The sequence below is a fragment of the Brachybacterium sp. Marseille-Q7125 genome (genome assembly GCF_023062615.1).
In the GTDB taxonomy this organism is placed as follows: Bacteria; Actinomycetota; Actinomycetes; order Actinomycetales; family Dermabacteraceae; genus Brachybacterium.
This window is the reverse complement of record NZ_JALLAL010000001.1, coordinates 114,191-154,948: the sequence shown is the minus strand read 5'-3', so window position 1 is coordinate 154,948 and position 40,758 is coordinate 114,191. Positions and strand designations below refer to the sequence as shown.

Genomic DNA, 40,758 nt, shown 5'->3' with positions numbered 1-40,758 from the left:
GGCCGACGGGGGTGTGCCGGGCTCGGGGGCATCGCGGCGTCCCTCGGCGAGGTTCAGCAGACGCTCGGCCAGACGGTCGCCGCCGGCAGGGTCGCGGGCCACCAGCAGCACCGTGTCGTCGCCCGCGATGGTACCCAGCACATCGGGCATCACGGAGCGGTCCATCGCCGAGGCGAGGTACTGCGCAGCGCCCGGTGGGGTGCGCACCACCACGAGGTTGCCGCTCGCCTCGGCGGAGACCAGCAGGCCTTCGGCGAGGCGGGGCAGACGCGCCTCGAGCAGCTCGCTGCCCTCTCCCGCGGGGCGGCCGGTGCCGTTCTCGGGCGGCAGGCGGTACACGAGCGCCCCGGTGGAGCCGCGGACCTTCTCCGCCTGCAGCTCCACGAGATCCCGGGAGAGCGTGGCCTGGGTGACCTCGAATCCGGCGGCGGTCAGCAGCTCGGCCAGCTGCGCCTGGGAGGAGACCTCCTGCAGGGTCAGCAGCTGGACGATGTGCCGCTGCCGGGAGGTCTTGGTCTGGGCCATGACGCGACGGGGCTCGCTCATCGGGTCACCTCCACGGGTCGGGCATGGGCGGCGGTCTTCTCATCGGGGTGTTCGAGCAGCCAGGTCAGCAGCGCCTTCTGGGCGTGCAGGCGATTCTCCGCCTCATCCCACACCACCGAGCGGGGCCCGTCGATCACCTCGGCGGTGACCTCTTTGCCGCGGTAGGCGGGCAGGCAGTGCAGGAACAGGGACGTCGGGCCGGCGAGGTCCATGATCTCCTCTGTCACCTGGTAGGGAGCGAAGGTGTCCTCCCCGCGGCCGTCCTCGCCCTCCTGTCCCATCGACACCCAGGTGTCGGTGAGCACGGCGGTGGCGCCTCGAGCGGCCTCGTGCGGGTCCGTGGTGACGGTGACGCTGCCGCCGGTGCGCTCAGCGATCACGTGCGCGTCGGCGAGGACCGCGGGATCGGGCTGATGGGCGCTCGGGGCGGCGATCCGTACATCCATGCCGGCATTCGCTCCGCCCAGCAGATAGGAGTGGGCCATGTTGTTCGCGCCATCGCCGAGGTAGGCGAGGGAGCGTCCGGCGAGCGCGGCATCGCCGTCGGCCAGTCCCCCGGTGTGCTGGGCGATGGTCATGAGGTCGGCGAGGATCTGGCAGGGGTGGAACTCATCGGTCAGGGCGTTGATCACCGGCACCGTGGCGACCTGCGCCATCTGGTCGATGCGGTCCTGCCCGAAGGTGCGCCACACGATCGCGGAGGCCATGCGGGTGAGCACGTGGGTGGTGTCGGCGATGGATTCGCCGCGGCCCAGCTGGCTGGAGTCGGCCTCGATCACCAGGGGGCTGCCGCCCAGCTCGGCGATGCCGGTGGCGAAGGAGACGCGGGTGCGGGTGGAGGATTTGTCGAACAGCACCGCGACGGTGCGCGGTCCCTCGAGGGGCCGACGGGCGAAGCGGTCGCCCGCGAGGTCGAGGGCGAGGGCCAGCACCTCTTTCTGCTCAGTCGGCGCGAGGTCATCGTCGCGCAGGAAGTGGCGGGGCATGTCAGTGACCTCCTTCGGTGGCGGCATCGAGCAGGGCCGGCAGCGCAGCGGTGAAGGTGGCGAGCTGCTCGGCGGTGATGATGAGCGGCGGCGCGAGGCGCAGCGTGGTGGGGCCGGTGGCGTTGATGATGAATCCCTGCTCCAGGGCGGCGGTCACCACGCGTGGGCCGATGGGCGCGGCCAGCTCGATGCCGCGCAGCAGCCCGGCACCGCGGACCCCGGTGATCAGCGGATGCCCCAGGGCCATGACCTCGCGCGCAATCTGCTCGCCGAGCGACGCAGCGTGCTCCAGGAGGTGCTCCTCGTGCAAGGTGCGCAGCACGGCGAGGGCGGCGGCGGCCGCGGGCGGGTTGCCGCCGAAGGTGGTGCCATGCTGGCCCGGCTGCAGGAGGTCATGGACGGCGGGCCCGTAGGCGATGACGGCGCCGATGGGATACCCGCCGCCGAGACCCTTGGCGAGGGTCATGACATCGGGCTGCAGGCCCTCCACCGCCTGGTGGGCGAACCAGTGCCCGGTGCGGCCCACGCCGGTCTGCACCTCGTCGAGGATCAGCAGGGCGCCGTGCTCGCGCGTGAGGCGGCGGGCGGCCCGCAGGTATTCGCCATCCAGGGGCCTCACCCCGGCTTCGCCCTGGATGGGCTCAGCGATGAGGGCGGCGACCTCACCGTCGGTGAGGGCCTGCTCGAGCGCCGCCACATCGCCAGCGGGCAGGAACTCGACGCCTCCAGGCAGCGGTTCGAAGGGGGTGCGGTAGGCCTCCTTCCAGGTCAGGGCCAGAGAGCCGAGGGTGCGGCCATGGAAGGAGTTCTCGAGCGCAAGAATCCGGCCGCGTCCCGTGCGGCGGGCGATCTTGACAGCCGCCTCGTTGGCCTCGGAGCCGGAGTTCGCGAAGAACACGCCGGAGCCGGCAGGGGCGCCTGCGAGATGCAGCAGCTGCTCGGCGAGCTCGATCTGCGCCGGGGAGGTGAAGAAGTTCGAGATGTGGCCGAGCGTGGCGAGCTGCTCGCTGACGGCTCCGGTCACGGCGGGGTGCGCGTGGCCCAGGGCGTTCACCGCGATGCCGGCCAGCAAGTCCAGGTACTGCGTCCCGTCGGCGTCCCAGACGTGCGCGCCCTGTCCGCGCACAAGGACGCGCTGCGGGGTGCCGAAGACGGGCAGCAGGGCGTCGCGATAGCGGGCGGTGAGGCTCTCCTGGGTGGGGGTGGTGCTCATCGGGCTTTCCTGCTCAGACATAGTCGTCCCTTCTGACCATCGTGCCCACGCCCTTGGTGGTGAACACTTCCAGCAGCACGGCATGTTCGATGCGGCCGTCGATCATCGCGGCGGTGCGCACGCCCGCATCGACCGCTTCGAGCAGCGCTTCGGCTTTCGGGACCATGCCTTCGGTGAGGGTGGGGAGCATGGTCCGCAGTTCGCTTGCGGAGATCTCGGGGATCAGCGAGTCGCGGTCGGGGAAGTCGCGGTACAGACCCTCGATGTCGGTGAGCATCACGAGCTTCTCCGCGTCCAGTCCCTCGGCGATTGCGGCGGCGGCGAGGTCGGCGTTGATGTTCAGCACCGCGCCCGTGGGCGTGCCAGCGGCATCCACTTCGGGTGCGATCGAGGAGATGACGGGGATCCGCCCGGCCTCGAGCAGGTCCTGGATGCCGGCGGGGCGCACCTGGGTGACAGCTCCGACCAGGCCGATGTCCACCGCCTCGCCGTCCACCTCGGCGGTGCGGCGCTCGGCGGCCAGCAGCCGTCCGTCCTCGCCGCTCATGCCGATCGCGTAGGGGCCGTGCTGGTTGATCAGTCCGACGAGCTCCCGGCCCACCTGGCCGACCAGCACCATGCGCACGATCCGCATGGTCTCCTCATCGGTGACGCGGAAGCCGCCGCGGAACTGCGAGTCGATGCCGACACGGTCGAGCATCCGGGTGATCTGCGGTCCGCCGCCATGGACGACGACCACGTGGATGCCGGCCTGACGCATGAAGACGATGTCGGCCGCGAAGGCGCGGCGCAGCTCCTCGTCGATCATGGCGTTGCCGCCGTATTTGACCACGACGATTGTTCCCGCGAAGCGCTGCATCCAGGGCAGGGCCTCGATGAGCACGGCGGACTTCTCGCGGGCCTCGACCTGGTGGGGTTCGAGCTCAGCGAGGGGGTTCTTGCCGGTCATGGGCATTCCTCCGATCGGAGCAAGGGGCTGTCAGCAGCGGGTGGCGGGGACGGTGGGAGGGTGCGAACGGGTGCTCTCAGGTGGAGTAGGCGCTGTTCTCCTCGACGTACTCGTGGGTGAGGTCGTTGGTCCAGATGTCGGCGCTGGCCTCCCCGGCACCGAGGAAGACTTCGATGAGGCATTCGCGCGGGCTCATGTCCACCAGCTCGCGGTCCTCCCCCACACCGCCGCCGCGGCAGACCATGACGCCGTTGACGCGGACGTCCAGGTCCGCGGGATCAAAGGGGGCGACCTCCGCGGGGACGCAGCCGGCGGCGGCGATGATCCGCCCCCAGTTGGGGTCGTTGCCGTAGATCGCGGCCTTGACGAGGTTGGAGCGGGAGATCTCGCGGGCGACGGCGAGCGCCGCGGCGTCGGTGGTGGCGCCGGAGACAATGATGTGCACGTCGTGGCTGGCGCCTTCGGCATCGGCCACGAGCTGGCGGGCGAGGTCTGCACTCACCGCGCGCACGGCCTCGGCGATCTCGGCAGGGTCCGCCGTGCTGCCGGAGGCGCCGGAGGCCAGCAGAAGCACGGTGTCGTTGGTGGACATGCAGGCATCGGAGTCCACGCGGTCGAAGGTGACGGCGGTGGCCGCGCTCAGGGCCTGCTGGGCCTGCTCGGCGGTGAGGACCGCATCGGTGGTGATGACCACGAGCATGGTCGCCAGTTGCGGGGCGAGCATGCCGGCTCCCTTGGCCATGCCGCCCACGCTCACGCCGCTGGGCAGGGTGGTGCTGGCGGTCTTGGGGCGGGTGTCGGTGGTCATGATCGCCGCAGAGGCCGCTGCATCCGCCTCCGGCCCGGTGGCGAGGGCGGCGGTGGCCGCATCGGCCCCGGCCAGGAGCTTGTCCATCGGGAGACGTTCGCCGATCAGCCCGGTGGAGCACACGAGGACGTCCTGGGCGGAGACGTCCAGCAGCTGCGCGACGTGCTTGGCAGTGCGGTGCGTATCGGCGAAGCCGTCGGGGCCGGTGCAGGCGTTGGCGCCGCCGGAGTTGAGGATCACGGCGCGGGCGCGTCCGTCGGTGAGGGCCTGGCGGGACCAGGTGACGGGGGCGGCTTCGATGCGGTTGGTGGTGAACACGCCCGCGGCCACGTCGAGGGGGCCGTCGTTGATGACGAGGGCGACGTCGGGGTTGCCGCTGGGCTTGAGTCCGGCGGTGACGCCGCTGGCGCGGAATCCGCGCGGCTGGGTGATGCTCATGGGTGCCTCCGGGCTGGGGTGGGGCGGGCTGGTGCGTGGGCGGCGGCGCGGGTCAAGGGGCGAGCCCGGTGCGGGTCAAGCCGGTGTTCTCCGGCAGGCCGAGCGCGAGGTTGATGGACTGCACCGCAGCACCGGCGGTGCCCTTCATGAGGTTGTCGATGGCGCACAGGACGGTGGCGTGCCCGCTGCGACGGTCCACGACGGCGCCGATGCGGGCGGTGTTCGCGCCGGTCACCTGGGAGGTGGCGGGCATTGTGCCCTCGGGCAGCACGTGGATGAAGTGCTCGCCCGCGTAGGTTTCGGCCAGCGCGGCCAGGAGGTCCGCGGTGGTGACCTGGGGGCCGACGGGTGCGCTGCATACCGCGAGGATGCCGCGGCTCATGGGTACGAGCACCGGGGTGAAGGTGAGGCGGGCGTCTTCGATGCCGGTGGCGCGGCGGATGTTCTGCAGGATCTCGGGGATGTGCCGATGGGTGCCGCCCACGGCGTAGGGGCTTGCGCCGCCGGCTGCCTCCGCATACAGCAGATGCTGCTTGGGGGTGCGCCCGGCACCGGTGTAGCCGACGGGCAGCACGGCCTGCAGCTGCGCGGGGTCCACGAGCCCGGCGGCGAGCAGCGGGGTGAGGGCGAGGGTCACGGCGGTGGCGTTGCAGCCGGGCACGGCGATGCGCCGTGCAGTGCGCAGGTGATCGCGCTGGCGGGTGCCGTCTGCGAGTGGCAGCTCGGGCATGCCGTAGGTCCAGGTGCCGGCGTGTGCGCTGCCGTAGTACTCCTCCCAGTCGGCGGCGCGCTCGAGGCGATGATCAGCGCCGAGGTCCACCACAAGGGTGTCGGGGCTCGCGGTCTCGAGCTGGGCGGCGATCTGTCCGGACTGCCCGTGGGGCAGGGCGAGGATCACGACGTCATGGCCGAGGAGGTTCTCGAGGGTGGTCTCCTGCAGGGGCCTGTCCTCCCCGAGGTCCAGGTGCGGGAGGATCTCGCGAAGCGGCGATCCGGCGGTGGAGTGCGCGGTGAGGGCGCCGATCTCAAGGCCCGGGTGGCCGGCGAGCAGGCGCAGGCTCTCCCCACCGGCGTATCCGGAGGCGCCGACGAGCGCGACGCGAGGGCGCGCGGCGGTCGGTTTGAGGGAGGCCGATGCGGTGGCGGCCGGAGTGCTCTGCGACATGCGCGCAACTCTATGCAGAATCATGCATAGTCTCAATGTGGGTCCGCAGAGCGTGCGCACCGTCACGTCAGGCCCGGATTCCCCTTCCTTGATCACGAGGATTCTGCAAAGGAGCAGTTCCCATGTCCCACACCCCTCGTCAGTTCTCACGCCGATAAGCGCTCGCCGTCGGCGGATTCGGACTGCCTCTGACCGCCCGGCTCGCCGCGTGCGGCGGCAACGACAAGGCCGATGGAGGATCGGACCTCTCGGACATCGGCGGCGGTGACTCCGCGCCGTGCAACGGCCTGTTCTGGGAGACGCTGTTCCGCATCACCTCGCAGGATGGCTCCGCGCTGGTGCCGAACCTGGGCGAGAGCGTGGAGTACTCCGAGGACGGCAAGGTCGCCACCTACACCCTGCGCACCGACGTCACCTGGAACGACGGCACGCCGTTCACGTCCAAGGACGTCGCGTACACCAACGGATTCGTGTACGGCGACCCCGGTACGGAAGAGGACGAGGACGGCAACATGCCGTGGCTCGCCAAGGAGATCGAGACGCCGGACGATCACACCGTCGTGGTGACCTACAACCAGCCGCAGTTCACCCAGGATCTGCCGCTGTCGCTCTACTATCCGATCTACCCCGAGCACATCTACAAGGACAAGGACCGCACGAACTACCAGGACAAGGAGCCGGTGGACACCGGCCCCGGCATCGTCAAGAGCTTCGCCGGCCAGCTGATCGTCGTCGAACTGCGTGATGACTACTGGGGCGAGCTGCCCGAGGGCATCACTGAGGTTCACTTCGTGCCCTCCGGCACCGCCGGGAACATCGAGTCCCAGATCACCCAGGGCAAGGTTGATTGGGCCGAGGGCGGTGCGCAAGGCGCTCCGTTCCGCCGTCTACATGGAGATCGTGGCGCAGGCCGGCGGCATCGGGTACACCGTCCCTTCGGTGACCGGACTGGACACTGTGATCTACGAGACGATGCTGAAGGATGAGTTCTCCCGCTACCACCGGAGGTCTACGGTCCCGCGCAGGCCAAGGGCGACACCAAGACCCCGGCGGATGACGTTGAGAAGATCACCGAGCACTGCCAAACGCTGCAGCAGGCGGTGTTCGACGATGCTCCATACATCCCGGTGCAGTCCAACGGCGCCGGCGGCATGTACACCACGAAGAAGTATTCGGGCCTGGAGAAGGCGGAGGACATCGACCACTTCCCCCGCGTGGGCGGTTACACCAACCTGATCCATACGGTGAGCGACTTCACGCCGTCGAAGTGAGCTGAGCGCCCCTAAGGGGCTGACATGCACGGGGCCGGGTCCGCGAGCGCGGGCCCGACCCCGTCGGGTTTCTGCCGGGGCCATGCCGCAGGCGCTGATCCCGAGGTAACGATTCGAGAAAGACAGACCTCGGAGGATAGGTCGGACCTCTAGCGCGTACTACTCTGTGCTTCAACGGTTAAGTGGTCCGAGGCGACGACGCCCGCGGAGCGCCGCGCCGACCCCACCCCGAAGTACCGACGATGGTGCGAGCGCAGGAGAACCCGTGACGACGAGCACAGGACAGGTCACCGCCGCCGAGACCGGCGATGCGGTCCCACAACAGCCCGCGAGGCCTCGCGCCCGCCGAGTCCCTCCCAACCTGATCTTCCTGGCCAAGCGCCTGGGCACCTACATCGTGGTGTTCCTCATCTCCGTGGTGCTGAATTTCGTGCTGCCGCGCCTAATGCCCAATGACCCTGCGCAGTCGATGATCCGCGACATCTACGAGAAGACGGGCCAGCGCCCTTCTGAGTACCAGATGCGCATCATCCACAACATGTACGGCGACCCTGATCGGCCGATCTGGGAGCAGTTCTGGAACTACCTCCAGCAGCTCTCGCGCCTCGACCTGGGCCGCTCGATCATGTACTACCCGATGGAGGTCACCGACCTCATCAGCCAGGCACTGCCCTGGACGGTGTACCTGGGGCTCATCTCCACCTTGCTGGGCTGGATCATCGGCACATACCTCGGCGCGCGTCTGGGGTGGAAGCCCGGTCGCCTGATGGATTCGATCATCACGCCGTTCGCGATGTTCTTTTCCTCCATCCCGCCGTTCTGGCTGGGCCTGCTGCTGGTGTGGTACCTGTCCTACAGCAAGGGCCTGTTTCCCGCCCAGGGCGCGGTCAACCAGCGCATTCGCCCCGCGGAGCTCGGCAACATCGACTTCCTGCTGTCGATCGCCTACCACTCCATCCTGCCGCTGTTCGCCCTGATCGTCGTGGGCTTCACCGGCTGGCTGTTCAGCATGCGCAACATGATGATCACGACGGTCAACGAGGATTACGTGCACCTGGCCTACGCCAAGGGGCTGTCCGATGAACGGGTCCGCAATGGCTACGCCGCACGCAATGCACTGCTACCGAACATCACCGGCCTGGCAATGTCCATGGGCGGGGTGCTCATGGCAGTCGTGCTCGCCGAGGCGGTGTTCATTTACCCCGGCCTGGGCGGCCTGATCGGTGCGGCGACCGCCGTGCGCGACTACCCCCTCATGCAGGCTCTGCTCCTGATCGTCATCGTCATGAGCCTGGTCTTCAACTTCATCGCCGACAGCGTGTACGTGCTGCTGGACCCGCGTACCCGAGAGGGGAACTGACCGATGACCCGTCGCTTCCTCGAGAACCCCAAGGTCATCATCGGCCTGGCCATCATCGGCTTCTTCGCTCTGGTGGCTGTGGCCGGAAAGCCCTTTGCCACGCATGTGCTGGACCGCAACCCCACCACCATCTTCCCCGACGCCATGGGCGCGTCGCCCTCCTGGTCGCACCCCTTGGGCACCACCGTCTCCGGCCAGGACGTGCTCACCTGGATGCTGCACGGCACCTACAACTCGATGTTCGTCGGCTTCGCCTCCGCGATCATCGCTTCCCTCATCGCGATCGCGATGGGCACTGCGGCGGGCTTCCTCGGTGGCATCGTGGACCGCCTGCTCAACGGCGTGATCCTGGTCTTCCAGAACATTCCCTCCTTCCCGGTTCTGATCATCGCCGCGACCTTCTGGCGCGAGATGCCGCTGATCGTGGTCTCGGTGCTGATCGGCCTGTTCGAATGGACCGGCGGGGCGCGCCGTATCCGCGCCCAGGCGCTGAGCCTGCGCGGCCGCGACTTCACCGCTGCGCTGCGCACTATCGGCGAATCGAAATTCCGCGTGGTGTTCGTGGAGGTCATGCCGCACCTGTTCGGCATCCTCTCCCCCATCTTCCTGACCCTTATCGCCGCCGGCGTGGGCATGCAGGCGTCCATGGCGATGCTCGGCATCGGAAGCGCCGCCGAACCCAGCTGGGGACTGATCATCAACTACGCCTTCGGCATGAACGCCCTGTTCCGCGGTATGTGGTGGTGGTTCGTCCCGCCTGGCCTGTGCCTCGCGCTGCTGGGCTTCGCCACCACGATGGTCAACTTCGGGATCGACGAGATCACCAACCCCACGCTGAGTTCAAAGCGCATGGCCCTCATGCGGAAGTTCCTCAAGGAGAACCCGCGTCAGGTGTCCGAGTCCGCCACCGCATCCACCCCGACGGCCCGAACCGGAGCGACCTCGTGAACTCCCCCACCACCACTGACCCGGCGCACGTCACGGCCGAGCAGGTCGTCGACGCCAACCAGATCGTCGTCGAGACCACCGCGCAGATCACCGAGCGCCTAGAACGCTCGCCACTGCTGCTCGAGGCCCGCGAGCTGGACGTCACCTACGTCACCGAAGCCGGTGAGGTACCGGCCTGCCGCGATGTGAACCTCCAGCTACGGCGAGGCGAGATCCTCGGCATCGCCGGGGAATCCGCCTCCGGCAAATCCACTCTGCTCAACGCCCTCTCGCGCCTGCAGCGGCCCCCAGCGGTCACGTCTGCCGGACAGGTGATCTTCCATCCCACCGACGGGGAGCCGGTGGACCTCACCGCCCTGGACCGCGACGGCCTGCGCCGCTACCGGTGGAACTCGCTGTCCATCGTCATGCAGTCCGCGATGGCATCGCTGAACCCGGTGATGCGCCTGGACAGCCAGTTCATCGACGTGATCATGGAGCATGACAAGTCCATGACCAAGAAGCTCGCACGCGAGCGGGCCGGTGAGCTGCTGGAGATGGTGGGCATCCCCTCCTCGCGGCTGCGGTCCTACTCGTACCAGCTCTCCGGGGGTATGCAGCAGCGGGCTCTGATCGCCCTGTCGCTGGCCTCCAATCCGGAAGTCGTGTTCATGGACGAGCCCACCACCGCGGTGGACGTCGTCATGCAGCGCCAGATCCTCACCCAAATCCTGCAGCTGCAGGCCACCTTGGGCTTTGCGATCGTGTTCGTCACCCACGATTTGTCGCTGCTGCTGGAGATCTCTGACCGCATCGCGATCATGTACGCCGGACGAATCGTCGAGATCGGCATGCCGGAGCACCTGTTCGCCAATCCTGAACACCCCTACACGCGCGGCCTGCGCGCATCCTTCCCCCCGCTGTCCGAGCCGGTCACCCGCCTCGAAGGCATCCCCGGCACCCCGCCGGACCTGCTGGATCTGCCCAGTGGCTGCGCCTTCCACCCGCGCTGCCCGCTCGCAATCGATCGCTGCCGTGAGGAGCGCCCGCCGCTGGTTCCGAACGACCACGGCTTCGTGGCCTGTCACCGCGCTGGGGAGATCCCCGCCCCGGGCAGCCCTGTCACCGAGACCACCGCGGAGGAGAACCGATGAGCGTCAGCCACACCGCTGCGGGTGCCGCCGAGGTGGCCGCCGAGCGCAACAGCGTGTTCACCACTCGTCGGCTCTCCGTCCATTTCCGCGTGGACACCCCGAACGGCAAGCGGACCGTGCGCGCCCTGGACGAAGTGGACTTCACCCTCCATGAAGGCGAGATCGCCGCACTCGTGGGCGAGTCTGGCTCCGGCAAGACCACTTTGGCGCGCGTGTTCTCTCTGCTGTACAGCCCCACCTCCGGTGAGGTGGAGGTCTCCGGGGTGCCGCTCGAGAAAGCCGCGAAGGATGAGCGACGCTACTTCCGGGACGTGCAGCTGATCTTCCAGGATCCCTTCGCCTCGCTGAACAGCCTGAAGAAGATCCGGCACATCGTGGAACGCCCGGTGCGGATCCACAAGATCGCCTCCGGCCGCAAGAAGGTGGCGCAGAAGGTCGCTGAGCTGCTGGAGAAGGTGAACCTCACGCCGGCTTCGCGGTACATCGACCGTTACCCGACGGATCTTTCTGGCGGTCAGCGCCAGCGCGTGGCGATCGCGAAGTCCCTCGCGGTGGACCCCAAGGTTCTGCTGGCCGATGAGCCCACCTCGATGCTGGATGCCTCGATCCGCCTGGAGGTGTTGAACCTGCTGGCGGACCTGCGCGATGAACGGGGTCTGGCGGTCCTGTACATCACCCATGACATCGCTTCTGCCCGGTACCTCTCAGATCGCATCAACGTCATGTACGGCGGGAAGATCATCGAGGCTGGCCCCACCGAAGCGATCGTCTCTGATCCCGTGCATCCCTACACCCAGCTGCTGCTGGATGCCGCTCCGGACCCCGCCCATTACAAGGGGTCAGGGCATTCGGCGGCACTGGCCACATCCTCTGCGGCACCAGTGGACAACTCCGTGGAGGTGATCGGCTGCCGTTTCGCCAACCGCTGTCCCCTGGCCCGTCCGGAATGCACCGGCGCCCCCATCCCCCGTTACACCGGCCCGGACGGGCGCGAAGTGCTGTGCGTCCTGGCCGGCGACCGACCCGATTTCACCCCACCCACCCCTGCCGCTCCCGCGGCTCACCCCACAAAGGAATGATCGAGGATGATCTCTAGCAACATCTCCCGCCGCGGCGTGCTCGGAGCCCTGGGCATCGGCGCGGTCAGCACGGCTGCAGTCGCCTGCTCCGGCGGCAAGGGCGGCTCCGGAGGCAGCGACAACGGCGGCGGCGAGGGCGGCGGCCTGTTCGTCATCGGCACCGGCGTGACCGCCACCAACCAGTTCGCCAAGAACTTCAATCGCTACGGCGGCGGCGACACCGCGCCGGGCCTGGACCTCGTGTACGAGCCGCTGTTTCGTCTGTCCTCCAAGGACGGTGGCCAGCTGCTGCCCATGCTCGCCGAGTCCGCCGAACACTCCGAGGACGGCAAGGAGGTCACCTACCACCTGCGCAAGGGCGTGACCTGGTCCGACGGCGAGCCGTTCACCTCGAAGGATGTCCTGTTCACGCTGGGCTCCATCTACGGCAAGCCCAACCCGAAGCCTGCCGAGGACGAGTTCGTGTGGCTCTCGGACCCGATCGAGACGCCGGACGAGCACACCGTGATCGTCAAGTACAACAGCGATCAGCGTCAGCAGGAGGTGAACCTCGCGCTGTACTACCCGATCGTGCCCGCGCACGTGTACCAGGACGGCGACAAGCTCGAATTCCCGCAGGACATCATGGACAACCCCGTCGGCACCGGACCGGCGACCCTGGCATCCTTTGACACCCAGCTGGTCACCTACACCATGCGCGATGACTACTGGGGCGGCACCTCCCAGGTGGGCGAGGTGCAGTTCGTTCCCTCCGGCCAGGCCGGCAACATCGAGACCGAGATCACCAAGGGCAACGTCGACTTCGCTGAGGGCGGCGCCCCCGGCGTGGTCAATGGGTTCGCCGACCAGGCGGAGACCAACCACTACTCCTTCATCGCAGACGGTGCCTCCCAGGGCATCATCTTCATGACCGCGCGTCCGGAGTCCCCCATGGCCGATGTGAACGTCCGCAAGGCGTTCCGTGCGGCGATTGACTACACCAAGGTGATGGAGGCCTCCGGTATCGGCTACACCCTGCCCAACGCCGCAGGTGTGGACCCCATCCTCAACGAGTCCCTGCAGCAGCCTGAGTTCAACTCCCCCATGGAGCTGGACGCCGAGGGCGCGAAGGCGGCGCTGGAGGAGTCCGGCTGGACCGTCAACGATCAGGGCAACCTGGAGAAGGACGGCAAGGAGCACAAGCTGCTGCTGAACATCCAGAACGACAACGCGACCTTCATGGTGACCATGCCGATCGTGGTCTCCAACTGGGAGGAGCACCTTGGCGTCAAGGTCACCTTCGACCCCAAGCCCAAGGACGTCATGGACACGATCCTGGCCACCGGCGAGTTTGACATCGTCGCCTCGGGCCTCGGCTACCCCGGCTCCCCCTGGTCGAACTACACGATGTACGACCAGCCGGTCAAGCCGATCGAGGAAGAGACCAACAACGGCAACTGGGGCCGCTGGGAATGGGGCGAGGAGGCGGAGACGAAGATGCAGATCCTCGTCTCGACGCTGAACACCCCGGAGACGCAGGATCAGATCGCCGAAGGCGTCCAGGGTGTGCAGCAGGCCTTCCTGGAGCAGGCGCCGCACGCGCCGGTCCAGGGCGGCGGCACCGGCGTCATGTACTCCACCATCAACTGGACCGGCTTCCCGGATCCGGCGGATGTGGACTACTTCCCGCGTGTGGGCGGCATGGGTAATCTCACCAACCTGCTCATGGCGATCAAGCCCGCCTGATCCTTGAGCACACGCCAACGGGCCGTTCCCTCCTCGCGGAGGGAACGGCCCGTCCGCTATTCCGGCACCGGTCCTGCGAGTCAGGCCGCTGCACGGGGCGGAACTCTCCGGATGTCGGCACCGGCTGCGGCGCGCAGCTCCGCTCAGCGTGGTTCAGCGCGCATCGGCCGCCCGCAGCCGCTCGCCGATCCGACGGGTCCACGTGTAGTCGGTGCGGGTGATCTCGTCATCGAGGAAGGCGACGCCGTCACGGTCTATCGCGTAGGAGAACACTCCACCCTTCGTGGCGCCGTCCATCTGCCAGTCAGTGAAGGCCGCCGCGCGGGAGCTCTCGAACGGCTCAGAGGTGTCGTCCCAGCGGTTGAGGTCGAACTCCTCGTAGAAGGAGAAACCGATCAGGTACTGAGCCGGGTCGATCTGTCCGGCGAAACTCTCCCAGGTGCCCTGGAGCGTGTCCACGCCCCGGCCGTAGGACTGGACGAGCACATAGTCGAACGCACTGGCGGTCTCGCGGAACACCTGCTCATCACCGCCGAGGTTCGTGTCGTAGATCAGCAGCTGCTCGGTGCCGGAACGAGGACCCAGCTGCTCGGAAAGAGCGTGGAACACGCCCGCGGCCCGTGCGGCCTGCACCGGCTCGAGCCGCCGCTCCATGTCCACGTCCAGGCCATCCAGGCCGTGCTCGAGGACAAGCTCCTCGATGAGCTTCTGCGCGAGCGCACGGTGCCCGGCGTCGGTGTCCGGGAAATCCTCGTCCAGCAGGAGGCCGATGTCACAGGTGCGCACCACGGCGGTGCCGCGCTCATGCAGCTCGGGGACGTACTCCTCGCGCAGCACCGACCAGAAGCGGTTCTGGGGCGGGGTGAAGTCCGGGAAGACGAATGCGACATCGACGTCGGCCGGGATATCACCGAAGCGGTTGGGCTTCGCCGGATCGCAGGCCTCGTCGTGCCAGGTGCGGAAGTAGGCCATCTGCAGGCCGGTGCGGTGTCGCGGGCTCGTGACCACGGGTCCTCCTCGAGGCGGGCTGAGAGGTCGGACCTCCATCCTGTCACGTTCCAGAGGCCTGTCCGCGGGCCGGCCGCACGCGGTGCATGATCCGCGCGAACGGCACCAGCCACGTGTCCAGCAGCGCAAAGGTCTCCCGCTCGCCGAGCACCTCCGGTGCATCGCACCACACGGACAGCGAGGCTCCGAGCACCGGGTCCGCCTCCCCCACCGGCACCGGCGGGATCTCCACGTGAACATCCTGGGCGGCGAGGCCCATGAAGCGGCGGGGGTGGAAGGTGTCCGCGAGCAGACCGAAGCGGCGTCGGCCGTGCGGCTCGGGGACCCCATCGGCGGAGAGCACGAAGTACAGCTGGTCCCCGTGGGAGTTGATGACCCGGTGCCCGGAGTCCAGGTAATCGGTGACCGACGGGGTCCACTCCCGCCAGCGGATCCACACATCCACCACCGCCTCGCGGGTGATCGGCACCTGGGGGTGTTCCCGCGCGGGGACGATGTGGTCGTTCCACAGCAGCGGGATCTGTCCACGCTCCAGCGCCCGCTCGGCGAGCGCGTTCATGAACAGGGCGTAGGAGTCCAGCGCCGTGGACTCCGGGCCGGCGACGGCGCGAGCGTGCTCGACGAGAGAAGGGAAGCGGTCGGCGCGCTGGGCCTCTTCGTCCTCCCACGGGGCCGCGAAGAACTCATCCCCGCCCAGGTGGATCGCCTCGCCGGGAAACATCCGGGCTGCGGATTCCGTGAGGGCAAGGGCGAGCTCGAGTGCTTCGGGGTGGGAGATGTCCAGCCGGTCCGGGTGCACAGCGCCGGTGCGGTCCCTGAGGTGCAGGTGCTCACGTCCGGCCAGCAGCGCTCCCGCATGGGAGGGCAGGTCGATCTCGGGAATGAGGGCGATTCCGGCCGCATCGGCCGCGCGCACGATCTGTGCCGCATCCTCCGCATCCCAGGCGTCCGGGGCGGCGAGGTGCTCGAAGCCCGGCAGCTGCACCCCCACCCGGTGGGTCTCGGTGAGATGCAGATGCAGCGCCGTGAAGCCCAGCTCCGCCATGCGCCGGATCAGACCGATGACGGCGCCGGGATGGAAGGCTTTGCGGCCCACGTCGAGGCTGAGGCCCACATAGCGGGCGTCGTGAAGGCCGGTGGGCGTGCTTCCGCAGGGCATCGACTCAGCCGTGGCCGGGTCGGTGGCTCACCAGCGCCGACCGCGGCTGAGCAGAGATGCTGGTCATGCGCGCAGCACCCCGCCGACGGCGTCCGCCACCGCGGTGATGCAGCGCTCCCGCGCAGCCCCGATCTTCTTCGCATCCAGCGTGCCCTCGGTGGAGCGCAGCCGCACCGAGAATGCGAGCGACTTCTTGCCCTCGCCGATCTGCTCGCCGGTGAAGACGTCGAACAGGTGCACCTTCTCGGCCAGGTCTCCGATACCCACCACGATCGCGGCCTCCACGGCGCTTGCGGGCACGGACTCATCGACCACGAAGGCGAAGTCCTCCTTGGCCGCGGGGTAGGTGGGGACCGGCTCGGCGCGCACCACCGCGGGGGCGGCAGCGATCACGGCCTCGAGGTCCAGCTCGAGGGCGGCGCTGCGAGCGGGCAGGCCATAGTGCTGGATCACGGCAGGATGCAGCTCCCCGGCATGACCCACGACGCGGGACTCCCCCTCGGCGCCGGTCACACGCAGCTGCCCGACGCGACCGGGGTGGAAGGGAGCGTGCTGGCTCTGGCGAACCTCGAGATCGGCGCCGACGGCGGCCGCAATGCGTCGGGCGAGGTCCAGCGCATCGGCCCAGCCCCACGCCTCCGGGGCGCCCTGCCAGGAGTCCGGTCCCGAGGCTCCGCCGATGAGGGCGGCGATCGCCCCGGTCTGCTGCGGCAGGGCCGCAAAGATCGCCTCAAGCTCCGCGTCGCTGGGCCGGGCCGCAGGGGCCGGCACCGGGGCATTCTGCTCGCTCGCGCGCGAGGTGCTGCCGCGCTGGAAGATCGCCACGGACTCCTCGCCGCGGCCCAGGTTGCGGCGAGCCACCGGCAGCAGGGTCTGCAGCAGCTCGGTGCGCAGCAGCGGCTCATCATCGGCCAGCGGGTTCAGCAGGCGCACGGCGTGGCGGCGCTCGTCATCGGCCTCGTAACCCAGCACATCGAAGACCGACTCTGGGATGAACGGGTACGACGCCACTTCCGTCAGTCCAGCCTCGGCGAGGGCGCGGGCGGCATGGCGGCGGCCCTGCTGGGCACGAGTGAGTCCGCGGCCCCCGGGGGCGGTGGGCAGCTGCGAGGGGATCTGCTCGTAGCCCACCAGGCGCGCCACTTCCTCCACGAGGTCCTCGGGGATCGTGAGGTCCGGCCGCCAGCTCGGCGGAGTGACGGTGAGCGTCCCGTCCGCGCCGGGCTCGACTATGCAGCCGATCTGCTCAAGACTGCCGGTGACCTGCTCGGGGGTGTAGTCGATGCCGACGATGCGCTGGGCATCATCGATCCGCGCGGTGATCGCAGCGGGCTCGGTGACTGTGCCCTCGTCGGTGTGGCGCAGGTCCAGGGTGCCGCCGCCGTACTCGGCCAGCAGCTCGGCGGCACGCAGCGCGGCGATCAGCGGGATCTGCGGGTCCACGCCGCGTTCGAAGCGCTTGGACGCCTCGGAGGGCAGGCGGTGGCGCCGCGCGGTGCGGGCGATGCTCACCGGGTCGAAGGTCGCGGCCTCGAGGATGACGTTCTTCGTGGTCTCGGTGACTTCGGTGTCCGCGCCGCCCATGACGCCCGCGAGCCCCAGCACGCGGTCCCCGTCGGGCCCGGCGCAATCGGTGATCAGCAGGTCCTCGGGATCGAGGGTGCGGGTCACGTCATCGAGGGTGGTGAGCTTCTCCCCCGCTCGGGCGCGGCGCACCACGATCGGGCCGACGAGCTTCTCGCCGTCGTAGGCGTGCAGCGGCTGCCCAAGGTCGAGCATCACATAGTTGGTGACGTCCACGATCAGGGAGATGGGGCGCATCCCGGCCTGGGTGAGGCGGCGAGCCATCCAGCGGGGCGTGCGGGCGGTGGGATCCACCCCGCGCACCTCGAGCGCAACGAACCGCGTGCAGCCATCCGTGCCGTGCAGCGGGGACTCATCGCGCAGCTGCACGGGGATCCCGGCGCCGGTCAGCTCGGGGATCTTGACGGTGGTGGCGGGGTCGGTGAAGTCCGCGCCGGTGGCGTGTGCGTACTCGCGGGCCACGCCGCGCATCGCGAAGCAGTAGCCGCGATCGGGCGTCACGTTGATCTCGACGACCTCATCGCCGAGTCCCAGCAGGGAGACCGCGTCGTCGCCGGGCTCACCGGTCAGCCCCGCGCCGTGGCCGCGGCCCAGCACGATGATGCCGTCCACACCGTCGGGGTCCGGGCCCAGGCCCAGTTCCTCCCCGGAGCAGATCATGCCGTCGGACAAATGTCCATAGGTCTTGCGGGCGGCGATGGGGAACGGGCCGGGCAGCACGGTTCCGGGCAGCGAGACGATCACGAGGTCCCCGGGCTCGAAGTTGTGGGCACCGCAGATGATGCCGCGGGAGGGGCGTTCCTCGCCGGGCTGGGGGTCCTTGGGGTTGTCGAGGTCCTCGTTGTGCTCGGGGCCGACGTCCACGCGGCACCAGTTGATGGTCTTGCCGTTCTTCTGCGGTTCCTTGACGAGGTCGAGGACACGGCCGACGACGAGCGGCCCGGTCACCTGGGCGCCGAAGATCGCTTCTTCCTCGAGGCCCACGCGGGACAGGTCGGTGGCGACCTGCTCGGCGCTCGCGCCGACAGGCAGGGTGGTGTGCTCAGAAAGCCAGGTCAGGGGAATGCGCGGCATCTCAGATCTCCGTCCCGTAGTGCTGGGAGAAGCGGACGTCCCCCTCGATCATGTCCCTCATATCGGCCACTCCGTTGCGGAGCATGAGCAGCCGCTCGATCCCGAGGCCGAAGGCGAATCCCTGGTAGCGCTCGGGGTCCACGCCGGCGGCGCGCAGCACGTCGGGGTGGACCATGCCGCAGCCGCCCATCTCGATCCAGCCGGTGCCGCCGCAGACGCGGCAGTCCGGGGCGGGGTCGTGGTCGGTGCCCAGGCGTGCCTCGCAGCTGAAGCAGCGGAAGTCCATTTCGGCGCTGGGTTCGGTGAAGGGGAAGTGGTTGGGGCGCAGGCGCGTGACGGGGCTGCCGCCGAACAGGTGCGCGGCGAAGGCGTCGAGGGTGCCGACGAGGTTCGCCATCGTGAGGTTCTCGTCGATCGCGAGGCCCTCCACCTGGTGGAACATCGGCGAGTGGGTCGCGTCGATCTCATCGGCCCGGTAGACGGTGCCGGGGCAGGCGACGTACAGCGGAGCGCCGCGCTCGAGCATGGCGCGGATCTGCACCGGGGAGGTCTGGGTGCGCAGCAGCATCCCGGAGTCCTCCGGCGCGAGGTACAGGGTGTCCTGCAAGGAGCGCGAGGGATGCTCGGGGTCCGCGTTCAGAGCATCGAAGTTCATCCAAGAGGACTCGATCTCCGGGCCCTCGGCGATCTCCCAGCCGATCCCGATGAAGAAGTCCTCGATCCGGTCGGTGAGGGTGGTCAGCGGGTGCAGGGCGCCGCGCGGACGACGATCCGTGGGCAGCGTGACATCCACCGTCTCGGTGGCGAGCGCCTGCTCCTGCTCGGCGGCGGTGAGCTCCTCCTGTCGGGCGGCAAGCGCCTTGGAGATCCGCCCCTTGGACTCGCCGACGAGCTTGCCGGTGGCGGCCTTGTGCTCCTTGGGGACCTCGCGCATGGAGCGGCCAGCCACGGTGATCGGCGCGTCATCGCCCAGGTGGGAGATGCGCACCTGCTTCAGCTCCGCGGTGGAGGACGCGGCGGCGATCGCCTCGAGGGCAGCGGTCACGGCGGCGGTGACGACGGGCTCGGTGACGGCCGTGGGCAGTCCGGCGTCAGGGGCAGGAGGTGTCTGGGACACGGAGTCTCTTTCGTCCGGCGACAGGAGCGGCCCGCGCCAGAGGCAGGGCGGACCGCACAGGACCTGACCATTCTAGGGGGCCGGGCCCCGGTGCGCCGAGGTGTCCCCGCTGTGGTCGACCCGGAACCGATCACGAGCGGTATCGGCCCGATAGGCTGACGGGAAACCCCTGCTCTCGACGAGAGGACCCCCGATGTCTCAGACCGTCAAGGGCGTCATCGCCCGCGCCGCGAACCAGCCCGCCGAGCTCGTGGATGTGGTCATCCCCGATCCGGGCCCGAACGACGTCGTGGTGGACATCGCCGCCACCGGCGTGTGCCACACCGACCTCGCCTACCGCGACGGCGGCATCACCGACGACTTCCCCTTCCTGCTAGGCCACGAATCTGCCGGCTACGTCTCCCAGGTCGGCGAGGACGTCACCCACGTGACAGTGGGCGACTACGTGATCCTGAACTGGCGAGCCGTATGCGGGCAGTGCCGCGCCTGCCGCAAGGGCGTCGCGCAGTACTGCTTCGACACCCACAACGCGTCGAAGCCCATGACCCTCACCGACGGCACCGAGCTCACGGCGGCGCTGGGCATCGGCTCCTTCGCCGAGAAGACCCTGGTCCACGAGGGCCAGTGCACGAAGGTCTCGAAGAACGCCCCGGCGGAGGTCGCCGGGCTGCTGGGCTGCGGGGTGATGGCCGGGATCGGCGCCGCCGTGAACACCGGGCAGATCCAGCGCGGCGAATCGATCGCCGTGATCGGCCTGGGCGGTGTGGGCTGCGCCGCGATCGCCGGCGCCCGCATGGCCGGGGCCACGACGATCATCGGCCTGGATCTGGACGAGAAGAAGCTCGCTGCCGCAAAGGAGCTCGGCGCCACCCACACCCTGTCCACCAAGGACCTCTCCCCCGAGCAGATCGCGGAGAAGGTCCGCGAGCTCACGGGCGGTTTCGGGGCCGATGTGGTGGTCGACGCCGTCGGCATCCCGCAGACCTACGAGACTGCGTTCTACGCCCGTGACCTCGCCGGCCGCGTTGTGCTCGTGGGCGTTCCGCGCCCCGGCGTGGAGGTGACCCTGCCGCTGTTGGACGTCTTCGGCCGAGGCGGGGCGCTGAAGTCCTCCTGGTACGGCGACTGCCTGCCGGAACGGGATTTCCCGTACCTGATCGACCTGTTCGAGCAGGGGCGCCTGCCGCTGGACCGCTTCGTCACCGGCCGCACCGACCTCGAGGGCGTGGATGCGGCCCTGAATGGTCTGCATGACGGCATGAACCTGCGCACCGTCGCGATGATCGGCGCCTGAGCGCACTGGCCCACCCCACGCCAGCACCACACCAGCACCATGACTTCTGAGGAGAGCTCCATGACCGCACGACTGGACCACACCACCACCTCCGGCACCTTCACCCTGGACGGCGAGACCTTCGAGGTCGACAACAACGTGTGGGTGCTCGGCGACGATGAGCAGTGCATCGTGTTCGACGCCCCGCACAGCGTCGAGGCCGTCGAAGAGCTCGTCGGCGACCGCGAATGCGTGGGCATCCTGCTCACCCACGCCCACGATGACCATGTGCGCTTCGCCCCTGAGCTGTCCGAGGCGCTCGAGGCCCCGATCCTGCTGAACCCCGCGGACCGTGAGGTCTGGCAGCTCACCCACGGGGATCTGCCCTGGGATGACGATGTGGCCGATGGCGACATGTTCACCATCGCCGGGGTGAACCTCGAGGCCATGCACACCCCCGGCCACTCCCCCGGCTCCACCTGCTACTACAGCGAGGAGCTCGGTGCGGTGTTCACCGGCGACACCCTGTTCCAGGGCGGGCCCGGTGCGACCGGCCGTTCCTTCTCCTCCCGCGAGACGATCGAGGAGTCGATCCGCGAGCGGCTGTTCCAGCTGCCCGCGGACACGGTGGTGCACACCGGGCACGGCCCGGACACCACCATCGGCGCCGAGCAGGAGTCCGCGCGCGGCGACTGGCTCTGAGAGGCGCGGGGCCGGGCTGGTTCGGGGCCCGGCCGCGCGACCGCCGCGGTCTCGCGAGCGCGGCCTTCTCGTGACCGCCGCCTACTCGTGACCGCATCCTCGCGGCCGCGGCGTTCTCGAAGCCGCTGCTTTTCCTGGCCCCGGGGGCTCAGCGTGAGGCTCAGGCCCCGTGGCCTCCGTCGTCCTCGTCGTCGTCATCGGGCTCCGGCAGCGGCCAGGCGTGACGGATCGTGTTCGCCCGCACGGCGAAGACGAAACGTGCCACGGCGATCACCGCTGCGCCTGCCAGCATGATGACGATGCCCACCAGCAGGGTGTTCAACCACCACAGCGGGGGCTCTTCCACCAGCGCCATCTCCACCGTGTCAAAACGCACCGCGAACCCCAGGGTGCTGATGAGCACGCCGAGGCCCAGCACCACCTGACCGGTCTGCAGCAGCATCGGCCGGTCCCCCGCATGCACCTCCAGCTCCTGGGCGGACGGGCGCACCTGGCCCTCGCGGCCTTGCGCGATGATCCGCCGCAGGGTGCGCTCCTCCTGCCAGGTGGCCATCGCGATGCCGACCCCGCCCACCAGCGTGAGGACCGCGCCGAGAACCGCCGCGATACCGAGCAGTGTGAGGATGAGGCCCAGCATCATGCCCAGATTCTCGAGGTCCCCGCTGAAGTCCAGCGGATCGCAGTCCTGACAGGGCTGAACGATCGGCGCGATGATGGTCGCACCAATTCCCCACGCCCCGAGCAGGAAGCTCCCGGCGGCCATCCCCACCGAGCCCACGGCCCGCCAGACCCGTCGGCCGCGCGGATACTCATCATCGACGGAAGGAAGCTCGAGCTCCTGCTCCTCGGCGAGCCGGCGCAGGTTCTCTACCGCCTGCTTTCCCCATGCTCGGTCCAGGTCATGCTGCATCTGGTGGGAGAGTGGCGCGGCGTTCAACTGGCTGCGCAGGAAGAGCACGCCCACCACAGTCATCAGCACGCCGATCGGCAGCGGATACCAGAAGTCCCTCACGCTGCCGGCGAACACGCTGATCGCGACGATCGGGCCCACCACCACACCGAAGAAGCCGAGCACCGCCAGCCCGGTGGAGGATTCCCGGCTGAGACTGGCCCGCTGGCGCCGGATCGGGACCAGCAGCTCGGGCTGCGCGGCCTCGGCGAAGATCCGCAGGAGGTGCTTCCGTTCGAACCTGCCGTGCAAGGCGCGCACCACGAACATCACCGACAGGCCGCCGAAACCCACGACGAGCGGGCTGACCATCGCGGCGCGCGACCGCCGATCCACAGCGTCGATGTCGAGCCACTCCGCGCCGTCGAAGACACCGGTCTCCACCGGCAGCATGATGGCAAGTACCAGGAATAAGACGATGAACGCGGCGAGGCTGCTCCCCATGAGCACATCGCGCAGGGCCAGCAGCGCGGTGATGCCCGGGGGCATCGGGTATTCGTGCTGGCGCGGGGCGGTCGGAACGGCCGTCATGAGGGCATTGTGCCCGACCGCTCGGTCTCTACTCCCCCGTCTGCCCATCGATCGCCTCGCGCAGAAGGTCCCCGTGGCCGTGATGGCGGGCGTACTCCCCGATCATGTGCGTGAGAATCCAGCGCAGCGAGACCGGGGCCTGGCCGCCCCAGGCCGGATGCTCGGCGGCGAACGCGGCGGCGCGGTCGCCGTCATGCTCGGCGATGAGCGAGGTGACGATGCCGCGCGAGCGGTCGGCGCTGACGACACGCCACCACCACGCCGCCGAGAACACCGATACGTCTCCATATCGCCACAGATCAGTGCACTCGGCAGGCGGGGACGGCATGTCGAGCACGGGCCCGCCCCCGCTCAGTTCTCCGGCTTGTCGAGCCCGGCGAGGTAGCGGTTATAGGCCTCGAGCTCCGCGCCCCCGTCGCGGTCGGCCTTGCGGTCCCACTGCCGCGCCCGACGGTCCTCGCTGCGCATCCACCACACGGCGACGATGAGCGCGTAGCCGACGGTGGGCACTTCGGAGATCGCCCACATGATCGAGCCGCCGCGCACCTGGATCAGCTCCAGCCGCTCCAGGGAGTACATGCCCAGGTCCTGATACCAGTCCTGCGCGATGATCCACGTCGCACTGGTCAGTGCCACCCCGAAGAAGGCGTGGAACGCGAGGGTGACCAGCAGGGTGATGAGCTTCAGCACCGGGTTGATGGGCTTCGTGGAGGGGTCGATGCCGATCAGCACCCACGCGAACAGGTACCCCGAGGCCAGGAAGTGGAAGCTCATGAGGATGTGCCCGAGGTGGTGGTACATCGCCGCCTCGAACAACGGAGTGAAGTAAAAGATGACCAGGGAGCCGACGAACAGCAGCCCGGCAATCGGCGGGGAGGACACAAACCGCGCATACCCCGAATGCAGGGCGGCGAGCACCCACTCGCGGATGCCGCGGGACCCGTCGGTGCGGGGCGCGACCGCGCGTGTGAGCAGGGTGACGGGGGCGCCCAGCACCCACAGCGGCGGGACGATCATCATCATCGCCATGTGCTGGACCATGTGCGCGTCGAAGCGGAACTTCCCCCACGCGGCGGCCCCGCCGCTCAGGACCCAGATGAAAGCGAAGCAACCAGCCAGAAAGCAGATGGTGCGCACCCACGGCCAGTCGTCCCCACGCCGACGCAGCCGCGCCACACCCGCGAGGTAGAACCCGGCCATCGCCACACCGATCGCGATCGAACCCCAGTCCGCATGCCACACAGTCAGCAGGGCCAGCGGGGAGAATTCCTGCTCCGGCGGCAGATACCCCACGAGCGAGAGGACCGTGAGATCTCCGACGGCGGGGATCTCCTGCGGCACCGGCGGGGCGGAGCGGCCCAGGGCGATCGATGCCCCGATCACGAGCGCCATCACCACCCCCTCGGTGAGCGCGAGGTGGCGGAAGCGCACGCGCTCCCCCAGGCGTGCGCGCTGCGCCGCACCGAGCACGGCCAGCCCCAGCAGCCCGACGGTCTTCAGCAGCACCACCTGCCCGTAACCGGTGGTCAGCAGATCCCCCCAGCCGGCCAGGCGGATCGAGGCCGACAGCAGCCCGCTGAACGCGATCGTCACCACCGCAGCGAGCGCCCACGGGGAGAAGCGGCGGATCGTGGTGGCGAGGTCCTGCTCCGTGAGGCCCGGTGCGAGCAACGCGATGGCGAGCAGGCCACCGGCCCAGACGGCGACCGCCACCAGGTGCAGCATCATGGCGTTCACGGCGTTGATGTGGTCCAGGCTCGCGCCGGCATGCCCGGCAAGCCCCAGCGCCCCCACACCGAGGCCCGCGAACGCAAGACCCCAGCAGGCCATGACCGTGCCGCGGGCGAACAGCAAGAGCAGGGTGGCACAGCCAGCGAGGATCGCGATGCTCAGCTGGATGCGGCCCAGCTCCGTGCTGAGTGCCACCTGCCAGACGTTCAGGTCGCTTCCGGCGCCCGCAGCCTCGAGACCGCCCAGCGGGATGAGGGCGAGTGCCGCGATGGTCCACAGCAGCGCCCCGTATCCGGCCAGACGCACGGCGCGACGGCGCGGCGGATGCAGGGTGTGCACGTCGCGGCGGCCCGGGCCGGGCAGGAGCAGCACCGCGGTGCCTCCGGCGCCGATGGCCAGCAGCACGCCCAGGTGGTGGAGCACCCGTACGGCGGGCAAACCCCAGGTGACCAGGGGTGAGGCGGGCACGAGGGCGGCGGGTCGCAGCGCGCCGGTCGCCGTCATGCCCGCGAACGCCGCCGCGAGGGTCAGCAGTACGAGCACCGCGAGGATCGCGCTCTCCGCCGTGTGGCCGACCCGGCGAGGGGAAGCCTGCTGCGGGGCGGCGGGCCGGGTGCGCGGAGCGCTCATGCTCATGCGCCCTCCCGTCGGCGGCGGAGCGTCTCGAACAGGCACACGGTCGCGGCGGTGTGCACGTTGAGGGATTCGGCGTGCCCGGCCAACGGAATCCGCACGGCGAGCGGCGCGGCGTCAAGGGTCTGCTCATCCAGGCCGTGCGCTTCGTTCCCGAAGATCCAGGCGATGCGAGCCGGAAGCTCCGCAGCGAACACATCAGCTGCGGCATGCCCGCTGGTGGCAGCTGCGGTGATGGCGTGTTCGGCCAGCGCCTGCAGGACCTCGCCCATCGCTGCTTCGGTGAGGACCGGAAGGTGGAACAGGGAGCCGACGGAGGCGCGGACGGCCTTCGGGGAGTACGGGTCGGCGCTCGTGCGGGTCAGCAGCACCAGGTCCGCGCCAGCCGCATCGGCGGTGCGGAGGAGGGTGCCGACGTTCCCGGGGTCGCGCACCTCATGCAGCACGACCACGGTCACGGGGTCCGCAGCGGGCAGCGTGTCGAGCGCCTGGATCGCGGCGGTGGGGTCGGCGCCGGGCAAGTCCGCGATCGCCACCACGCCCTGCGGGGAGACCAGAGCTCCGGGGGCTGCGGCCCCGTCGGCCCCGCCGGGGTTCTCGCGCACCATAGCGCGCAGCACCGGTTCGTCGATCACACGCAGCGGCACCCCGGCCGTGCGCGCGAGGTCCCCGAGCTCGGGGTGCTCGTCGGCGCCGCGCTCGGTGGTGAACACTTCGCGCGCCAGCTCAGGGCGGTGCTGCAGCAGGGAGCGCACGGCCTGCGGCCCCTCGACGCGGAAGCGTCCCTGCTTGCGACGCGCCGAGCGCCCGGTCAGCGCCGCCGCACGCCGCACCCGCTCGGAGCGGGGCGAGGTGGGGACGGGCTGATCCGGGCGCTCGGTCATCGCGGTCGTGCTGCGATGCGCGTGTCAGGCCGCGGGTGCGTTGACGTCCTTGGGGAGGGCGTCCTTGGCGACCTCGACCAGGGCGGCAAAGGTCGCGGCGTCGTTCACGGCGAGCTCGGCGAGCATGCGACGGTCCACCTCGACACCAGCCAGGCCCAGGCCCTGGATGAAGCGGCTGTAGGTCATTCCGTTGGCGCGGGCCGCAGCGTTGATGCGCTGGATCCACAGCTGACGGAAGTCACCCTTGCGCTTCTTGCGGTCGCGGAAGTTGTAGGTCTGCGAGTGCAGCACCTGCTCCTTCGCCTTGCGGTACAGGCGCGAGCGCTGACCGCGGTAGCCGCTGGCCTGCTCGAGGATCTCCCGACGCTTCTTATGGGCGTTGACCGCCCGCTTCACGCGTGCCACGTGATACTCCTTCGATCGAAATGTTCAGGGCGCAGGCGCTGGCCTGCGCGGGGCGCTCAGCGGCCCAGCAGCTTCTTCATGCGCTTGACATCGGCCTTGGCAACCTCGGTGTCGTTGCCCAGGCGGCGCTTGCGGGTGGAGGACTTATGCTCCAGCAGGTGGCGGGCGTTCGCCCGCTCACGCATGAGCTTGCCCGAACCGGTCACGCGGACCCGCTTCTTGGTGCCCGAGTGGGTCTTGTTCTTCGGCATGTGCCTGTTCTCCTCGTTCCGTTCTCAGGACGCGTCGTCGGATCCGTTCGCCGGCTGGGACTTCTCGTCCTTCGCCTTGGCGGCGGCCTTCTCGGCGTCGCTCCTGCGCTTGCGGGCCTCGGCCATGGCCTGGGCCTTCTTCTTGTGAGGCCCGAAGACCATCACCATGTTGCGGCCGTCCTGTCGCGGACGCGACTCGACGAACCCGTACTCGCTGACGTCCTCCGCCAGGCGCTCCAGCAGGCGCACCCCCATCTCGGGACGCGACTGCTCGCGGCCGCGGAAACGCAGCTGGACCTTGACCTTGTCGCCACCGGACAGGAACTTCTCAACGTTGCGGCGCTTGGTCTCGTAATCGTGCTTGTCGATCTTGAGACCCATGCGGATCTCCTTCTGGACCGTGTTCGCCTGGTTCTTGCGCGCTTCACGGGCCTTCAGGTTGGCCTCGTACTTGTACTTGCCGTAGTCCATGAGCCGGGCGACCGGGGGGTTCGCTCCGGGGGCAACCTCGACCAGGTCGAGATCGGCTTCCTGGGCAAGACGCAGGGCGTCCTCGACCCGAACCTCGCCGACCTGTTCGCCGGCAGGTCCGACCAGGAGGACCTTGGGGACCCTGATCTGACCGTTGATGCGCTGTTCGCTGATGGTGGCTCCTCACCTCGAGTTGGGGCGGGACACGACGAAGGCCCCCGCTGAATCCGTGCGGAGGCCCCAGGGTGAGCGGAGCGGGCACCGAGCGCCACTGGCGCTGCTACCTGCTCCCGGGCACGATGGCCCGGTGGCGATGCTGACCCGGCAACTGCTGGCCGCTGTCCGCGGCCGGTCGTCACGAGGTGGGAGGGGACTCCACTTGCGGGAACGGGCGAGGTCTCGTCCTGTTCCGGTCGACTATCCTACCAGCGAAACGGCGTGGGTCCAGGTGATGTGCGTCGCGCAGCGCAGTGCAGCTGCATGCAGAGCAGTTGAGCAGTCTGCAGCGCAGTCGAGCGATCGAACGATATCGAACGATGAGGAGCAGCGGTGGCGACGGATCGCGAGACCCCTGACGAGCAGCCTCAGCACGCTGAGCAGGGTGAGCACGCCGAGCAGATCCCGACGGGGCTCACTCCCGCAGAGCCGTCGCCTGCGGATGCACCATCGAGCACTGAGGATCCGGGCACCGGGGAGGCGCACGCCGAGAAGCCATCGCACCCGGAGGGGGCCTCGCCTGCGGATGAGCCGACGGCCCCGCTGCAGGACCCCGCTGAGGATCCGTCGGAGCCGGAGGCGTCCACGCAGACCCGCCTGCGCAATCAGACCACGGCGCGCGCGGTCCTGCGCCCGGTTCCCGAGGGCTTCCCCACTCCCCCACCGCGCCCAGCCCGCCCGAACCGTCGGCCCGCTCTGGCCACGCCACCTGAACAGCGTGCTCCCGGTCGGGGCCGCCTGCTCGTCGTCGCCGCGGCGTTCGTGGGGGTGCTCGCCCTCGTGATCGCCGTGGGCGGTGCATTCCTCGTGGTGCGCACACTGCCCACGGACGGGGAGAGCACTGCCCCCACGGTCACCGCATCCGCCGATACCTCCGATGGGTCCGGGCAGGACGCGGGGCCCGTGGAGGTCGACGGCGTAACGGTCACTGAACTCAGGACGGAGACGGGCCTGGATTCCGTGGGCAGCGGCGCCACCGAGGTCACGGCCGAGGGGCAGTTCGTGGCGGTCATCGTGGAGATCACCAATGACAGCGAGCGCACCCTCCAGCTGACCGCAGATCGCGTCACCTTGGCAACGGCGGCAGGAGAGAATATCCCCAGCTCGGCCGCTGCGATCTCCGCCTATGCGCGCGATTCCGATTCGGCCTCCACCCGGCCCATCCCCGTCGGCGAGACCCGTGAGTTCGTCGCCGTGTTCGACGCGCCCATCGGCACCGAGCCCGCCGCACTGCACCTCGAGCTGGACGGGGACCTCACGATCGAGCTGCCCCTGGCAGGCTGACCCGCAAGTGTTTTCCACCCCGGTGCGTCGGATCGAGAGAATTAGCGCCCTCCCCGATGACGCCAACCCCGATGAAGGAGCCCCATGACCGAGCCGACCAGCTCCGAGCCGAGCACGACTGAGGCGAGCACGACTGAGGCGAGTAAGACTGAGCCGACCGGAACTGCGCCGAGCCCCGAGCACCACGCCTCCCCCGCGACTGAGAGCGGCGGTCCGGCGACCACGGACGCGGAGGCGGCTGCTGAGCTGCGGGATATCGCCGATGTGGCCGCGGTGGAGATCATCAACTCCGCCTGCGTGCACCTCATGAGCGCCGCGGCGGTGAAGGTGGGCCTCGCCGATGATGAGGAGACCGGCAACTATCAGGACCTCTCGGAGGCGCGGAAGCTCATCACTGCGCTCGCGGGGCTGGTCACCGCGGCGGCACCGGAGATCGGCAATGTGCATGCCCGCTCGCTGCGCGATGGGCTGCGTTCCCTCCAGCTGGCCTTCGCTGAGGCGCTGCCGTTCCCCGATCCGCCTGGCGAGGCGCCGGGCGAGAAATACACCGGCCGCGTCAGCTGACCCGGCGCGGCGCCCCCGTCGGCCCACTCCCCGGGACGCGTCGCGGCGCGTCTGCCGGCCCATTCCCCAGGACGCGGCGCCACCGTCGGCCCCTCACCTGACCTGACCGGCCACCACGGGCGCTGCGTCCCGGGGCCTACCAGGCCAGGCGGCGGCGGGTGCGCCGCAGCCGCCAGGCGCGCAGTACGAAACCGGTCAGCGCGAGAGCGATCGCCAGGGCGGACCCCACGAGGATCCCCACGCGTGGTCCGGCCAGGTCGATGACCACGCCGATCAGCGGGGCACCGACCGCCGCTCCAGCAGTGAGGGCGGAGCCATGCCAGCCCATCGCCTCCCCCCGCACCTGCTCGGGGACGCGGCGGGCGATCGCCTCCCCGGTCGCGGTGATGATCGGGGCCAGCGCGAGGCCTGCCCCGAAAGTCGTGACCGCGAGCATCCACACCGACTGCGAGGCCGCGATCGGCAGGGACAGCACCCCCAGGGCGAGCAGCACGGTGAAGGGGCCGATGTCCCGGGCGCTCGCCCCGTAGACGAACCCGCCGATCGCCGACCCGGCGCACCAGATCGCCAGTACCCAGGCGATCGCCGTGGTGTTCCCATCGCCCTCGAGGAACGCGACGACCGTCAGGTCCGTCGCAGTGATCAGCAGCGACCCGACGAGCGTCGCGGCCAGCAGCGCCAGCCCGCCCAGGGTCAGCAGATGCGGCCGCACCGACGGGGCGGGCAGCTCATGGACCGGACGGCCCGTGCGCTCGTCGATCACGGGGATCTGCCCGGTGGTGAGGTTCTGGGCAACGCGCGCCTCATGATGCGCCTCCCCGGTGGCGAGCATCCCGGACTCAGCGGCCTCCAGGGCGCGCGGCAGACGGGTGGGCAGCATGATCTGATCGCTGCGAGTGGGCGGGTTCGCGAGCATGATCCCGATCCCGGCCAGCACGATCAGCCCGGCGACGACGAGCAGCGACGTCGTGGTGCCGAGCGCCACCGCGGCGATCGTCGCCGCGGCCGGGCCGAGCATGAACACCAGCTCCGTGGACACCGAGTCGAGGGAGAAGACGGTGCGGCGCTGATCGGCCGGCACCAGGACCGACAGTGACGTGCGCACGATCGCGAACACCGGCATCGCGAACAGACCACCGACCAGTGCCAGCAGCACCAGCGCCGAATAGGGCACGAGCGTGGCGACAGCGAGGATGAGCGGTTGGAACAGCAGCGAGGGCAGCACGGCGCGCCGCAGTCCGTGGCGGTCCAGCAGCCGCCCACGCAGCGGGGAGGCGATCGCGATGCCGAGCGTCGAGGCGGCGACCACGAGCCCCGCGGAGAAGAAGCTCTCCTGCAGCGTGATCACGGTGTGCAGGGTCAGCAGGATCCCGATCGTGGAGAACGGGATGCGGGCCAGGAAACCGATGGTCAGCACCACGGGGACGCCCGGGGTGCGCAGCGCCGCACGGTACCCCTGCAGAGCCATGTCCCCTCCTTGTCACCGCCGGTGTCCACAGGCCCGATGGGCGTCGGGTCCGGGAGGCACTATCTCAGGTTCTCGCGCGCGAGACCGCCGTGCGCTGGACGGAACGTGCTCAGCGCGACAGCGAGAGCTTCAGCGAGGTGATCCGCTCGGCGATCAGCGGGCTGTCCCCGAGGGCTGAGCTGATCGCCTGCACCGCCTGCTGCAGTCCAGTGCGATCCAGGCCCTCCACGAGCCGGGCCACGAGCGTGACTTCGCTGGACTGACCCGGCTGCGCGGTGAGGGAGAGCACCGTCGGCACCTGGGCCGCGATCTGTTCGAGCTCCGCGGCGACCTCAGGATCCTCATGCGGCGGCACCCAGGTGCGGCCCTGGGCGAGGGCCCACAGGGCTGAGCGCTGCAGCAGCACCGGGCCGGGCTCGTCGGGACGCGCGGCATCCACCAGCAGGGCGGTGCAGCCCTCCTGCACGGCGGCCTGCGCTGCCTGCGCCGTCACGACGGGGACGGGCCGGGCCGTGCCCTGCCAGCGGGACAGCTCGGTCACGGAGGTGAACACGGGCAGCACGCGGGCCCCATCGGCCGCGGCGATCGTGACCATCGCCATGTCGGCGCCGTTGTCGGAGGTCAGTCCGTGGGCGCTGATCGTCTCTTCGGTGCCGACGGCCATGATCGGCACCAGCACGCGGGAGGCGGCCAGGGCGGCGACCAGGCCCGCCCGGTAAGGGTCCTGCCCTTCGTGCAGCTGCTCGAGCGCGGTGCGGAGCACCGGCGGGCAGGATCCGTCGTCCTCGGGGAAGGGGCTGGTGGTGTAGTCGCGGCCCTTCCACGGCACCCCGGCGGTGTCGGTCAGCGGGGATTTGTCCTGGAAGTGGGCCGGCAGTTCGCGCCGGGCGGTCACGGCCGGCCCGCCACCTCGAGCGCCTCGGGGAGGGTGAACGCCCCCGCGTACAGGGCCTTTCCGACGATCGCGCCTTCCACGCCGTGCGGGACCAGGGCCCGCAGCGCCTCGAGGTCCGCCAGAGAGGACACCCCGCCGGAGGCGACGATCTTCGCGTCCGTGCGCTCGCACACCTTCTGCAGCAGCTCCACATTCGGGCCGCGCAGGGTGCCGTCCTTGGTGACGTCTGTGACGACGTAGCGCTGACAGCCAGCGGCATCGAGCCGTTCGAGCGTCTCCCACAGGTCGCCGCCCTCGCGGGTCCAGCCGCGGGCGGCGAGGGTGCTGCCGCGCACGTCCAGGCCCACGGCGATGCGGTCACCGTGCTCGGCGATCACCTCCGCGGTCCACTCGGGGTTCTCGAGCGCCGCGGTGCCCAGGTTCACGCGCCGGCAGCCGGTAGCAAGGGCCGCGGCAAGGGACTCGTCATCGCGGATACCGCCGGAGAGCTCCACGTTCATGTCCACGGCAGCGACCACTTCTGCGAGCAGTGCGGCGTTGGAGCCGCGGCCGAAGGCGGCATCGAGATCCACCAGGTGCAGCCACTGCGCGCCGCCCTCCTGGAAGGTCAGTGCGGCATCCAGCGGGGCGCCGTAGGCGGTCTCGGTGCCTGCCTCCCCCTGGACCAGGCGCACGGCCTGGCCGTCCTGGACGTCGACGGCGGGCAGCAGGTCGAGCACGGGAGCGGTCATGGGGTGCCTCCTTGGGGGCGACGGGGGCTCGGATCGTAGCGGGTGAACAGCAAGAGCGGGTGTGAGGGCGGGCGCGAAGGGTGGGAGCGAGTGCGGGCGTGACGGTCTGGGCTCGGGTGCAGCGTTGGCAGGGACGGCAGAGGGTCGGGCCGTGCCGATCAGCCGGACTGGATCCGCCAGAAAGAGATCGCCAGGCACGCGATCGCGATGACGGCAAGGCCGACGGTCATCCACCACGGCTTACCGGAGCGGTGAAAGGACCACACGCCACCCAGCAGCATCCCCCCGACGAACAGCATCACGAACGCGAGGATCATGCGCTCGCCTCCGCCCGGCCGTACCGCGGCAGGGTGCCCAGCCAGTTGCGCAGCAGACGCGCCCCGGCCTCACCGGACTTCTCGGGGTGGAACTGCGTGGCCATCAGCGCGCCGTTCTCCACCGCGGCGATGAAGCGGTCTCCGCCGTGCTCAGCCCAGGTCACCAGCGGCGGCTCAAGGGGGCCGACCGCATCGAGCTCCCAGGTGCGCGCAGCATAGGAGTGGACGAAGTAGAAGCGCTCAGCCTGGATACCGTCCAGCAGCGCGGTGCCCGTCGGCGCGTCGACGGTGTTCCAGCCCATGTGCGGGACCACATCGGCCATAAGGCGTGTGATCTCGCCGGGCCACTGCCCCAGTCCCGTGCTGCGCTCGCCATGTTCATCGCCGGCATCGAACATCACCTGCAGACCCACGCAGATGCCGAGCACGGGGCGGCCCCCGGCCAGGCGCGTCTCGACGATGCGGTCACCGCCCACAGCGCGGATCTGCTGCACGGTCGCGGCGAAGGCACCGACGCCGGGGACCACCAGCCCATCGGCCTCCAGTGCCGCGGTGCGATCCGCGGTCAGCTGGACCTCGGCGCCGACGGCCTCGAGGGCGCGCACCACCGAACGGACGTTCCCCGACCCGTGGTCGAGCACGACCACGCGGGCGGGCGGGTCGGCCAGCCCGGTGGCCTGCGGGGAGGCCTGCTCGGTGGCCTGCTGGGCGGTCACTTCCGCTTCCTCCCGGTGGCGATCCAGGTCAGCGCCTCGGTGCGGGACAGTGCCGCGGGGTCCAGTCCCTCCCCCAGCTCCTCGACGCTGCGGGCGCCCAGCAGCAGCTCCTCGACCACGTCATCCACGGCGCCGAGCACGATCACCGGGGAGATGTCCTCGCCGCGCTCGCCGGTCATGTAGCGGGTGGCGGTCATGCGGTCGCCGCGGCGCCAGAACAGCACCAGGCCATTGCGCTGCAGGGCGGTGGAGGTGATGGCGGCCAGGTCATGCGCGGCCGCCTCCTGCAGCGCGCCGACGGCGATCGCGCCGGTGGAGGTCTCCACGGTGCGGGTGCCCTCGGGGATGGTCAGGCCGTCGGTGCGGGCCTCCACGCCCAGGCGGATCATGCCGGCGAGGGCCTTCGCGGTCGCCACGGAGGTTGCGATCACGGCGATGCAGGGGGTGTCATCCCCGCCGTCGGACTCCGCCAGGACGTCCTCCACGGTCAGGGCGTCACCGTCGTCCAGGCTCAGCCCCTCGGTCAGGCGGGCGAACTCGGCGTCGATGTCATCGTGCGGGTCACGCGGGTCGGCGGTGCTCATAGGGCTCCCTTCGTGGAGGGGACATCGAGGACACGGTCATCGTGCGCGCAGGCGGCGCGCAGCGCGCGGGCGAGGGCCTTGAACTGCGCCTCGACCACATGGTGCGGGTCGCGGCCAGCTAGCAGGCGGATATGCAGGCAGATCGCGGCATGGTGCGCGAGGGACTCGAAGACGTGGCGGGTCAACGAGCCGGTGAAGTGCCCGCCGATCAGGTGCAGGGCCTGGGCTTCGCTCTCCCCGCTGTGTACGCAGTAGGGGCGGCCGGAGAGGTCCACGACGGCCTGGGCGAGGGCCTCATCCAGCGGCACCATCGCGTCGCCGAAGCGGGCGATGCCCTTCTTGTCTCCGAGGGCTTCCTTCAGGGCCTGGCCCAGCACGATCGCGGTGTCCTCGACGGTGTGGTGGGCGTCGATATGGGTGTCACCGGTGGCCTTGACGGTCAGGTCGAAGCGGGCGTGGGTGCCCAGCGCCGTGAGCATGTGGTCGAAGAACGGCACAGTGGTGGAGACGTCCACCTGGCCGGTGCCGTCGATATCCAGGGTGACCTCGACACTGGACTCGCGGGTGGTGCGGGAGATGCTCGCGGTGCGGCGGGGGCGGGCTGCGGGCAGCCCCTCATCGGACCCCTGGGGCGCGCGGCTCAGGGAGTCGGTGTTCTGAGAGTCGGGGCTGGTCATCGGGGGTCGGCCTCCTGCAGGGCGGTGCGAAATGCGATGTTGTCCTCCTCGGTGCCCACGCTCACGCGCAACCAGCCGTCGGGGCCGACCACGCGGATCAGAACCCCGCGTGCGAGTAGCTGCTCGAACACGTACTGGCGGTCCGCGAAGGAACGGAACAGGACGAAGTTGGCGTCCGACGGGGCGACGTCATGGCCCCGCTGGATCAGGTGCTCGGCCAGGGCGTCGCGCTCACGGCGCAGCAGGGCGACGGTGCCCAGCAGCTCCTTCCGGTGCGCAAGCGCGGTGCGGGCCACCGCCTGGGTGACGGCCGAGAGGTGGTAGGGCAGGCGCACCACGCGCAGTGCGTCGACGATGTCCTGATGCGCGACGAGGTAGCCCAGGCGTGCACCGGCGAGCGCGAACGCCTTGGACATCGTGCGCGTGACCACGAGGTTAGGCGTAGTGGGCAGGAGCGTGAGGGCGCTCGGCACACCGTCGCGGCGGAACTCGCCGTAGGCCTCATCGACGACCAGCAGGCCGCGGCGCGGGGCGAGGGCCTGGGCGGCGGCGCGCACCACCTCGAGGTCGAGTGCAGTGCCGGTGGGGTTGTTCGGGGAGGTGAGAACCACCACGTCGGGGTCATGTTCGGCGATCGCTGCGGTGACGGCTGCGGTATCGAGCGTGAAGTCCGGGGCGGGGCCGCGCTCAGCGGTGACCCAGGCGGTGTAGGTGTCGCGCGCGTACTCGGGGTACATCGAGTAGTGCGGGGTGAAGCCGAGGGCGGTGCGGCCGGGCCCGCCGTAGGCGAGGAGCAGCTGGTGCATGACCTCGTTGGAGCCGTTCGCGGCCCACACCTGCTCCGGTGTCGGGGCCGGGATATGGGACTCCGCGGCGAGATATTCCCCCAGGTCAGCACGAAGGTCGAGGGCTTCGCGGTCCGGGTAGCGGTTCAGCGTAGTGGCAGCCTCAGCGGCGGCGCGGCCGATCGCCGCGGCAAGCTCCGGGGAGGGGCCGTAGGGGTTCTCGTTGACGTTCAGGGCATGCGCGACCTCGAGCTGCGGAGCACCGTAAGGGGCGGCGCCGGCGATGCCTTCGCGCGGGATCGGCAGCGCGGCAACGTCGGGGCGCAGATCGGGCTGGGCAGGCATGGGCCCCATCGTATCCGCGGAGGCACAGAGCGGTCTGGGCGTCCGCAGGGCGGCGCGGGCGCGGGGCAAAGCGGGGGCGCGACGCGGCGCGGAGCAGAGCACGGGCGCGACGCGGGAACGGGCGCGGGGGCGCGGCGCGGGCGCGGGGCAGAGCGGGCGCGCGGTGGGCCTGGGCGAGCCCTCAGGTCCTAGGCACCCCGCCCCCGGCGATACCCTGGCGGGATGTTCCGTTCTCTCGGCGCCCTGGTGGGCGATCTGCTCGTGGTCTTCGTGTTCGTCGCCGTGGGGCTGCTGTCCCATAACAACCCGCTGACCGTGGAGAACGTGTTCCTGGTGGGCTGGCCGTTCGCGGCCGGCGTGCTGCTGGGGCACCTTGCGATCCGAGCCTGGCGCGCCCCGTTCCGCCTGTGGCCGCACGGCGTGTTCGTGTGGGCGATCACGGTCGCGACGGGCATGACGGTGCGGACCCTCTTCGGTTCCGGCACTGAGCCGAGCTTCATCGCGGTCACCGCCAGCGTGACAGCGCTCGGCATGCTCGGCTGGCGCCTGCTGGCCACCTACCTCACGCGCGACGAGCGCACCACGGTCGAGACGCCACAGCACTGAGGGTCACAGCCACCCAGGCCGCACGGGAAGCATGGGTTCCGACTCAGAATGGAGTCGAAAGCGATGCTTTTCGCGAGCTGGGCCGTGCAGGGTGCTTATCGAACCGCACGTCCACGGCCCGGCCGTGCGAGGGCAGCCCCTCCGCCTCGGCCAGCACTGTCGCCGCGCCTCGGGAGGCCTCGAGCGCCGTCTTGTCGTAGCGGATCTCGTGGATGCCGCGCAGGAAGGTCTGCACCCCCAGCCCGCTTGAGAACCGGCTGGTCCCGCCGGTGGGCAGCACGTGGTTGGAGCCCGCGGCGTAGTCGCCCAGGCTCACGGGGCTGTAGGGGCCGACGAACACGGCGCCCGCATTGGTCACCCGCGCCGCGACGTCCTCCGCCTCCGCGGTCTGGATCTCCAGGTGCTCGGCGCCGTAGGCGTTGACCACTGCGAGCCCCTGCTCCACGTCATCGACGAGCACCACGCCGCTCTGCGGCCCGCGCAGCGCCTGCTCGATCCGTTCCCGATGCGGCGCCTGCGGCACCTGGGCGGCGAGCTCGCGCTCCACCGCCTCCACCAGATCCGCTGCGTCCGTGACGAGGACGCTGGCGGCCAGCGGGTCGTGCTCGGCCTGGGAGATGAGGTCTGCGGCCACGAACGCTGCCTCCGCCTGCCCGTCGGCGAGGATCGCAATCTCCGTCGGCCCCGCTTCCGCGTCGATCCCCACCACGCCGCGCACCAGGCGCTTCGCGGCAGCGACGTACACATTTCCGGGCCCGGTGACGAGGTCCACGCGCTCGAGCCCCGCTCCGTCCCCGAGATCCTCCGCGCCGTGGGCGAGCAATGCGATGGCCTGGGCACCGCCGGCGGCGATCACCTCGTTCACGCCCAGCAGCGCGCAGGCCGCAAGGATCGTGGGGTGCGGTAGGCCGCCGTGCTCCTGCTGCGGCGGGGAGGCGACGACGATCTGCTCCACCCCGGCCACCTGGGCGGGCACGACGTTCATCACCACGGAGCTGGGCAGCACCGCGCGCCCGCCGGGCACATACAGGCCCACGCGTCGCATCGGCACCCAGCGCTGGGTGACGGTGCCACCGGGCACCACCTGCACCGCATCCGATGGGCGGGTGTGCGCGCTGTCCACTGCCCGCACTCGCTCGGCGGAGGTCTCGAGCGCCTCGCGCACCGCCGGGTCCAGCTCATCGAGCGCCCGCTGCAGCTCCGCAGGTGGGACGCGCAGGTGCGGCGGCCGCACCCCGTCGAACCGCTCGGAGGCCTCGAGCACCGCAGCAGCCCCGCGGGCGGCGACGTCCTCGACGACCGGCCGCACCGCCTGCGCAGCGGCCTCAACGTCCAGCTCGGCGCGCGGCAGCGCCGCCTCGAGCTCGGCGGGAGCGGGGCGCCGCCCGCGCAGATCGGTGACGGCCAGGAATGCAGCAGGTGAGGACATGCACAGAAGTCTAGGAGCGGACGCGGTGGCGCGGTCCCGTCGCCCGCGCCTCGGGCGCACTAGGGTCTAGGGGTGCTTCTCGCCTTCCTCCTGACCCTACTCGCGGGCGGCGCCACCAGCATCGGCGCGGCCATCGCGGTGCTCGGACCCGGGACGGGGCCGCGGTTCCTGGCCGGCGGGCTGGGGCTTTCGGCCGGGGTGATGCTGTATGTGTCCTTCGTGGAGCTGCTGCCCGAGGGTGCCGCGATGCTTTCCGGCGGTGAGACCACGCCGCACGGTACGGCGATCGCGGTGGGCTGCTTCTTCCTGGGGATCGCGGTGATCATGCTGCTGGACCGCCTGGTGCCCGATGCCGTGAGCCCGCACGAGTTCTCTGGCCGCATCGACGGCGCCCATGACGCGCGGGACGCCGAGGAGCGTGCCGCGGACACCGCCCTGCGGGCACGCCTATTGCGCACCGGCACGGTCACGGCGATCGCCCTGGCCCTGCACAACGTTCCCGAGGGGTTCGCAACCTTCGTCGCGGCGCTGCAGTCTCCCGAGATCGCGATCCCCGTGGTTGCCGCGATTGCGCTGCACAACATTCCTGAGGGGCTCGCGGTGGCGGTGCCGGTGCGGCGCGCCACCGGGTCTCGGAAGACGGCGTTCTGGCTGGCGACGATGACGGGGCTCGCGGAGCCGGTCGGCGCCGTGGTGGGCTTCGCGCTGCTGGCGCCCTTGCTGAGCGGCGCCGCGATGGGCGGGGTGCTCGCGGCGGTCGCAGGCGTGATGGTGTTCGTATCGCTGGATGAGCTGCTGCCCGCCGCGGAGGAGACCGGCGAGCATCATGCTGCGATCTACTCGCTGGTGGCGGGGATGGCGCTCATGGCGGCGACCCTGCTGGTGCTGTGAACACTGCCATGGGGCTCAAGGCGCTGCACCACCGGTGCCCCGGAGCCCTTCCGATGGAGGCGGCGAGCGCTGTGTGCCCGATGGGGCCGTGCCGTCGGGTACGTTCGCTCCAGGTGTGTCACCGCGCACCGCGCGGATCGGTGCAGATCCGCGGGAGAGCCGCGCGTACCCGGGGAAGGAGGCGGCGCCGATGAGCACAGGTACACCACGACCGAGCGCACGCACGCACCACGGCGGGGCCTTCTCCGCGCATGAGAGCACCGGTGACCGGCCGATGCGCACGCCCTCCCGGCCGCTCTGCCCGCGCCGCACCGTCCGCGCCGCTGCCGTCCTCGCCCTGGGCCTCGCGCTCACCGGCTGCGATGCCCTGCCCGGCATCGGCGGCACCACCCCGTCGGCCACTCCCTCGCCGATGGATCCCGCGCAGGTGGAGCAGGCGGCGACCACGGCGGTTGATCCCGCGTGGCTGTGCGGCGCCGGGGGCGGGGATGACCCGGTGCCGGTGCGTGACCGCGGCACCTTTACACCGGAGTCCGTGAGCGCCGAGGGCAATGACGTGCTGATCACCGGCGCTTTTCAGCTCGATGACCCGGGCACCTATACCGGGTTCTTCCCCGACGCCCTGGTGCTTCCGGCGCAGCCCGGCCAGCGCGGAACCGTCGCCGAGCCCTACGACATGGACCTCGCGGATCAGGGCGCACCGGCCCCGCCGATCGTGGTGCGGGCGCGCGTGGAAGTCCCCTCCGATGGCCCGCCGCCCACCCGGGCCACGGCGAAGTTGACGCTGGGTACCTGTGATGATGCGCCGCTGCCCGATGGGCAGTACGTGCTGCTGCTACGCGGTGATGGCGGGCAGGGCCGCGCCGCGCGGGATTCCGGCTGGGCCGCCCCCGCACCGGTGCTGATCGATGTGGCGGGTGGGAAGGTCCGTCCCGTGCCGGGCGTGGTCACTGCCCCCGAGGACGAGGGGCGGATCGATCCGTCGCCGCTGCGCTGCGGCGCGAGGCTCGAGCCGGTCGGAGATGGCGCCGGGGTGACGCTCGAGCTCGGCGATCGCACCGAGAGCACCTCGACTGTCGCGACCGAGGAGGACACCGCACCCGCGGTCACGGCGTCGCTCACGTTCTCGACGCAGGAGCCGGGCACGCGTGCGCTGCTGCCGGCGGTGGTGCTCACCGACCCGGACACGGGGCGGATCGTCGCAGGGGCCCGCAACGCCGAGCTGGCGCCGCTGCACTGGGTGTCCGCGGAGGGGACGACGCTGCCGGAGCTCGCCTGGGTGGGTCATGAGACCTGCTCCGGCTATGCCCTCTCCCCGGGCACGTACACGGCGCACGGCGCCGCCCTGACGCGGGATGCTGAGGGCACGACGCACCTGATTCTGTCCACGCCCTGGGATTTGACAGTCACCGATGAGGAGCCCGACGGGCAGGAGTGACCCGTCGGCCCGTCCCGGCCGCCGCCCCGGGACGTACCGTGGAGGGGTCCGGACGCCCGGCCGCCCGTCGGCCGCCGTCGATTAGTCTTGACGTCAAGACACCTGCTCCATCGACCCGAGGGAGACCGCTGCCCATGGCGCGCATCATCTACACCCATACCGACGAGGCGCCGATGCTGGCCACCGCCTCGTTCCTGCCCATCCTCGACGCCTTCTCCGATACCGCCGGGATCGACGTCACCACGCGCGACATCTCCCTAGCCGGCCGCATCGTCGCCGCCTTCTCCGATCTGCTGCCCGAAGAGCAGCGTGAGGCCGATGCTCTCGCGGAGCTGGGCGAGCTGGCGCAGACCCCCGAGGCGAACATCATCAAGCTGCCGAACATCTCCGCGTCCGTGCCGCAGCTGAAGGCCGCGATC

At 70.1% G+C, this 40,758-nt stretch carries 40 protein-coding genes and 1 pseudogene (1 of these 41 running past the window's edge); 15 read left to right on the top strand and 26 right to left on the bottom strand.

Features of this window, described 5'->3' with window-relative positions; all coding sequences use genetic code 11:
• The 6 genes from MU407_RS00730 to argC form a co-directional block, all read right to left on the bottom strand.
• Positions 1–546: arginine repressor (locus MU407_RS00730; protein ID WP_246954666.1), on the bottom strand; the 546-nt coding region annotated here is incomplete at its 3' end.
• Positions 543–1,532: an ornithine carbamoyltransferase gene (argF, locus tag MU407_RS00725; protein ID WP_246954663.1), complete on the bottom strand. Its 990-nt coding sequence runs from the start codon at positions 1,530–1,532 to the stop codon at positions 543–545. The genes argF and MU407_RS00730, both read right to left, overlap by 4 nt.
• Before the next feature lies 1 nt (position 1,533).
• Positions 1,534–2,745 carry an acetylornithine transaminase gene (locus MU407_RS00720; RefSeq protein WP_246954660.1) on the bottom strand — a complete coding sequence of 404 codons (1,212 nt, stop codon included), beginning with the start codon at positions 2,743–2,745 and terminating at the stop codon, positions 1,534–1,536.
• Positions 2,746–2,758: 13 nt separating this feature from the next.
• Positions 2,759–3,694 (bottom strand): acetylglutamate kinase, encoded by a 936-nt coding sequence (gene argB / locus MU407_RS00715; protein WP_246954657.1) that lies wholly within the window; start codon positions 3,692–3,694, stop codon positions 2,759–2,761.
• 76 nt (positions 3,695–3,770) lie between these two features.
• Positions 3,771–4,940 carry a bifunctional glutamate N-acetyltransferase/amino-acid acetyltransferase ArgJ gene (argJ, locus tag MU407_RS00710; RefSeq protein WP_246954655.1) on the bottom strand — a complete coding sequence of 390 codons (1,170 nt, stop codon included), beginning with the start codon at positions 4,938–4,940 and terminating at the stop codon, positions 3,771–3,773.
• A gap of 52 nt (positions 4,941–4,992) precedes the next feature.
• On the bottom strand, positions 4,993–6,105 hold the full coding sequence (gene argC / locus MU407_RS00705; protein WP_246954653.1) for an N-acetyl-gamma-glutamyl-phosphate reductase: 1,113 nt from the start codon (positions 6,103–6,105) through the stop codon (positions 4,993–4,995).
• 338 nt (positions 6,106–6,443) lie between these two features.
• On the opposite strand from argC, the gene MU407_RS00700 reads away from it, so the two are divergent.
• The 7 genes from MU407_RS00700 (at position 6,444) to MU407_RS00670 (ending at position 13,621) form a co-directional block, all read left to right on the top strand.
• Positions 6,444–7,091 carry an ABC transporter substrate-binding protein gene (locus tag MU407_RS00700; RefSeq protein ID WP_246954652.1) on the top strand — a complete coding sequence of 216 codons (648 nt, stop codon included), beginning with the start codon at positions 6,444–6,446 and terminating at the stop codon, positions 7,089–7,091.
• A gap of 114 nt (positions 7,092–7,205) precedes the next feature.
• Positions 7,206–7,376 (top strand): hypothetical protein, encoded by a 171-nt coding sequence (locus MU407_RS00695; RefSeq protein WP_246954650.1) that lies wholly within the window; start codon positions 7,206–7,208, stop codon positions 7,374–7,376.
• A gap of 265 nt (positions 7,377–7,641) precedes the next feature.
• Entirely contained in the window at positions 7,642–8,736 is a 1,095-nt protein-coding gene (locus tag MU407_RS00690; RefSeq protein ID WP_246954648.1) for an ABC transporter permease, read from the top strand.
• Between the two features lie 3 nt (positions 8,737–8,739).
• The gene (locus MU407_RS00685) at positions 8,740–9,684 is read left to right on the top strand and encodes an ABC transporter permease (RefSeq protein ID WP_246954646.1); all 945 of its coding nucleotides are present in this window, start codon (positions 8,740–8,742) and stop codon (positions 9,682–9,684) included.
• Positions 9,681–10,817, top strand: a complete 1,137-nt coding sequence (locus MU407_RS00680) for an ABC transporter ATP-binding protein (RefSeq protein ID WP_246954641.1) — start codon at positions 9,681–9,683, stop codon at positions 10,815–10,817. Before MU407_RS00685 ends, MU407_RS00680 begins: the two co-directional genes overlap by 4 nt.
• On the top strand, positions 10,814–11,896 hold the full coding sequence (locus MU407_RS00675; RefSeq protein ID WP_102237017.1) for an ABC transporter ATP-binding protein: 1,083 nt from the start codon (positions 10,814–10,816) through the stop codon (positions 11,894–11,896). Before MU407_RS00680 ends, MU407_RS00675 begins: the two co-directional genes overlap by 4 nt.
• A gap of 6 nt (positions 11,897–11,902) precedes the next feature.
• Complete coding sequence (locus tag MU407_RS00670; protein ID WP_246954638.1) at positions 11,903–13,621, top strand: ABC transporter substrate-binding protein; 1,719 nt, start codon at positions 11,903–11,905, stop codon at positions 13,619–13,621.
• A 153-nt stretch (positions 13,622–13,774) separates the two neighbouring features.
• Here MU407_RS00670 and MU407_RS00665 read toward each other — a convergent pair whose 3' ends face one another.
• From MU407_RS00665 to pheS, 4 genes are all read right to left on the bottom strand, one after another.
• Positions 13,775–14,629: a hypothetical protein gene (locus MU407_RS00665; protein ID WP_246954636.1), complete on the bottom strand. Its 855-nt coding sequence runs from the start codon at positions 14,627–14,629 to the stop codon at positions 13,775–13,777.
• A gap of 43 nt (positions 14,630–14,672) precedes the next feature.
• Positions 14,673–15,788, bottom strand: a complete 1,116-nt coding sequence (locus MU407_RS00660; RefSeq protein WP_246954634.1) for a family 20 glycosylhydrolase — start codon at positions 15,786–15,788, stop codon at positions 14,673–14,675.
• Between the two features lie 63 nt (positions 15,789–15,851).
• Positions 15,852–18,446, bottom strand: a complete 2,595-nt coding sequence (gene pheT, locus MU407_RS00655; protein WP_246954632.1) for a phenylalanine--tRNA ligase subunit beta — start codon at positions 18,444–18,446, stop codon at positions 15,852–15,854.
• A 1-nt stretch (position 18,447) separates the two neighbouring features.
• Positions 18,448–19,563, bottom strand: coding sequence for a phenylalanine--tRNA ligase subunit alpha (gene pheS / locus MU407_RS00650; protein WP_246954630.1), 1,116 nt, complete (start codon positions 19,561–19,563; stop codon positions 18,448–18,450).
• A gap of 193 nt (positions 19,564–19,756) precedes the next feature.
• Between pheS and MU407_RS00645 the strand changes: the two genes are divergently transcribed.
• Positions 19,757–20,857, top strand: coding sequence for an S-(hydroxymethyl)mycothiol dehydrogenase (locus MU407_RS00645; protein WP_158239487.1), 1,101 nt, complete (start codon positions 19,757–19,759; stop codon positions 20,855–20,857).
• A 60-nt stretch (positions 20,858–20,917) separates the two neighbouring features.
• Positions 20,918–21,538, top strand: a complete 621-nt coding sequence (locus MU407_RS00640; RefSeq protein ID WP_246954628.1) for an MBL fold metallo-hydrolase — start codon at positions 20,918–20,920, stop codon at positions 21,536–21,538.
• Positions 21,539–21,698: 160 nt separating this feature from the next.
• On the opposite strand, the gene MU407_RS00635 is transcribed toward MU407_RS00640, so the two are convergent.
• From MU407_RS00635 to infC, 7 genes and pseudogenes are all read right to left on the bottom strand, one after another.
• Entirely contained in the window at positions 21,699–23,018 is a 1,320-nt protein-coding gene (locus tag MU407_RS00635) for a hypothetical protein (protein ID WP_246954626.1), read from the bottom strand.
• Between the two features lie 28 nt (positions 23,019–23,046).
• Positions 23,047–23,253 (bottom strand): annotated as a pseudogene (locus MU407_RS14270) (DUF664 domain-containing protein); the annotation flags it as partial.
• Positions 23,254–23,369: 116 nt separating this feature from the next.
• Positions 23,370–25,385, bottom strand: a complete 2,016-nt coding sequence (locus MU407_RS00625) for a cytochrome c oxidase assembly protein (protein ID WP_246954624.1) — start codon at positions 25,383–25,385, stop codon at positions 23,370–23,372.
• Positions 25,382–26,266, bottom strand: a complete 885-nt coding sequence (locus MU407_RS00620; protein ID WP_246954621.1) for an RNA methyltransferase — start codon at positions 26,264–26,266, stop codon at positions 25,382–25,384. Before MU407_RS00620 ends, MU407_RS00625 begins: the two co-directional genes overlap by 4 nt.
• A gap of 24 nt (positions 26,267–26,290) precedes the next feature.
• Positions 26,291–26,671, bottom strand: coding sequence for a 50S ribosomal protein L20 (gene rplT, locus MU407_RS00615; protein ID WP_102237009.1), 381 nt, complete (start codon positions 26,669–26,671; stop codon positions 26,291–26,293).
• A 56-nt stretch (positions 26,672–26,727) separates the two neighbouring features.
• A complete protein-coding gene (rpmI, locus tag MU407_RS00610) occupies positions 26,728–26,922 on the bottom strand; it encodes a 50S ribosomal protein L35 (protein WP_102237008.1) in 195 nt (64 codons plus the stop codon).
• Positions 26,923–26,946: 24 nt separating this feature from the next.
• Positions 26,947–27,552 carry a translation initiation factor IF-3 gene (gene infC / locus MU407_RS00605; protein ID WP_255407884.1) on the bottom strand — a complete coding sequence of 202 codons (606 nt, stop codon included), beginning with the start codon at positions 27,550–27,552 and terminating at the stop codon, positions 26,947–26,949.
• Positions 27,553–27,942: 390 nt separating this feature from the next.
• Between infC and MU407_RS00600 the strand changes: the two genes are divergently transcribed.
• Together MU407_RS00600 and MU407_RS00595 are read left to right on the top strand one after the other, a co-directional pair.
• Entirely contained in the window at positions 27,943–28,893 is a 951-nt protein-coding gene (locus MU407_RS00600; RefSeq protein WP_246954619.1) for a hypothetical protein, read from the top strand.
• A 246-nt stretch (positions 28,894–29,139) separates the two neighbouring features.
• Complete coding sequence (locus MU407_RS00595) at positions 29,140–29,457, top strand: DUF1844 domain-containing protein (RefSeq protein ID WP_102237036.1); 318 nt, start codon at positions 29,140–29,142, stop codon at positions 29,455–29,457.
• 136 nt (positions 29,458–29,593) lie between these two features.
• On the opposite strand, the gene MU407_RS00590 is transcribed toward MU407_RS00595, so the two are convergent.
• The 8 genes from MU407_RS00590 to MU407_RS00555 all read right to left on the bottom strand — a co-directional run bounded on the left by MU407_RS00590 (position 29,594) and on the right by MU407_RS00555 (position 35,975).
• Positions 29,594–30,925 carry an MFS transporter gene (locus MU407_RS00590; protein ID WP_246954617.1) on the bottom strand — a complete coding sequence of 444 codons (1,332 nt, stop codon included), beginning with the start codon at positions 30,923–30,925 and terminating at the stop codon, positions 29,594–29,596.
• Between the two features lie 109 nt (positions 30,926–31,034).
• Positions 31,035–31,820, bottom strand: coding sequence for an SseB family protein (locus MU407_RS00585; protein ID WP_246954615.1), 786 nt, complete (start codon positions 31,818–31,820; stop codon positions 31,035–31,037).
• Positions 31,817–32,551: a bifunctional 1-(5-phosphoribosyl)-5-((5-phosphoribosylamino)methylideneamino)imidazole-4-carboxamide isomerase/phosphoribosylanthranilate isomerase PriA gene (gene priA / locus MU407_RS00580; protein WP_246954613.1), complete on the bottom strand. Its 735-nt coding sequence runs from the start codon at positions 32,549–32,551 to the stop codon at positions 31,817–31,819. Before priA ends, MU407_RS00585 begins: the two co-directional genes overlap by 4 nt.
• Before the next feature lie 158 nt (positions 32,552–32,709).
• Positions 32,710–32,868 carry a hypothetical protein gene (locus tag MU407_RS00575; RefSeq protein ID WP_246954611.1) on the bottom strand — a complete coding sequence of 53 codons (159 nt, stop codon included), beginning with the start codon at positions 32,866–32,868 and terminating at the stop codon, positions 32,710–32,712.
• Complete coding sequence (hisH, locus tag MU407_RS00570; RefSeq protein ID WP_246954678.1) at positions 32,865–33,536, bottom strand: imidazole glycerol phosphate synthase subunit HisH; 672 nt, start codon at positions 33,534–33,536, stop codon at positions 32,865–32,867. Before hisH ends, MU407_RS00575 begins: the two co-directional genes overlap by 4 nt.
• A 44-nt stretch (positions 33,537–33,580) precedes the next feature.
• Positions 33,581–34,168, bottom strand: coding sequence for a hypothetical protein (locus MU407_RS00565; protein ID WP_246954609.1), 588 nt, complete (start codon positions 34,166–34,168; stop codon positions 33,581–33,583).
• Positions 34,165–34,845, bottom strand: coding sequence for an imidazoleglycerol-phosphate dehydratase HisB (hisB, locus tag MU407_RS00560; protein WP_246954607.1), 681 nt, complete (start codon positions 34,843–34,845; stop codon positions 34,165–34,167). Before hisB ends, MU407_RS00565 begins: the two co-directional genes overlap by 4 nt.
• Positions 34,842–35,975 carry a histidinol-phosphate transaminase gene (locus MU407_RS00555; RefSeq protein WP_246954605.1) on the bottom strand — a complete coding sequence of 378 codons (1,134 nt, stop codon included), beginning with the start codon at positions 35,973–35,975 and terminating at the stop codon, positions 34,842–34,844. Before MU407_RS00555 ends, hisB begins: the two co-directional genes overlap by 4 nt.
• A 222-nt stretch (positions 35,976–36,197) precedes the next feature.
• On the opposite strand from MU407_RS00555, the gene MU407_RS00550 reads away from it, so the two are divergent.
• On the top strand, positions 36,198–36,581 hold the full coding sequence (locus tag MU407_RS00550; protein WP_246954602.1) for a DUF3054 domain-containing protein: 384 nt from the start codon (positions 36,198–36,200) through the stop codon (positions 36,579–36,581).
• Positions 36,582–36,624: 43 nt separating this feature from the next.
• Here MU407_RS00550 and hisD read toward each other — a convergent pair whose 3' ends face one another.
• The gene (gene hisD, locus MU407_RS00545) at positions 36,625–38,010 is read right to left on the bottom strand and encodes a histidinol dehydrogenase (RefSeq protein WP_246954600.1); all 1,386 of its coding nucleotides are present in this window, start codon (positions 38,008–38,010) and stop codon (positions 36,625–36,627) included.
• Positions 38,011–38,082: 72 nt separating this feature from the next.
• Between hisD and zupT the strand changes: the two genes are divergently transcribed.
• The 3 genes from zupT to MU407_RS00530 form a co-directional block, all read left to right on the top strand.
• A complete protein-coding gene (gene zupT / locus MU407_RS00540; RefSeq protein WP_246954599.1) occupies positions 38,083–38,901 on the top strand; it encodes a zinc transporter ZupT in 819 nt (272 codons plus the stop codon).
• Between the two features lie 190 nt (positions 38,902–39,091).
• Entirely contained in the window at positions 39,092–40,339 is a 1,248-nt protein-coding gene (locus MU407_RS00535; RefSeq protein WP_246954597.1) for a hypothetical protein, read from the top strand.
• A gap of 134 nt (positions 40,340–40,473) precedes the next feature.
• Positions 40,474–40,758, top strand: partial view of an NADP-dependent isocitrate dehydrogenase gene (locus tag MU407_RS00530; protein WP_246954595.1) — the start only. The gene runs 1,956 nt beyond the window's last position; only the first 285 of its 2,241 coding nucleotides appear in the window; the start codon lies at positions 40,474–40,476; its stop codon lies beyond the right edge, outside the window.

Coding starts and splice junctions, on each gene's coding strand:
- argF (WP_246954663.1), bottom strand. CDS start 1,532: ATGCCCCGCCACTTCCTGCGCGACGATGACCTCGCGCCGACTGAGCAG.
- MU407_RS00620 (WP_246954621.1), bottom strand. CDS start 26,266: ATGACCGAGCGCCCGGATCAGCCCGTCCCCACCTCGCCCCGCTCCGAG.
- MU407_RS00640 (WP_246954628.1), top strand. CDS start 20,918: ATGACCGCACGACTGGACCACACCACCACCTCCGGCACCTTCACCCTG.
- MU407_RS00555 (WP_246954605.1), bottom strand. CDS start 35,975: ATGCCTGCCCAGCCCGATCTGCGCCCCGACGTTGCCGCGCTGCCGATC.
- MU407_RS00645 (WP_158239487.1), top strand. CDS start 19,757: ATGTCTCAGACCGTCAAGGGCGTCATCGCCCGCGCCGCGAACCAGCCC.
- MU407_RS00550 (WP_246954602.1), top strand. CDS start 36,198: ATGTTCCGTTCTCTCGGCGCCCTGGTGGGCGATCTGCTCGTGGTCTTC.
- MU407_RS00670 (WP_246954638.1), top strand. CDS start 11,903: ATGATCTCTAGCAACATCTCCCGCCGCGGCGTGCTCGGAGCCCTGGGC.
- MU407_RS00720 (WP_246954660.1), bottom strand. CDS start 2,745: ATGAGCACCACCCCCACCCAGGAGAGCCTCACCGCCCGCTATCGCGAC.
- priA (WP_246954613.1), bottom strand. CDS start 32,551: ATGACCGCTCCCGTGCTCGACCTGCTGCCCGCCGTCGACGTCCAGGAC.
- hisD (WP_246954600.1), bottom strand. CDS start 38,010: ATGTCCTCACCTGCTGCATTCCTGGCCGTCACCGATCTGCGCGGGCGG.
- MU407_RS00675 (WP_102237017.1), top strand. CDS start 10,814: ATGAGCGTCAGCCACACCGCTGCGGGTGCCGCCGAGGTGGCCGCCGAG.
- MU407_RS00565 (WP_246954609.1), bottom strand. CDS start 34,168: ATGAGCACCGCCGACCCGCGTGACCCGCACGATGACATCGACGCCGAG.
- MU407_RS00660 (WP_246954634.1), bottom strand. CDS start 15,788: ATGCCCTGCGGAAGCACGCCCACCGGCCTTCACGACGCCCGCTATGTG.
- argB (WP_246954657.1), bottom strand. CDS start 3,694: ATGACCGGCAAGAACCCCCTCGCTGAGCTCGAACCCCACCAGGTCGAG.
- MU407_RS00575 (WP_246954611.1), bottom strand. CDS start 32,868: ATGATCCTCGCGTTCGTGATGCTGTTCGTCGGGGGGATGCTGCTGGGT.
- pheT (WP_246954632.1), bottom strand. CDS start 18,446: ATGCCGCGCATTCCCCTGACCTGGCTTTCTGAGCACACCACCCTGCCT.
- rpmI (WP_102237008.1), bottom strand. CDS start 26,922: ATGCCGAAGAACAAGACCCACTCGGGCACCAAGAAGCGGGTCCGCGTG.
- MU407_RS00685 (WP_246954646.1), top strand. CDS start 8,740: ATGACCCGTCGCTTCCTCGAGAACCCCAAGGTCATCATCGGCCTGGCC.
- MU407_RS00625 (WP_246954624.1), bottom strand. CDS start 25,385: ATGAGCATGAGCGCTCCGCGCACCCGGCCCGCCGCCCCGCAGCAGGCT.
- MU407_RS00535 (WP_246954597.1), top strand. CDS start 39,092: ATGAGCACAGGTACACCACGACCGAGCGCACGCACGCACCACGGCGGG.
- argJ (WP_246954655.1), bottom strand. CDS start 4,940: ATGAGCATCACCCAGCCGCGCGGATTCCGCGCCAGCGGCGTCACCGCC.
- hisB (WP_246954607.1), bottom strand. CDS start 34,845: ATGACCAGCCCCGACTCTCAGAACACCGACTCCCTGAGCCGCGCGCCC.
- argC (WP_246954653.1), bottom strand. CDS start 6,105: ATGTCGCAGAGCACTCCGGCCGCCACCGCATCGGCCTCCCTCAAACCG.
- MU407_RS00635 (WP_246954626.1), bottom strand. CDS start 23,018: ATGACGGCCGTTCCGACCGCCCCGCGCCAGCACGAATACCCGATGCCC.
- MU407_RS00590 (WP_246954617.1), bottom strand. CDS start 30,925: ATGGCTCTGCAGGGGTACCGTGCGGCGCTGCGCACCCCGGGCGTCCCC.